56 protein-coding genes and 1 tRNA gene (1 of these 57 cut by a window edge) are annotated in these 56827 nt (G+C 68.3%); 26 read left to right on the forward strand and 31 right to left on the reverse strand.

The features are described 5' to 3' along the window. From VHR41_10960 to VHR41_10970, 3 genes are all read right to left on the reverse strand, one after another. On the reverse strand, positions 1 to 671 hold a 671-nt coding region (locus VHR41_10960; protein ID HEX3234707.1), incomplete at its 3' end, for a hypothetical protein. Between the two features lie 414 nt (positions 672 to 1085). Continuing rightward, positions 1086 to 3485: a protein kinase gene (locus VHR41_10965; GenBank protein HEX3234708.1), complete on the reverse strand. Its 2400-nt coding sequence runs from the start codon at positions 3483 to 3485 to the stop codon at positions 1086 to 1088. 259 nt (positions 3486 to 3744) lie between these two features. Next, positions 3745 to 3815: transfer RNA gene (locus VHR41_10970), tRNA-Cys, on the reverse strand. A 155-nt stretch (positions 3816 to 3970) separates the two neighbouring features. Here VHR41_10970 and VHR41_10975 point away from each other — a divergent pair. From VHR41_10975 to VHR41_10985, 3 genes are all read left to right on the forward strand, one after another. Then, entirely contained in the window at positions 3971 to 4105 is a 135-nt protein-coding gene (locus VHR41_10975) for a hypothetical protein (protein HEX3234709.1), read from the forward strand. A 242-nt stretch (positions 4106 to 4347) separates the two neighbouring features. Continuing rightward, positions 4348 to 5718, forward strand: coding sequence for a cytochrome c peroxidase (locus VHR41_10980; protein ID HEX3234710.1), 1371 nt, complete (start codon positions 4348 to 4350; stop codon positions 5716 to 5718). A gap of 66 nt (positions 5719 to 5784) precedes the next feature. Then, positions 5785 to 7113 carry a hypothetical protein gene (locus VHR41_10985; GenBank protein ID HEX3234711.1) on the forward strand — a complete coding sequence of 443 codons (1329 nt, stop codon included), beginning with the start codon at positions 5785 to 5787 and terminating at the stop codon, positions 7111 to 7113. A 96-nt stretch (positions 7114 to 7209) separates the two neighbouring features. On the opposite strand, the gene VHR41_10990 is transcribed toward VHR41_10985, so the two are convergent. Beyond that, positions 7210 to 7641 (reverse strand): hypothetical protein, encoded by a 432-nt coding sequence (locus VHR41_10990; protein HEX3234712.1) that lies wholly within the window; start codon positions 7639 to 7641, stop codon positions 7210 to 7212. 26 nt (positions 7642 to 7667) lie between these two features. Between VHR41_10990 and VHR41_10995 the strand changes: the two genes are divergently transcribed. Beyond that, a complete protein-coding gene (locus VHR41_10995) occupies positions 7668 to 7916 on the forward strand; it encodes a hypothetical protein (protein ID HEX3234713.1) in 249 nt (82 codons plus the stop codon). 2 nt (positions 7917 to 7918) lie between these two features. On the opposite strand, the gene VHR41_11000 is transcribed toward VHR41_10995, so the two are convergent. The 5 genes from VHR41_11000 to VHR41_11020 form a co-directional block, all read right to left on the reverse strand. Beyond that, entirely contained in the window at positions 7919 to 9418 is a 1500-nt protein-coding gene (locus VHR41_11000) for a hypothetical protein (GenBank protein ID HEX3234714.1), read from the reverse strand. Between the two features lie 338 nt (positions 9419 to 9756). Further along, positions 9757 to 10638: a diacylglycerol kinase family protein gene (locus tag VHR41_11005; GenBank protein ID HEX3234715.1), complete on the reverse strand. Its 882-nt coding sequence runs from the start codon at positions 10636 to 10638 to the stop codon at positions 9757 to 9759. A 311-nt stretch (positions 10639 to 10949) separates the two neighbouring features. After that, positions 10950 to 11333, reverse strand: coding sequence for a hypothetical protein (locus tag VHR41_11010; GenBank protein HEX3234716.1), 384 nt, complete (start codon positions 11331 to 11333; stop codon positions 10950 to 10952). A gap of 33 nt (positions 11334 to 11366) precedes the next feature. After that, positions 11367 to 12959, reverse strand: coding sequence for a hypothetical protein (locus VHR41_11015; GenBank protein ID HEX3234717.1), 1593 nt, complete (start codon positions 12957 to 12959; stop codon positions 11367 to 11369). A 22-nt stretch (positions 12960 to 12981) separates the two neighbouring features. Then, positions 12982 to 13818, reverse strand: coding sequence for a TIGR01458 family HAD-type hydrolase (locus VHR41_11020; protein HEX3234718.1), 837 nt, complete (start codon positions 13816 to 13818; stop codon positions 12982 to 12984). Positions 13819 to 13834: 16 nt separating this feature from the next. Between VHR41_11020 and VHR41_11025 the strand changes: the two genes are divergently transcribed. After that, a complete protein-coding gene (locus VHR41_11025; protein HEX3234719.1) occupies positions 13835 to 14521 on the forward strand; it encodes a DUF3108 domain-containing protein in 687 nt (228 codons plus the stop codon). Between the two features lie 5 nt (positions 14522 to 14526). Here VHR41_11025 and glnA read toward each other — a convergent pair whose 3' ends face one another. Beyond that, entirely contained in the window at positions 14527 to 15927 is a 1401-nt protein-coding gene (gene glnA, locus VHR41_11030; GenBank protein ID HEX3234720.1) for a type I glutamate--ammonia ligase, read from the reverse strand. Positions 15928 to 16087: 160 nt separating this feature from the next. Here glnA and VHR41_11035 point away from each other — a divergent pair, with 160 nt between their 5' ends. The 4 genes from VHR41_11035 (at position 16088) to VHR41_11050 (ending at position 19985) form a co-directional block, all read left to right on the forward strand. Then, the gene (locus tag VHR41_11035; protein ID HEX3234721.1) at positions 16088 to 16882 is read left to right on the forward strand and encodes a zinc ribbon domain-containing protein; all 795 of its coding nucleotides are present in this window, start codon (positions 16088 to 16090) and stop codon (positions 16880 to 16882) included. A 5-nt stretch (positions 16883 to 16887) separates the two neighbouring features. Beyond that, complete coding sequence (locus tag VHR41_11040; GenBank protein HEX3234722.1) at positions 16888 to 17730, forward strand: MqnA/MqnD/SBP family protein; 843 nt, start codon at positions 16888 to 16890, stop codon at positions 17728 to 17730. A gap of 121 nt (positions 17731 to 17851) precedes the next feature. Further along, positions 17852 to 18916 carry an HD domain-containing phosphohydrolase gene (locus VHR41_11045; protein HEX3234723.1) on the forward strand — a complete coding sequence of 355 codons (1065 nt, stop codon included), beginning with the start codon at positions 17852 to 17854 and terminating at the stop codon, positions 18914 to 18916. 19 nt (positions 18917 to 18935) lie between these two features. Further along, on the forward strand, positions 18936 to 19985 hold the full coding sequence (locus VHR41_11050; GenBank protein HEX3234724.1) for a response regulator: 1050 nt from the start codon (positions 18936 to 18938) through the stop codon (positions 19983 to 19985). On the opposite strand, the gene VHR41_11055 is transcribed toward VHR41_11050, so the two are convergent. The 6 genes from VHR41_11055 to VHR41_11080 all read right to left on the reverse strand — a co-directional run bounded on the left by VHR41_11055 (position 19969) and on the right by VHR41_11080 (position 24928). Further along, positions 19969 to 20997 carry a M48 family metallopeptidase gene (locus VHR41_11055; protein HEX3234725.1) on the reverse strand — a complete coding sequence of 343 codons (1029 nt, stop codon included), beginning with the start codon at positions 20995 to 20997 and terminating at the stop codon, positions 19969 to 19971. The genes VHR41_11050 and VHR41_11055 overlap by 17 nt on opposite strands. Continuing rightward, positions 20994 to 21566 (reverse strand): LemA family protein, encoded by a 573-nt coding sequence (locus VHR41_11060; protein ID HEX3234726.1) that lies wholly within the window; start codon positions 21564 to 21566, stop codon positions 20994 to 20996. The genes VHR41_11055 and VHR41_11060 overlap by 4 nt, the downstream gene beginning before the upstream one ends. A gap of 23 nt (positions 21567 to 21589) precedes the next feature. Further along, a complete protein-coding gene (locus VHR41_11065; protein HEX3234727.1) occupies positions 21590 to 22228 on the reverse strand; it encodes a MerR family transcriptional regulator in 639 nt (212 codons plus the stop codon). Next, positions 22225 to 22635 carry a response regulator gene (locus VHR41_11070; GenBank protein HEX3234728.1) on the reverse strand — a complete coding sequence of 137 codons (411 nt, stop codon included), beginning with the start codon at positions 22633 to 22635 and terminating at the stop codon, positions 22225 to 22227. The genes VHR41_11065 and VHR41_11070 overlap by 4 nt, the downstream gene beginning before the upstream one ends. After that, positions 22632 to 23444: a helix-turn-helix domain-containing protein gene (locus VHR41_11075; GenBank protein ID HEX3234729.1), complete on the reverse strand. Its 813-nt coding sequence runs from the start codon at positions 23442 to 23444 to the stop codon at positions 22632 to 22634. The genes VHR41_11070 and VHR41_11075 overlap by 4 nt, the downstream gene beginning before the upstream one ends. Before the next feature lie 245 nt (positions 23445 to 23689). Then, positions 23690 to 24928, reverse strand: a complete 1239-nt coding sequence (locus VHR41_11080; GenBank protein ID HEX3234730.1) for a hypothetical protein — start codon at positions 24926 to 24928, stop codon at positions 23690 to 23692. Positions 24929 to 25120: 192 nt separating this feature from the next. Between VHR41_11080 and VHR41_11085 the strand changes: the two genes are divergently transcribed. Beyond that, positions 25121 to 25546 (forward strand): GspH/FimT family pseudopilin, encoded by a 426-nt coding sequence (locus VHR41_11085; GenBank protein ID HEX3234731.1) that lies wholly within the window; start codon positions 25121 to 25123, stop codon positions 25544 to 25546. A 100-nt stretch (positions 25547 to 25646) separates the two neighbouring features. Here the strand turns inward: VHR41_11085 and VHR41_11090 are convergent, their stop codons facing one another. The 3 genes from VHR41_11090 to VHR41_11100 form a co-directional block, all read right to left on the reverse strand. After that, on the reverse strand, positions 25647 to 26024 hold the full coding sequence (locus VHR41_11090) for a helix-turn-helix domain-containing protein (GenBank protein HEX3234732.1): 378 nt from the start codon (positions 26022 to 26024) through the stop codon (positions 25647 to 25649). 883 nt (positions 26025 to 26907) lie between these two features. Beyond that, complete coding sequence (locus VHR41_11095; GenBank protein HEX3234733.1) at positions 26908 to 27519, reverse strand: hypothetical protein; 612 nt, start codon at positions 27517 to 27519, stop codon at positions 26908 to 26910. 42 nt (positions 27520 to 27561) lie between these two features. Further along, positions 27562 to 29547 (reverse strand): Ig-like domain-containing protein, encoded by a 1986-nt coding sequence (locus VHR41_11100; GenBank protein ID HEX3234734.1) that lies wholly within the window; start codon positions 29545 to 29547, stop codon positions 27562 to 27564. Between the two features lie 146 nt (positions 29548 to 29693). On the opposite strand from VHR41_11100, the gene VHR41_11105 reads away from it, so the two are divergent. From VHR41_11105 to VHR41_11115, 3 genes are all read left to right on the forward strand, one after another. Further along, entirely contained in the window at positions 29694 to 30215 is a 522-nt protein-coding gene (locus VHR41_11105; protein ID HEX3234735.1) for a methylated-DNA--[protein]-cysteine S-methyltransferase, read from the forward strand. A gap of 199 nt (positions 30216 to 30414) precedes the next feature. Then, positions 30415 to 30615 carry a cold-shock protein gene (locus VHR41_11110; protein ID HEX3234736.1) on the forward strand — a complete coding sequence of 67 codons (201 nt, stop codon included), beginning with the start codon at positions 30415 to 30417 and terminating at the stop codon, positions 30613 to 30615. A gap of 96 nt (positions 30616 to 30711) precedes the next feature. After that, positions 30712 to 31269: a hypothetical protein gene (locus VHR41_11115; GenBank protein ID HEX3234737.1), complete on the forward strand. Its 558-nt coding sequence runs from the start codon at positions 30712 to 30714 to the stop codon at positions 31267 to 31269. Between the two features lie 8 nt (positions 31270 to 31277). Here the strand turns inward: VHR41_11115 and VHR41_11120 are convergent, their stop codons facing one another. Further along, the gene (locus tag VHR41_11120; GenBank protein ID HEX3234738.1) at positions 31278 to 31559 is read right to left on the reverse strand and encodes a Smr/MutS family protein; all 282 of its coding nucleotides are present in this window, start codon (positions 31557 to 31559) and stop codon (positions 31278 to 31280) included. Positions 31560 to 31707: 148 nt separating this feature from the next. Between VHR41_11120 and VHR41_11125 the strand changes: the two genes are divergently transcribed. Both VHR41_11125 and VHR41_11130 read left to right on the forward strand, forming a co-directional pair. Further along, a complete protein-coding gene (locus tag VHR41_11125; protein HEX3234739.1) occupies positions 31708 to 32955 on the forward strand; it encodes a branched-chain amino acid ABC transporter substrate-binding protein in 1248 nt (415 codons plus the stop codon). Beyond that, positions 32952 to 34649: a methyl-accepting chemotaxis protein gene (locus VHR41_11130; GenBank protein HEX3234740.1), complete on the forward strand. Its 1698-nt coding sequence runs from the start codon at positions 32952 to 32954 to the stop codon at positions 34647 to 34649. Before VHR41_11125 ends, VHR41_11130 begins: the two co-directional genes overlap by 4 nt. Positions 34650 to 34657: 8 nt before the next feature. Here the strand turns inward: VHR41_11130 and VHR41_11135 are convergent, their stop codons facing one another. Both VHR41_11135 and VHR41_11140 read right to left on the reverse strand, forming a co-directional pair. Further along, positions 34658 to 35020: a hypothetical protein gene (locus VHR41_11135; GenBank protein ID HEX3234741.1), complete on the reverse strand. Its 363-nt coding sequence runs from the start codon at positions 35018 to 35020 to the stop codon at positions 34658 to 34660. Between the two features lie 189 nt (positions 35021 to 35209). After that, positions 35210 to 35623, reverse strand: coding sequence for a plastocyanin/azurin family copper-binding protein (locus tag VHR41_11140; GenBank protein ID HEX3234742.1), 414 nt, complete (start codon positions 35621 to 35623; stop codon positions 35210 to 35212). A gap of 130 nt (positions 35624 to 35753) precedes the next feature. On the opposite strand from VHR41_11140, the gene VHR41_11145 reads away from it, so the two are divergent. Next, entirely contained in the window at positions 35754 to 36017 is a 264-nt protein-coding gene (locus tag VHR41_11145; GenBank protein HEX3234743.1) for a hypothetical protein, read from the forward strand. Positions 36018 to 36029: 12 nt separating this feature from the next. Here the strand turns inward: VHR41_11145 and lepB are convergent, their stop codons facing one another. From lepB to VHR41_11160, 3 genes are read right to left on the reverse strand one after another with little or no spacing between them, the layout of a single operon-like run. Then, the gene (gene lepB, locus VHR41_11150; GenBank protein ID HEX3234744.1) at positions 36030 to 36752 is read right to left on the reverse strand and encodes a signal peptidase I; all 723 of its coding nucleotides are present in this window, start codon (positions 36750 to 36752) and stop codon (positions 36030 to 36032) included. 51 nt (positions 36753 to 36803) lie between these two features. Further along, on the reverse strand, positions 36804 to 37274 hold the full coding sequence (locus VHR41_11155; protein HEX3234745.1) for a peroxiredoxin: 471 nt from the start codon (positions 37272 to 37274) through the stop codon (positions 36804 to 36806). After that, positions 37252 to 37950 carry an efflux RND transporter permease subunit gene (locus tag VHR41_11160; GenBank protein HEX3234746.1) on the reverse strand — a complete coding sequence of 233 codons (699 nt, stop codon included), beginning with the start codon at positions 37948 to 37950 and terminating at the stop codon, positions 37252 to 37254. Before VHR41_11160 ends, VHR41_11155 begins: the two co-directional genes overlap by 23 nt. A 100-nt stretch (positions 37951 to 38050) precedes the next feature. Between VHR41_11160 and VHR41_11165 the strand changes: the two genes are divergently transcribed. Continuing rightward, positions 38051 to 38404 (forward strand): hypothetical protein, encoded by a 354-nt coding sequence (locus VHR41_11165; protein ID HEX3234747.1) that lies wholly within the window; start codon positions 38051 to 38053, stop codon positions 38402 to 38404. Between the two features lie 9 nt (positions 38405 to 38413). On the opposite strand, the gene VHR41_11170 is transcribed toward VHR41_11165, so the two are convergent. Together VHR41_11170 and VHR41_11175 are read right to left on the reverse strand one after the other, a co-directional pair. Then, a complete protein-coding gene (locus VHR41_11170) occupies positions 38414 to 38587 on the reverse strand; it encodes a hypothetical protein (GenBank protein HEX3234748.1) in 174 nt (57 codons plus the stop codon). Positions 38588 to 38665: 78 nt separating this feature from the next. Continuing rightward, the gene (locus VHR41_11175; GenBank protein ID HEX3234749.1) at positions 38666 to 40141 is read right to left on the reverse strand and encodes a HEAT repeat domain-containing protein; all 1476 of its coding nucleotides are present in this window, start codon (positions 40139 to 40141) and stop codon (positions 38666 to 38668) included. 595 nt (positions 40142 to 40736) lie between these two features. Between VHR41_11175 and VHR41_11180 the strand changes: the two genes are divergently transcribed. Continuing rightward, positions 40737 to 41615, forward strand: a complete 879-nt coding sequence (locus tag VHR41_11180; GenBank protein HEX3234750.1) for a TorF family putative porin — start codon at positions 40737 to 40739, stop codon at positions 41613 to 41615. 65 nt (positions 41616 to 41680) lie between these two features. On the opposite strand, the gene VHR41_11185 is transcribed toward VHR41_11180, so the two are convergent. From VHR41_11185 to gabT, 4 genes are read right to left on the reverse strand one after another with little or no spacing between them, the layout of a single operon-like run. Beyond that, complete coding sequence (locus VHR41_11185; protein ID HEX3234751.1) at positions 41681 to 43036, reverse strand: aminotransferase class III-fold pyridoxal phosphate-dependent enzyme; 1356 nt, start codon at positions 43034 to 43036, stop codon at positions 41681 to 41683. A gap of 31 nt (positions 43037 to 43067) precedes the next feature. Next, positions 43068 to 44351, reverse strand: a complete 1284-nt coding sequence (locus tag VHR41_11190) for an FAD-binding oxidoreductase (GenBank protein ID HEX3234752.1) — start codon at positions 44349 to 44351, stop codon at positions 43068 to 43070. Continuing rightward, positions 44351 to 45742 (reverse strand): aspartate aminotransferase family protein, encoded by a 1392-nt coding sequence (locus VHR41_11195; GenBank protein ID HEX3234753.1) that lies wholly within the window; start codon positions 45740 to 45742, stop codon positions 44351 to 44353. The genes VHR41_11190 and VHR41_11195 overlap by 1 nt, the downstream gene beginning before the upstream one ends. Continuing rightward, positions 45739 to 47094, reverse strand: coding sequence for a 4-aminobutyrate--2-oxoglutarate transaminase (gene gabT / locus VHR41_11200; GenBank protein ID HEX3234754.1), 1356 nt, complete (start codon positions 47092 to 47094; stop codon positions 45739 to 45741). Before gabT ends, VHR41_11195 begins: the two co-directional genes overlap by 4 nt. A 167-nt stretch (positions 47095 to 47261) precedes the next feature. Between gabT and VHR41_11205 the strand changes: the two genes are divergently transcribed. From VHR41_11205 to VHR41_11240, 8 genes are all read left to right on the forward strand, one after another. After that, positions 47262 to 48449, forward strand: coding sequence for an ABC transporter substrate-binding protein (locus VHR41_11205; protein HEX3234755.1), 1188 nt, complete (start codon positions 47262 to 47264; stop codon positions 48447 to 48449). Between the two features lie 68 nt (positions 48450 to 48517). Further along, a complete protein-coding gene (locus VHR41_11210; GenBank protein ID HEX3234756.1) occupies positions 48518 to 49651 on the forward strand; it encodes an ABC transporter ATP-binding protein in 1134 nt (377 codons plus the stop codon). Beyond that, positions 49638 to 50591: an ABC transporter permease gene (locus VHR41_11215; GenBank protein HEX3234757.1), complete on the forward strand. Its 954-nt coding sequence runs from the start codon at positions 49638 to 49640 to the stop codon at positions 50589 to 50591. The genes VHR41_11210 and VHR41_11215 overlap by 14 nt, the downstream gene beginning before the upstream one ends. Continuing rightward, complete coding sequence (locus VHR41_11220) at positions 50588 to 51409, forward strand: ABC transporter permease (GenBank protein ID HEX3234758.1); 822 nt, start codon at positions 50588 to 50590, stop codon at positions 51407 to 51409. The genes VHR41_11215 and VHR41_11220 overlap by 4 nt, the downstream gene beginning before the upstream one ends. Before the next feature lie 364 nt (positions 51410 to 51773). Next, entirely contained in the window at positions 51774 to 53015 is a 1242-nt protein-coding gene (locus tag VHR41_11225) for a saccharopine dehydrogenase C-terminal domain-containing protein (GenBank protein ID HEX3234759.1), read from the forward strand. Positions 53016 to 53134: 119 nt separating this feature from the next. Continuing rightward, positions 53135 to 54634 (forward strand): aldehyde dehydrogenase family protein, encoded by a 1500-nt coding sequence (locus VHR41_11230; GenBank protein HEX3234760.1) that lies wholly within the window; start codon positions 53135 to 53137, stop codon positions 54632 to 54634. A 46-nt stretch (positions 54635 to 54680) separates the two neighbouring features. Then, entirely contained in the window at positions 54681 to 56453 is a 1773-nt protein-coding gene (locus tag VHR41_11235; protein ID HEX3234761.1) for a GAF domain-containing sensor histidine kinase, read from the forward strand. Continuing rightward, positions 56450 to 56827 carry the 5' portion of a response regulator transcription factor gene (locus VHR41_11240; protein ID HEX3234762.1) on the forward strand. The gene runs 285 nt beyond the window's last position, so 378 of the gene's 663 nt are visible here — the first part of the coding sequence; its start codon is at positions 56450 to 56452; the stop codon falls past the right edge of the window. Before VHR41_11235 ends, VHR41_11240 begins: the two co-directional genes overlap by 4 nt.

The following is a 56827-nucleotide window of genomic DNA, read 5'->3' on the forward strand; positions in this document are numbered from 1 at the left end:
CCGGGCGTTGGCGAGGTTGTCAGCAGATGGCCGATGTCGATCGCTCCGTATTGTGCGTCGACCTTGCAGTACACCTTGCCCATCAGCGCCACGGGCTGCCGACCGCCCTCCTTCCTGCCGTCCAGCACGATGCCCGGCCTGAAGCCGCCGGCACCCGAGATCACCCCCACGACCCGCGAGTCGTACGCGCGCCCGCTCGGCAGGACGGTGCCCGCCTCGCCCAGCACCATGACGGTTCCCGGCTCGACTGGCGCTCCCTCCGTCACCGTGAAGTCCTCGGCTACGTCCGCGTTGATCAGCCGGATGTCGCCCCTGACCTCGACGTCGCCGGCGAAGGTGCCCGAGCCGCCCACCTGCACCGGTCCGTCGACCCTCATCTGTCCGCTCACCCGCACGTCGCCTACGAAGACACCGGCCGCCGCGCCCCCCTGGGCGTGCAGGGCCACCCCGGCCGTGCTTTCGGCTCTGACCCCTACGTTGTCCCGGCTGACCCCGTAGACGCCGATCTGGTTGTGGGCATCGGCGATGCCCACCACTTTCGCATTCTCCGGCAGCGCCAGGCGATCGGGTGTGGTCTGCGCTTCGTTGATGGGACCGGCCGGGTCGGTGTCGTCGTGGTAAGCACTTGTGTGTGACGAGCCCGGGCGGAAGGGTCCCAATGGATTGCCCATATTTGTCTCCTTGTGTTCGACTCACGATGCAGGGCGGTGCCCGTCAGACCCACAACTGGTACGCCCGAGAAGTTGGTGTGCTCCGTCACTTTCCTGTCCTGCACCCCATACTGGACCTCTAGGCTCTTTGCCGGCAGGGAGAAAGTCAAGCGAGGTGAAGCGAAGAATAGGGTGCAGGTAATCCCACCGACCTGGCCCTGCGGGTCACGGCCCAGCTTCACGACTCCGAGAGTTCCGAGGACCAACCAGCCTAGATAGGCTACTATCGTCAGTCGCAGAAGCGCACGCTGCCCCACCTGGACCGCTTCGGCATTCCGTCCCAAATACCCGGGGTGCGAGAGGACGCGACCCGTGGACCGTGGAGGGCATCCTCGGAGGCTTGACGGTCACCTTCTAGTATCGCCCCGACTCGCCTCAGCTCGGGAGGTTCATCCGCCGCAAGAGATCTTGGAACCGAGGATCACCGTGGAGTGGCCTGAGGACCGCCCCTACGCCGATGTACGGCATGTTGGGATCCCGCGCTTCGTACGACTTCTCTAGCCACGCGATCGCCCGGTCGTGGTCCCCGGCTTTCACATACAGCTGCACCAGCCGGTATGGCGCAATGTTGGTGGCGCGGGATTTCGATGCCAGGGTCTCGGCGGCGCGCCGCATCGCTCCCGGAAAGCCGGCTTCTGTATGGCCCCGGTCGAGCGCTGCCACCATTGCGCTATCACCTCTGGTGGCCCACCAGGATCGTTCGGCCGTCAGCGCCTCGGTGTACATCCGCTTGAGGTAATAGGCGTTCGAGAGACCCCCCAGCACCATAGGATTCCCGGGCGCCGTCCGCAGCGCAGCGTTGAGCTTTGCGATGGCCTCGTCATAGCGACCCAGATTGATAAGATCCTGAGCGTACAGGGCCTGGAGCAACTCGCTCAGCGGGTCCAGCTCCAGAGCCCGCTCGATCTGGGTCATCGCTTCCGCGGGCCGCTTCATGATGACGAGATAGTGCGAATAGGACGCCCGTGCCTCCGCGAAATTTTGATCGAGGTCTATAGCCCGCTGGAACTCCCGCTCGGCGCCGGGCCAGTCCCAATCGGACCAGGTCTTGATGGCCGCCAGCCGGTAGTGGGCCTCCGCCAGCGTGCTATCCAGGTCCAGCGCCTGCTCCGCGGCAGCCTTTGCCAGCGGCACGGCGACCCGCGGCGGCACGAACTGCATTTGCTGACGGGCAATCCATACCATGGCGATGCCCGCGTGAGCTAAGGCGTACTGCGGGTCCTTCTGGAGCGCGACCTGGAAGTACTTCTCCGCGGCGTCGATGTTCGGCGCCGACAGCTGCTGCATCTTCTCGCGGCCTTGGAGGTAGGCCTCGTACGCCTCGGGGTTGACGGTGCGGGCACCGGCAAGGCGCGCCGCCTCGGCGGGAAGCAGCTTCAGCGCCAGAGACTTGGCGATGTCCCGTGTCACGGCGGTCTGCAGGGACAGGACGTCGATCACCTTGCTTTCGTAGCTGTCCGCCCAGAGCTGGGTCTGGTCGCTCGTCCGGATCAGCTGGGTCGTGATCCGCACCCGGTCCGCCTCCCGCCGGGCACTTCCCTCGAGGATATACTGCGCACCCAGCTCGCGGCCGATCTGGTCGACGGGCTTGCTGCTGTTCTTGTACCGCATGGCCGAGGCACGGGCGATCACCCCCAGGTGTTGTGGATTGAGGCGGCCGAGCTGCGTTATCATCTCCTCGGTCAGCCCGTTGCTGAAGTAGTCCTGGCCGGGGTCGCCCGTAAGATTGTCGAACGGCAGGACCGCCAGCTTCACCCGCTCGGCCGGGGCCGGCGCAGGGGGGGCCGGCGCGGCTGCCGCTGGATGCTCCCGCACACGAGCCCGGGCAAGCGCGGCGGCCACCCCGATCGCGATCAGCAGGCCGGCCGCCACGAGCCAGCGCAAGCGGGGCCGCGGTCGGGCCGCGCCTCGGGGCGTGGTCCGTCGAGTGAGGACGGTATCGTCCGTCCGCGCCTGCGCCAGGGCCTCTTTCAACTGCGTCGCCGTGGCGAACCGGTCCGCCGGCACCTTGGCCAGCGCGCGGGTCACGACCCGCTCGACCGCCGGTGGGATCGTCTCCCGCACGACTCGGAGGCTGGGGATCGGATCAACTGCCTTTCGGGCGAGGATCGCCTGAGCCGTGGCCCCGGTGTACGGCGGCTGGCCGGCCAGCATCTCGTACAGCACGCAGCCCAGGCTGTAGATATCGGTGCGGGCATCGAGATCCTTGTCCCCGCTCGCCTGCTCGGTGCTCATGTAGGCGGGAGTGCCGACGGCGAGTCCGGTCTCCGTCAGCCTGTTGCTCCCGGCCTCCCCCACGGCGCGCGCGATCCCGAAGTCGCTCACGAGCGCCCGGTCACCTTGCAGCAGGATGTTCTCCGGCTTGATGTCGCGGTGGATCACCCCCCGAGCGTGCGCGAAGGCCAGCGCGTCGGCGACATCGCCGGTGATTCGGACGGCATCCTCGAGCGACAGTTGTTTCTCGCGGGCGAGCCGCTGGCGCAGGGAGTCGCCCTCGACGTAGGGCATGACATAGTAAAGGAGTCCGTCGGCCTCGCCGGAGTCGTACAGCGCCAGGATGTTCGAGTGGCTCAACTGGCCGGCGATCTGGATCTCGCGGAGGAAGCGCTCCGGGCCCAGACTGGCCGCCAGCTCTCGGTGCAGCACCTTGACTGCGATCAATCGGCTGTGGCGGAGATCTCTGGCGAGGTAGACCGTGGCCATCCCTCCACGGCCGAGCTCGCGCTCGAGCGTGTAGCGATGGCGGAGGGCGTCGGCCAATGCGAGGGCCGTCATGTCGGTCACGGCCAGGCCTTCAGGGGGGGTCCCTAAAAAATCTGCCCTCGCCGGCGGAAATTGGCCAGGATCGCTCGATTGCTTCGGTAACGCGGTGGTCGCTGAAGGTCTAGGGTCGCTTCACTACACCGACAAGGATCCATTCGCATGGTATCGACCCGGAAGCACTCGCCAGAACGACAACTCCTTTGGCTTACCGGTCAGAGGCAGCTGATGGGCCACCTGATCAGGTGGCCCATAACTTATTGTGAAGCTTGAGAGGCGCCGCCCAGATTCGAACTGGGGGTGGAGGTTTTGCAGACCTCTGCCTTACCACTTGGCTACGGCGCCGTGGGACAGCAAACCTAATGCGAGACAATGGCTTCCGCAACGTGCGGATGCGCTTGTGCGCCATGCTGTTAGGGCCCCAGGAAAGGGGATCGGCACGCTCTGTCCGATGATCCCGCGCTGCGGGTCGGCGCGGACCCTGGCCGCGTGAAGCGATCGTGCTGCGGACGCCGATAGTCTGCTCTTTCTACAACACGCTGTTCACGCTGGCGGCACTGGCATCCGCGGCGGTGACCTCGTTCGAACTCGAGCGCCGCGACCAGAGCTCCGCCAAGAAGCCTGACACCGGCTGATCGCCCACCTGCAAGACCTGGCAGTGTCGCCACCGCTCGGCGACTGGCACGAGAGTCGCATTTTCTCCCCACCGCAGACGGCTCTCCCCGCTCGACCGGTACGCCTCGCGCTGCCGGCATGCAGGGGTGACGCCGAAGGCACAACTCTCCCGCTCCAGACTGCATCAGGACATCCGGGCCGGCACTCGTGAATGGTGTCGGGGGCGCGAGCACGGCCGGGCACTTTCTCGACAGGGGTACCGATGACGCGCAGGAAGCTGGCTCGCACCCTTGGCGTCGCCGCCTCGTTGTGGCTCGCCGGCTGCAGCGACGACACCACGGCCCCGCACCTCCAGATGGCGGCCGCCACCGCGGAGACCGCGGCACTGGCGGCGGAAGTCCGGCAGCTCGCCGTCACCAGTGGCGTCATCGCGCTGCAGCGGCCTGCACCAGTGCGTCGTGAGCTCTCCCTGCTGGGCCAGGCGCTCGCGTTCGACAAGATCCTGAGCGGCAACCGCGACATCTCCTGCATGACCTGCCACCTCGCCAAGACCGCGACGATGGACGGCCGGAGCATCGCGATTGGCCAGGGAGGGAGCGGGCTCGGACTGGCCCGGGTGCATCCACTGGGCAAGTTCATCCATCGGAACGCTCCGCCGCTCTTCAACCTGCACGCCACGACGCCGCTCACCTGGGACGGCCGGGTGTTCACCAACTCGAGCGGCGTAGTCCGCACGCCGGCCGGGGCACTCCTGCCGTCGCAACGGGCGGTGCTCGAGTTCGGACCGCTGTCGGCGCTGCCCATGTTCCCCGTGCTCTCCCGGCCCGAGATGCGTGCCGACGCCGGCAACGAGCTGGCCGCCATTCCCGACACCCTGCCGCAGAAGGTCTGGCGGTTCCTCATGCGCCGCCTCGGCGCGATTCCCCAGTACCGCACGATGTTCGAGAGCGCGTATCCGGGACAGCAGTTCGACAATATGAGCTTCGCCCATGCGGGGAACGCGATGGGCGGCTGGATCACGGCCGTGTTCGCCTTCAACAACTCCCCTTGGGATCGCTTCCTGGCCGGGAACGACGACGCGCTGACCGACGCACAGCTCCGCGGCGCCAAGGCGTTCCTGGGCACCGCCAGGTGCGCCCAGTGTCACAATGGACCCGCCTTCACCGACGGGAAGTTCCACAACGTGCTGGTGCCCCAGATCGGTCCCGGCTTCGGCGATGGCCCGAGTGGCCGGGACGACTTCGGCCGCATGCGGCAGACGGGAAATACGGCGAACCGGTACGCCTTCCGGACCGCCCCGCTGCGCAACGTGGAGCTGACCGCGCCCTACGGCCACGACGGGGCCATCGTGTCGCTGCGCGCCTGGGTGGACCACTACAGCCAGGCGGGCACCAAGCTCCAGGCGTATGACCCCAGCCAGCTCGAGCCTCTGCTGCAGAACACGCTGCTGCCCACGGCGGCGGACATCCTGCTGACCCGAGACGCGAAGCTCAAAGACCTGGTCCTCTCCTCGGCGACCGTGGACGACATCACCGAGTTCCTCAAAGCGCTCACCGACCCCGCCGCGCGCGACCTGCGCCAGTTCGTGCCTCTCTCGGTTCCCAGCGGTCTGCCGATCGACAATCTGCCTTAGCGCCGCAACCGGCGACGCTTCGCGTCCTTTTTCCTGAGGCCCACTCGAGCCCCGGAGTCAGCACCTATGCCCGTGCCGTTGATTATGGCGACCGGTCCAATCGCGGCGATCAGCACCCTGGTGGGCTCAGTCCGGCGCCTGGAGAGGGAGCAGTGGCTGTCCCCGGCTGAGCTCGCGTCGATCCGGCGGACTCGCCTGCGGCAGGTGCTCCTCCGAGCCGCCGAGACGCCGTACTACGCCGGGGTACTCCGCCAGGCCGGCATCACCGACCCGCGGACCGTCGAGCTGCGCGATCTCCAGCGCCTGCCGCTGCTCGACCGCCAGGTGATCGCCCGGCACGGCCACGAAGCGTTCCTGACCGTCGAGCGGGAGGGACTGGTCGGCGTTTCGACCTCGGGGTCGACCGGCACTCCCGGCCGCTTTCTCCGCTCCAAGCTGGAGGAGGCCGACTACTCGGCGCGCTGGTGGAGAGTCTATCAGGCGTACGGCTGCGGCCTGCGGGACGCGCAGATCTGCGTGGCGATTCTGGATAAGCCGGACCGCGCGGGGCCGATCTCGTACCTGCGCCGGATCGGCATCCTGCCGCGGACTCAGCGGGTCGCGTCGGATGCTCCGCCGGAACAGGTCCTGGCCCGCTTTCAGGCCTTGAATCCGCCCGTCCTCAATGGGTACGCGGGCGCCATCGAGGCGCTGGCGGAGCACATCCTGGCCACCGGGGCCAAGGTCCGGCCGCCGCGCGCCGTCTTCTGTACGGCCATGGAGGTGACCGACCGCTGTCTCGAGCTGGTGGAGGAGGCGTTTCATGCGCCGGCGGTGGATGTCTACGTCACCAACGAATTCGGAGTGGTCGCCTGGTCGTGCCCGGAGCGGCGGGACGCACTGCACCTGAACGACGACAGCTTCATCATCGAGGTGCTGGCGGAGGACGGCACTCCCGCGGCCGCGGGCGAGGTTGGCGAGCTGGTGGTCACCAGCCTGGGCCTCACCGCCATGCCGCTGATCCGCTATAGGATGGGAGACATGGCCGCGCGGCTTCCGGGGACCTGCGCCTGCGGCCGCGGGCTCGGCATGGTGACACGGGTGCAGGGAAGGACCGCGCACGCCATCCGCCGGGCGGACGGCGCGCCTATCACCACGCCGTTCGTCACCAGCCTCTTCGGCCGGGTAGACGCGCACGACTGGGTCCGGCGGTTTCAGGTGCGGGAGGAGCCCGGCCGCCAGCTCCGCTTCCTGCTCGACGTGCGGAGCGCGCCCTCGGACGCTCAGCACCACCGGCTGAGAAAGTCGGTCGAGACCGCCCTGGGCCTGGAGTTCCGGGTCGAGTTCGAGCTGGTGGACCGGATTCCCAACGCCCCCAGCGGCAAGCTGCAGTACGTGGTGCCGCTGGCGAGCTAGCTGCCGCCCGACCCATTCCCCCACACCTCCTGAGCCCGTAAGTTCGGGACGCTCCAGGTCCAGTGGGAGCGTCCCGAGGCCGGCCCTGGCTCGCCTCTAGCGCTCCCCGAAATCCGGCATGCTACACCAGTTGAGGAACGCTACCAGCTCCTCGGCCTCCTTCGGTGTGGGCATCATGATCTCCGTGCCGCCCCGCGTCACCAGCGGGACAAAGCGGAGCCCGTTCCGCCCCGGCTTCCGAAGCGGCCGCTGGCCGATGTGCCAGGGCCCATCCTGCAGGTGCTCCGGACGCGCGCCCGAGGCGAGGGCTTCCCGCACCAGGCTGCGCAGCAACGTCCAGTCGCGCCGCTGACGGGTCTTGGGATGCCGCTGGTGGGCCAGCAGGAACACCAGCTCCACCTTGGCGCGGCTGCACAGCATGTCGGCTGAGGCCTGATTCGTCATGGCGCGTCCGTGAGTCGAGTCGATCGGCGAGTTGAAGAGAGCGCTACCCTGGGCCAGCGTCAACCCGAGCCGAGTGCCCTGCATCGCAGCATCATCCCTCGGAGCGGAGAATGAGCGTGCCGAGCACGATCCGGGAGGCCCGGCTCAAGCCGGAGTATGCGTCGCTCTATCCGGGGGTAAAACCGGGGATCTGGATGGCGGCCTCGCTCATCGGCCAGCAGCTGCTGCTCTGGCACCTGACCGCGCCCGCCATGCCGCCGGGAGAGCGGCTGATGGAGGAGGAGCACTTCGAGTTTCGCGGCGGCCAGAATCGCACCGGGTCCTGGATCGATACCCGGACTCGACTGGCCGACAGTTAGAGTCAGCCGGCCCGGCGCGCCCGGAGCGGCACCGGGGCCATGGCCGGCTCTTCGGTGACGGTCTGGAGATAGGCGTTCTGGTCGTGCAACATCGCCCCCGGCGGGAGATGCTGGTACATCGGTCCCAGCTCCCGGCGAATGCGCGCCCGATAGAACTCCGGCAGGGTGTCGGTCTCGCCCTCGAGGTAGTTCCGCACCGACGCGTCGGTATCCAACAGCTTCCGGATCGTGGTGTGATAGCGAATCCGGCCAAAACCCTCCGACGACACCGCGCGCACGAAGTTCATCCACTTGGGAATCATGGTCGGCGTGGCCGGCACTCGCCGGGCGATGGCGCGCCAGGAGAAGGAGTACCGGGTGACGTCGATCAGCCCGTCGTAGAACTCGGTCCAGCTGTAGTTCTTGGGCCGGACGTTCATCGCGTGGTTGTTGTTCAGGAAGTGGAAGGGGAACGGCAGCACCCGCCGGGCGCGCTGGTAGTCCAGGTTCATCGGCGCCGCGCGGCCGAAGGCGGACAGCAGCGAATAGGCCGGGAACGCGCCGGGCGCCAAGTCGATGAACTTCTTGGTGAGCTCGAACGGCTCCGGCCCGACGTCCCCGTCCAGGCCGAGTACGAAGTTGGTCTGAATGTACGGGACATACCGCAGGATCATGTTCACATGGTCCGCGACCTGCTCGACCTTCTCCATCCCGGTCCGCCGGGTCTTCGATTTGTTCCCCAGGTCATACCACGATTCGATGCCCGGCAGGATGGCCTGGAAGCCGTTCTGCCGCAGTCGCTTGAGGTGCGGCTCGGAGAGCAGCGACAGGCTGCTCTCGGCAATGTGGCGCATGGCGCCGCGGGGCACCGCCGACTCGACCGCCTCCATGTAGTCGTCGAACCGGACCCCGAAGTTGGGGTCATGCCAGCCGACGATCGGATGCTTCATCTTGGTCAGGAGGAACGACAGATCATCCCGGAGCTGCTGGAAGCCGAGCGGCTGATAGTCGACCGTGGAGTCGATGCAGAAGCTGCAGGTGTAGGGGCAGCCCAGGCTGCCGATCATCGGCACGATCTTGATGGTGGGCGCCTTGGCCAGCGTGGCCTCGACGAAGCGCCAGCGTTGCTCGAGGGTCGGCAGCTCGACCGGCTGGGTGGCGGCCGCGAGGTGCACGCCGAACGGCCGATGCGGCGTGCAGTCCCGCAACATCTCGGCGACGACGCTCTGATCGGTGAATCCCAGGACGTAATCGAAATACTTGCGGGCGTCTTCCGGATAGCAGCGGGCGTGAGGCCCTCCGATCACCGTGACGGCGCCCCGTTGGCGGAAGAGGTTGCTGAGCGCGTAGGCCAGCTGGGCCGATTGGGTGAACGCCCCGATGAACAGGACATCGAGGTCGGCCGGCAGCTCGTCGAGCAGATTTTCCATTCCGGTATAGCAGACCAGGTGCACATCATGGCCCGCCTGCTCGCACCAGACCCCGATGACCTGGGGCATGATGCTGGCCAGATTGGGATTCATGAGGCGGCCGTACAGGGAGGGATTGGGGCTCTTTGTGACCAGGTCTAAAATGCCTATACGCAGCCGACGCATGCACGGACCTCCTACGGGGGGAAAGCACTGCGGGCGCCCGAAGGGACGTCCTGTTGCAGGTGCGGGGCGACCAGAAACCGGAGCCGTAGCTGGGAGGACGCTCGGAGTCGGGTAGGCCGTCCGTGGGGGACGACGGCGCGAAGGCGAGGTCGCCGGCTAGCGGCGGAAGGAGCTGGAACAGCGCGTCGTGCCCAATCACCAGACCAGTACAGCGCTGATTGGGCGCTGGAATCATGCCCCCGTGGGCTCCGGAAGGCAACCCGGACCTAGGGGACCGTTACCCGAACGGCTCCCGGAAGGCTCCGGCACCGCAGCGGGGTGGACAGCAGCATCACCTCGCCGTCGATCGCCACCTGAAGCTTGCGCCGCCGAGTCTCGACGGTGACGTCTTCCACCCGCAGCAGATCGAGCTCGCTCACCCGGTCGGCCCCCCGCCAGAATAACTGCCACGCCAGGCCCAGCAATCCCCGGCGTCCGCTGGCGTTCATCAGGTACACCGCCAGTCGGCCAGTGGTCAACGACTCGCGGGACGACGCTCGCAGCCCGGTCATGCGGTATTCGTTGTTGCCGATGAACACGAACGGGGTGCGGCGGACCACCGCCTGGCCCGGTGTCTCGATTCGGACGCCGAGAAAGGGGCGGCGCCGCACTACGGCGAGGGTGGCCCAGAGCGCGGCCACCCACTTGGTCAGGCCGCTCCCGCCGTAGCGTTTCCTGAGCTCGACGATCCGGGGGTACACTCCGATGCTGCAGTTGTTGAGGAAGACATGCCCGTTCACCTCGCCCAGGTCGACCGATTGGACGCGGCCATCGAGGATGACCGCCACCGCGGCCGCGAGCTCCAGCGGGATCTTCAGGTCTTTGGCGAAATGATTGAGCGTGCCGAGCGGGAGCACGCCGAGGGTGACGTCCCGGCCTACCAGGGCGCCGGCGAGAGCGTTCACGGTGCCGTCGCCGCCGCCCGCGACGAGCGTCCGACAGCCCGCCCGCAGGGCGGCGTCCGCCGCCTCGCGCAGCGACGTCCCGCCCGGGGCCAGCGTGACGGTGCACTCGGCACCCCGCTCGGCGAAGAGCCGGGTGACCTCCGCTGCGGCGGACTCGCCGGTGCCAGACCCCGACGCCGGGTTGAGGATGACGGCGATGCTCACCACCCGAATCAGCGCTGGTGGCGAGGCGCTGGCAACTGTAGTATGCGCGAGGAGCCAACAGGAGAGACCGGATGCCCCACTCGATTCACGCCAGACGGGGGATCACCGTCCTGACGCTGGTGCTGCTCATCATCGCCGTCGCCGTCGCGGCGGTCTTCCTCACCCGGGCGCTCCGCACCTGAGGTGCAGCCGCGCGGGGGAGCGCCGCGCTGTCATTCCGAGACGCGGCACGCCGCGCTGTCATCCCGACCGCCGCTGAGGTTCCGGGGCGGCCGGCCGGCCTTGTTCCTCCCCGGCAATCGGCAGCACCGCTACCGAACGATCGCCACGCTATCCACGAAGTAATTGGTCTGCCCGAAGCAGGTCGTCGGTATCCCCCGGTGCTCGGTGTAATGCAGGGCAACCCGGTTGCCGATGGCCGATTTGAGATGGTTCACGACCACGGGGTCGCGCACGCTGAATTCCCAGATCGTCGGGGTGACGCCGGGCACGATCGACATCGCCAGCTCGCCCTCGTACGTCTTACAGAACCACCCCTTGCGGGAAAACTTCTGCAGGACCCCGGCGCGCTGCCCGTCGGAGTAGCTCCAGGCGAACGCCAGGCCGAGGTAGAGGCTGAACAGGACGAAGAGAACCACGAGTGCACCCAGGGCGATGAGCCAGGCCCTGCGCGGCGAGGCGAAGATCGGAGTCATGGCGTTGGTGGGTGAGGGTGCTCAAGTATACCGTCACCGCGTCAGGGAAGCGAAGACGAACCCTTTGCCGACCGTCACCACCCAGCCCGCGCCCTCCACGTCATTCGCGAACCGTCGCGCCAGGTCGAACCTGAGGGCATCGGTGTCGTTGGAGCGGCTCGCCCCCAGGCGCAGTCCCAGACCCGCGTCCCATCCGGTGCGGCGCCGATCGCCCGCATACCAGGCCCCACCGTGGTCCACGAATCCCGCGACCCCCAGGCCGACCATTCCCAGGAAGTCGTCCACCACCGTGACTCGGTACTCCGCCGTCGCGAAGATCGAACGATCCCCGGTGAAGGCATGGCTGCGGAACGCCCGGGGGCCGACGCCGAGGCCTAGATCGAACTCCGCGCCAGGGAGGGCCCCCTTCTGCCAGCCGGCGTCCACGTGCAGAATCCCGACCTGGTGCGCCCCCGGCTGCAGCACGGCGGTGGCGGCGAGCTGGACCGTTCCGGAGTCGAGCCCCGCCGAGCTGTAGACGCCTCCACCCAGCGCCTCCAGATAGCCGAACCCTCCGGGCACCCGGGCACCCAGCCGCGCGGTGACCTGTGGACCGATCCCATCGCGATCGTATCCGAACAGCTTGGGCGCGGCGAGCGCGCCGACTCGGAGGGTGACGCCGACATCGACGTCCTCTTCCCGGGCGAACCCCGCGACGCCTCGGGTGACCAGAAAGCTGGCGCGGTTCCAGGTGAGGTACGGACCGAGGGCGCCGGTCACCGTCTTGGGAAAAGGCGCGGTGGACGCCTCCGGAAGAAAGTCATCCCGCCGGACCTGGCCCTGCACGCCGAAGCGGAGGAACCCGCGGGAGGAGGCGCGAAGGGCCCAGGCCGCGGAGGTCCGCGCCAGCGTGTAGCGCCGCTGAAGGGTGTCGTCCGCGACATTGGACCCCTCGAAGAACCGGAGCACCCGCTCGTCGTGGTCCTCCAGCTCGACCCGGAAGCCGCTGGTCGAGGCGAGCGAGAAGAACGGCTGCTCCACCAGCAGGGCCTCCAGCCGACCATCGCTGCGGTCCTCGTACTGGAGCCCGAGCCCCACTTTGCCCGCGAAAAGACGCGGGCGCCGAAACCCGAGCGTGACGGTGGAGCGATCGGGCGTCTTGCGGTAGCGGACCGCGGCGGTGGAGGCGGTGCCCAGGAGATTGTCTTCCACCAGCCCGATGGTGAAGGCCACCTCGCCGCCGGCGCTCCGGAAGCGCCAGTCCGCTTTGGTGCTCCAGCCGTCTTTGGTCAGCACCCGGATGACCAGGCCGGAGTCGGTGCGCACCGAATCGATCCGCACCTGCCGAAAGACCGCGAGCGCGCGGAGATTGCGCTCCGACTCCGCCACCCGCGCCGAGTCGTACGCCTCTCCGGGGCGGAAGAGCAGCTCCCGCCGGATCGTCGCGGCCCGGGTCTCCACGTGCAGGGCGTTGCCGACCCGCGCGACCAACCCGCGCTCCTCGGGATCGAAGATGTCCCGGCGGTCGAGCGTGACCCCGACGATCCGGTGTGGGTCCGGCGTCGCCCCCGAATCGACGGGAGCTTGGGCGGAGAGCCAGGTCGGAAGGCTGAGGACGAACAGGGGCAGGAGGTACCGGAACTGCAATCGTGCTCCTGGGGCGGGTGTCTCAAAGATACATGGCGAGATCGGCGACGCTGGACACGATCCGGTCTGGCGTGATCGAGCTCTGTCGGAGCACCTCCTCACGGAACTTTCCGGTGCGCACCAGCCAGCCCTGCAGCCCGGCGCGCTGTGCCCCGTCGACGTCCGACCAGAGGTCGTCTCCCACCATGGCGATCCGGCCCGCCTCCCCCGCGCCGAGGCTCCGAACCGCGGCGGCAAAGAAGGCGGAGCTGGGCTTGCCCGCCACGGTGGCACTGGTGCCGGTGGCGTACTCCAGGGCGGCGACGAAAGGCCCGGCGTCGAGCGCCAGCCGCTCGCCCCGGAGCCAGTAGCGGTCGCGGGAGAGCGCCACCAGGGCTGCGCCGGCCATGATCCGCTCGAACGCCTCCTGGAGGAGCTGGTAGCTCCACCGCTCGCCCAGATCGCCCAGCACCACGGCGTCTACCGGGCCCGCCCCGCTCAGCCCCGATGTCCCACCCACCAGCTCGAGACCGACGATGTCCTTCAGGGCCGGGGCGGGCAGGAACGGCGCCACCCGCCCGTGGCCGGTGGCGCGCAGCAGCTCGACCCCCGCCAGCGTGGCGGTGAAGATCTCTTCAGGACGCACGGTGAAGCCATATTCGCCGAGCCGCTCGACCAGCATCGCGCGCGAGCGGCTGGTGGTGTTGGTGACCAGCCGGAACGGCGTGCCCGCCTGGCGCAGCCGGCCGAGCATCTCCACGGCACCGGGGATCGCCGCGCCAGCTGCGTAGAGCGTGCCGTCGAGGTCGAGCAGCCAGGCCGTGGGACGGTCCGCCGCCGGCGCCGCTGCCGCGCGCGACCCACTTTGGTTATCCTGCATTCAGGATCTGACGACCATGCCAACCATTCCTTTTGTGCTCCATGCCGCCCTCCTGGCGCACCTCGCGTCGCCCTACCCCTTCGCCGTGGGCGAGCGCCTGCAGTACGAGGCGAGGCTCGGGATGGTGCCGATCGGGACGGCCAGCATGTCGGTCAACCGGCTGGCCCGCGAGCGCGGCACCGAGGCGTTCGTGTTCGCGGCCAACGGCGAGGGCCATCCGCTGGGATTCCGGGTGGGTGCCGATCTGACCTCCTGGGTCGGGACCGGGCGATTCAACTCCCTCCGGTTTCACCGCCGGTGGTTCCAGGGGAGCAGCGTGGACGAGGCGCAGTATCAGATCATCCCCGACTCCAGCCGCTACCGGGAGGACGGCGTCCCCCAGGACTGGCAGGCGCCGAGCAATCCGCTGGACGAGCTCGCTTTCCTTTATTATCTCCGCACCGTGCCACTGAAGCCGGGCGCGACCTATCAGATCTCCCGGTACTTCAAGACGGGATACAACCCCATCGGGGTCCGGGTGGTCGGCCGGGACACGGCCACCCTGCCGAGCGGTGCCGCCGTGCCGGTGCTGGTACTCCAGATCACCTCGCGCAACCTCATGGTCGGCGTCCAATTGACCGATGACTCGCGGCGGCTTCCGGTGGAGATGGACCTTCCCCTGCCGTTCGGACGGGTGACCCTGGACCTGGTCGGCGGCGTCTAGTCCCCTCAGTATCGCCCCAGATAGTTGTCGATCTCCCACCGGCTGACCTGCAGATTGTACTGCAGCACCTCGTCGCGCTTGGCCTCCAGGAACCGCTCGGTCAGGTGCTCGCCCAGCGCCGCCTTCACCACATTGTCCTTCTCGAACATCTCCAGCGCCTCGTGCAGGTCCCGCGGCAGCTCGTCGATCCGATACTTGCGGCGGTCCCGATAGCTCATGGTGAAGATGTTCCGGTTGACCGGCTCGCGCGCCTTCAGCTTCTGCTCCACCCCATCCAGCCCGGCGGCCAGCTGGACCGTGAGCGCCAGATACGGGTTGCAGGACGGATCCGGCATCCGGAGCTCGCAGCGCGTGCCCAGCCCCCGGCGCTCGGGGATGCGCACCAGCGGTGAACGGTTCCGCATCGACCAGGCGACGTTCACCGGCGCCTCGTAGCCGGGCACCAGTCGCTTGTAGCTGTTGATCAGCGGGTTGGTGATCGCGCAGAAGCCCCGGGCGTGCTGTAGCAGGCCTTCGATGTAGCTCAGGGCCGTACGGGAGAGCTGGTACTCCGCCTTGGGATCGAAGAACGCGTTCTCCTTGCCCCGGAAGAGCGACTGGTGGGTATGCATGCCGTTGCCGTTCAGTCCCTGAATCGGCTTGGGCATGAACGACGCCAGGAAACCGTACCGGTTGGCCACGTTGCGCACGATGAACTTGAACGTGGTCAGGTTGTCTGCGGTGACCAGGGCGTCGGCGTAGCGCAGGTCGATCTCGTGCTGGCCGGTGGCCACCTCGTGATGCGCGGCCTCCACCTCGAACCCCATGGCTTCCACCTGCTCCACGATCACCCGGCGGATCTCCTCGCCCTTGTCCATCGGACCCAGATCGAAGTAGGCCGCGTCGTCGTGCGTCGTCGTCGTGGGCGACCCGTCGGCCGACTTCTCGAAGAGGAAGAACTCCGCCTCGCATCCCGCCATCATCGCAAAGCCGAGCTTCCGAGCCCGGGCGAGCTGGAGCTTGAGGGTGGTGCGGGGGCAGCCGGCGAACGGCTGCTCGTCCGGGGTGTAGATGTCGCAAAGCACCCGGGCCACCCGCCCGCCCTCGTCCTCGTACGGCAGAATGCGGAAGGTGGCGAGGTCCGGTTTGAGCAGCATGTCCGACTCTTCGATCCGCACGAAGCCTTCGATCGAGCTGCCGTCGAACATGATCTCCCCGTCCAGCGCCTTCCCGAACTGGGTGCGGGGCACCTCCACGTTCTTGTTGATCCCCAGGATGTCGGTGAACTGCAATCGAATGAAGTCGACCCCGAATTTGCGGGTGAGCTCGAGCAGGTCCTCCTTGCTCGCCCCGCCCAGCTCGGTGGGGAACCCTTCGAGGCTCGGACGCTCGGTCGAGCCGGCCGCCCGCTGCTTGGCCTGCGGCATGGATCGATACCCCGGTGGGAAGTGACACGGGACGAGCAGCTTTCGCGCCGCCCGCGGTGGACCGGAGGGAAAGAAAATTCCCCCGGGGGATTAGGGTAAGGGTCGGTCGGCAGCTCGCCGGTTTACCCGATGCTGGGGACCGGTTACGCTTCCACCCCACATGACCACGACGCCTCTCGCCTGCCCCGCCTGCGGGGCGCCCGCCACCGGTAACTTCTGCAGCCGCTGCGGCGCAGGGCTGGCTTCACGTGACTGCGCCCGCTGCCAGGCCCACCTGTCGCCTGGCGCGCGCTTCTGCCACCGCTGTGGTCAGGCGGTCCCCGGTGCGGCGCCCGCCGATGTCACGGCGAACCGCGAGCGGGTTGCCTGGCGCGTCGCCGGAGTCGTCTCCGTGGTGCTGGTCGGCGCTATCCTGCTCAAGGTATCCCGCGGAGCTCCCGCACCGGTGGCGCCGGACATGCCCAACGCGGGCGCGGCCGCGAGTCAGCCCGGTCCCGCCGGGAGCGCTGGCGGGGCCGGCGCGGCACCGGACATCAGTCAGATGTCACCCCGCGAGCGCTTCGACCGGCTGTTCAACCGGATCATGTCGGCAGCCGAGCAGGGCGACAGCGCCCAGGTGGAGCGGTTCACCCCGATGGCGCTCGGCGCCTATGCCCAGCTCGACTCGGCCGACATCGATGCCCGCTACCACGCGGCGGTGCTCCGGATCCAGACCGGTGACCTGGCCGGCGCCCTCGCTCTGGCCGACACCATCCAGGCCGAGCAGCCGGCGCACCTGTTCGCGGACCTGATCCGCGGCAGCGTGGCCGAGGCGCGGGGCGACGCCGCGGCCCGGGCCCGGGCCTCGCGGGATTTCCTGGCGCACTACGATGCCGAGATGAAAGCCAATCGAGTGGAATACCTCGAGCACGGGCCGGCGCTCGACGAGTTCAAACGCCAGGCGGAGAGCCGGTAAACTTCATGCCCAGAACCATCCGCGTTGCCCACAGCCCCGACTCCGACGACGCGTTCATGTTTTATGCGCTCGCGGAGGGCAAGATCGACACCGGCGAGCTCCGCTATGTGCACGAGCTGGCGGACATCGAATCGCTCAATCAGCGCGCCCGGCGGGCGGAGCTGGAAGTTACCGCGGTCTCGATCCACGCCTACGCCTACATCTGGCGGACCTATGCGCTGCTCGGCTCCGGCTCGTCGATGGGCGACGGGTACGGCCCCCGGCTCGTCTCCCGCCGTGCGGCGCCCGCCGATCCGCGAGCCGGCCTCCGCGGGCTCCGGGTGGCGGTGCCCGGCCGGCTCACCACTGCCTTTCTCTCGCTCAAGCTCTACCAGCCGGACGTGGTCGAGCTGGTGGTGCCGTTCGACGCCATAGAAGCCGCCGTGCTCGAAGGACAGGCGGACGTGGGCCTGCTGATTCACGAGGGTCAGCTTACCTACGCGGATAGCGGCCTGCATCTCTGGGCCGACCTCGGCGCGTGGTGGCTGGAGGACACCGGCCTGCCGCTCCCCTTGGGCGGGAACGCGGTCCGGCGCGACCTGGGGGCCGCCGTGATCGAGCAGATCGCCCGCGACCTCCGGGCGAGCATCGTGTACGCGCTGGAGCACCGGGCGCCGGCACTGACCCACGCCCGCCAGTTCAACCGGGGCATCGGCGACGAGCGCACCGACACCTTCGTGGGGATGTACGTGAACCAGTGGACCGTGGACTACGGTCCGCGCGGCCGCGAGGCTGTCCAGACGCTGCTGCGGCGCGGGTTCGAGGCGGGAATCATCCCCGAGCGGGTCACGCCGGAGTTCGTGGGGTAATTGACCCGCCCTGCGGCCCGTCCTACCTTCCGGACACCCTGAGAACTGTTCGTCCTCGCCTCACCCGAGGCAAGCGGCCGCGACGTTGACCGCCCTGGAGCGGCCCGGTGGAGGAGGCTGCGTGTCCCTCCCGGATGGCCCGGTCACCCTGCTCGTCGTCGACGACGAGGAGGGGATCCGCAACGCGCTCCGCAAGTTTCTCGTGCAACAGGGCTATGAGGTCGCGATTGCCGCGACGGGCGAGGAGGCCCTGGACCTCCTCAAGCGGCAGAAGATCAGCGGCATGCTGCTCGACGTGAACCTGCCGGGCATCAACGGCGTGGACCTGGTGCCCAAGGTCATGGAGCTGGAGCCCAGCATCGCGCTCCTCATGCTCACCGCCGTGAACGACGCCACCAGCGCGGCCCTCTGCATGCAGCGCGGCGCGCTGGACTACCTGATCAAGCCGATCGACCTCCCACACCTGGGCCGCGCCATCACCCAGGCACTGCAACGACGCCATACCCTCGTCGAAGGCCAGCAGATCAACCGCTGGCTGAAAGAGGAAGTCGCGGTGCGGGCGGCCGAGCGACGGGTGGAGCAGGCCAATCTGGAGCGGATCTCGGTGGCCACGCTGGAGGCGCTGGTGAACGCGCTCGAGGCCAAGGACCCCTATCTGCGGGGGCATTCCGCCCGGGTCGCCGATCTCTCCGCGATGGTGGCCGCCGAGCTCGGGCGGCAGGACGAGGAGGTGGAGGCGGTGCGCACCGCCGGCCGGCTGCACGACATCGGCAAGATCGGCATCCGGGAGGAGATCCTCAACAAACAGGGACCGCTCACCGATGAGGAGTACGAGCACGTGAAGCAGCACGTGCTGGTGGGCTCGCAGATCCTGGCGCCGCTGGTGCACCTGCGCGAGGTCATCAGCTTCGTCCGGAGCCACCACGAGCGATGGGATGGGTCCGGCTATCCTGATCGACTGGCGGCGGAGGCCATTCCCCTCGGCGCGCGTATCATCGGCGCGGTCGAGATCTACGACGCCCTCAGCACCTCCCGCCCCTATCAGGAAAAGATGCCGCCGGATCTCGCCGTCGAGCGGATGCGTGACCTGGTCGGCAGCGCGGTCGATCCCGAGGTCCACCGCGCCCTCGAAACGGTGATCGGGCACCGCCAGGCGCTGGTGTTCCTGGACGACATCCAAGGCTGACGTGGGAGGACCGCTGACCATGGCTGAGGCGTCGGACCGCCCCCGGGTGCTGGTGGTGGACGACGATCCGTCGCTCGCCCGTCTGATCCAGCATCTGCCCGCTATCCAGGCCTTCGGCCCGAGCACGCACGTGACCACCGGCCGCGAGGCGCTGCAGGCGCTCGACGGGATCGACATCGTGCTGCTCGATCACGAGCTCCCCGATGCCAGCGGACTGGAGATCCTGGACGCCATTCGCGCCCGGCCCACTCCGCCGGCGGTGGTCATGATCACCGCCCACGGCACCGAGTCGCTGGCGGCGACGGCGCTCCGCCGCGGGGCCGACGACTATCTGGCCAAGGACCCGTCGCTGGCCGAGCTGCTGCCGCAGGTAATGGAGCGGGTGCGGCGCGGCCGGGAGCTGCGCAAGGCGCTGGGCGCGGCGGAGCGCGATCTGGTCCGCGCCGAGCGACTCGGTGCCGTGGGCGAGATGACGGTCACTCTGAATCACAGCATCAACAATCCCCTCATGACCGCCTTCGCCGACGTGGAGGTGCTGGCCGACCCTGCCGTCCCCGAAGAGCAGCGCCGGCAGGCGCTGGACAGCGTGCGGGAGGCCCTCCGTCGCATCCGCGACATCGTCCGCCAGATCGGCGACCTTCGCGCCCTGCGGAGCAAGACCTACGCTCCCGGCGTGCAGATGGTGGACCTGGACCAGGACGCCCCGGCCGCCCACCCGCCCCGGCGCGGTGCCGCCCTGATGCACGTGCCGGAGGAGGATTTGGCTCGGGTGGTGGCCCTGCTGCTTCGCCACGCAGGGTTCAGCGTGGAGCGGGTGGCCGGCATGGAAGACCTCCAGCGGGCGGCCGGCGCCATCGGGGTCGCGCTGGTGGTCCTGATCGGCGGGTCCAGCGCGGCCGGGGCGCACCCGCTGGGCGGCTTCGCGCCCGACGGCAACCGGGCCTACCGGGTCGTGGCGCTGGTGGCGGGTGACGGCGAGGCGGCGCGCGCCGGCGGAGCGGACGTGGTGGTGCAGCTCCCGTTCGATCCCGGCAGCTTCACTGCCGACATGATCACGCTGGTGAGCTGACCCGCTTCGCCGCCTGGTAGCTCATTCCCTGGAGCCGGACGATCCGCTGCCGGACCGGCGGGTGCGAGGTGAGCGCGTTGGCCAGGAAGCCTTCGCGTGAGGAGAGCAGCCCGGGCGCCGGATCGACGATACACAGGTGCGCGGCGCCGCGCGTGACCGATCGGGTCGGGGACGACGCGGCCTCGAGCTTTTCCAGCGCGCTGGCCAGGGCGCCCGGATTGCGGGTGAACTGCGCGCCGGTGGCATCCGCCAGGTACTCCCGCTTCCGGCTCACGGCCATGGCCAGGACCCGGGAGACGATCGGGGCCACCAGGAGGGTCAGCACCCATAACACCAGGATGACGATCGCGAGCGGGTTGGCTCCCTTGCCACGATCGCGTGACCCGCCCGATCCGCCGCGTCCCAGGTAGCTCCCGCCTCGCATCATCCTCCCCAGCCCGTCGGACATCAGCGCGATCGCCCCGACCATCGCGGCGAGCAGCGTCATCAGCCGGACGTCGAGGTTCTGCACGTGCGCCATCTCATGGGCGATCACTCCCTGCAGCTCGTCCCGGGTGAGCGCGCCGAGCAGCCCCTCGGTGACCGCGAGGCTGGCGGTCGCGGCGTCGCGGCCGGTGGCGAACGCGTTGGGATCGCCGTCCGGCACAATCCAGATACGCGGCCGGGGCAGGCCGGAGGCGATGGACATCTCCTCGACCACGTTGACCAGCTGCTTCTCCGCCGGGGTGGCGGGCTCGAGCAGCTCGCGGGCGCCCGTGGCCCACAGCACCCGCTCGGCCCCGTAGCGCCAGGAGTACCAGCAGATGCCGCCAGCCACCAGGGTCGTGAAGATGCCGAGGAAGGGGACCACGTGGTGATAGCCGCCGGGCGGCGCGTCGGCGGTGAGCAGGCCGAAGGCCAGGTCGCCACCAAAGCCGACCCAGGCGAAGAAGACGATGAATCCGATGACGAGCCAGGTAGAGCGGCGGCGGTTGGACTCCTGCTGAGCGAAGAGGTCTGCCGGCTCGCTCACGGCGCCGGTTTGTTCATCGACAGATCCACGGTCGGCACCGCCCGCTCGGCGGCGTCCTCGATCTGCCACAGCTCGACAGGAGTGGCCTTGGCCAGTCCGGCGATCAGGCTGGTGGGGAACAGCATCTGCTTGGTGTTGTACTGCGTGGCCACGTCGTTGTAGAGCTGGCGGGCGAACCCGATCTTGTTTTCGGTGCTGGTCAGCTCCTCCTGCAGCTGGGCCACGTTGGCGGTGGCCTTGAGATCGGGGTAGGCCTCGGTCAGCGCAAACAGCCGGCCCAGCGCCTGGGTGAGCTCGCCCTCCGCCTGCGCGGTCTGCCGCACGCCGGTGGCGGTCACCGCTTTGTTGCGCGCTGCGATCACCGCCTCCAGCGTGTTGCGCTCGAAATCCATCGCCCCCTTGACCGTGTTCACCAGATTGGGGATCAGATCGTGCCGCCGCTTGAGCTGCACATCAATCTGCTTCCAGCCGTTGGCGACCTGGTTCTTGAGGGTGATCAAGCTGTTGTACGCCCCGACGACCCAGAGCACCAGGAGCGCGAGAATCACCAGGAGGATGATCGTGGCCATGGTCGATGCTTCCTCGAGTGGAATTACGGCGTGATCAGCGGCGCCAGCGCCTGACGAAACGCTTCCGCGATCGCGACCAGGTCGCCGTTCAGCCGAATGACGGGATGTTGCTCGTCGATCAGCACCTCGATACCTGGCGCGACGACGATCCGGCGACACGTCGAGCCCAGCGCCGAGGCGCCCTCTACCGGTGTCAGCCATCCCAGGACGGCCCGCCCCACCCGGCCGCGTCCTGTCCCGGGTGTCTGGAGCAGCGGCAGGCGGTCCGGCCGGGGGAGCGCCGGGCCCAGGACGCCGGCCACCCGCCGCTCGATCAGGTCGCCGGTGAGGCCTTCGAACTCACGGGTCATCGCCTCCAGGGTGGCACCCTCCATCTGCCGCAGCTTGATGGCGAGCACCTGCAGCAGGTGCCGATAGGAGTAGACCGCGGCGGTGCCCCGCCCGTCCGGTGGGCTCACCAGGCCGCGCGCCACGTAAAAGCGGATAGTGCGCTCGCTGGGGCGCGCCCGGGCGGCGGCGTTGACCGGCACCACGCCCGAGGCGTCCAGGATCCCGGCGGCCAGACCGGCCAGGTCTCGGAGTCCCCACGGCGCGAGCGCGCGATACTCTCGCAGGACGGCGAGCGGGTCCGGAGGAGCGCTGACCGACAGCCCGGCGGTCATGCCGGGCCGTTGCTCGCGCGCTGGTCCGGGCCGGGCTCCGCGTCGGCCAGGACGAACCGGACCGTCTCCGCCAGCGCGGAGAGGGTGAACGGCTTGAGCAGCAGCGGACAGGCCAGCAGCTCGGCGGGCCAGTCATGCTCCAGGCCAGATGAATCTCCGGTCATCAGGATGATCCGGCCGCGCAAGCGGGGCCAGCGCCGGACCAGCGCGAGGTACAGCATGGCGCCGGACAGGTGGGGAAGGTGAAGATCGAGCAGCACGAGATCGACGTCCGCCTCGTCGAGCATCGTGTAGGCCAGATGGGGATCACCCGCCGTGAGGACGTCGTACTGCAGACTCTCCAGCACGCGCGCCAGCGTGCGCCGGAGCGCGGGCTCGTCATCGACGATCAGCACCCGCGGGCTCACGAGGCCACCTGGCTGAGCGGAACACCGAGCGGGGTGAAGTAGCGGTGGGTCACGGCGGCGAGGGCCTCCTCCACGGACAGCGAAACTCGCAGCTCCCCGGCGGTGAGGCCGAAGACGGCGCGCAAGTGCATCTGGAGGGTCTTGGGCTTGCTGTAGCCCAACTTGAGTGCCACGTCCTCGACCGTGTAGCCAGGATCGAGCAGCAGCCGGTGGGCATAGAGCAGCCGGGTCAGCACCATCACCATGCGGGGAGACGGCAGTCCCACTTTGGTGAACCACCGTTCGCAGGTGCGCCGGGTGAGCTGGGCACGCTCCGCCAGCGCCGTCACGGTGGGCCCCTCGCCGGGGGCATGGAGCATCGTCTCCAGGGCCACCCGGAGCTCCGGCGGAAGCTCCTGGAGAATGCCGCCCAGCCCCTGGATGACCTGCTGGAGGGCGCTCTGCTCCAGCTCGGCGAGCAGCGAGCCGCGGAGGGCCCCGGGGGCGTCCTCGAACCGATGAACCACCACCCGCCGGATCCCGGCACGGCCGAGGTCGAGGAGCACTCCGGCCGTCGCGGGTGTCAGCTCGGTGTAGACCAGGAGCGGGAGCGAGGGGAAGAACTGGCGCAACCGCTCGATGCCGTGGGAACGGGGAGCCCCACCGCCCAGCAGGGGATCCACCACGGCCATGTCTATCGGCTTGGCGCGGATGGTCTCGACCGCCTCCGCCCAGGTCGACACCGTTTCCCAAAGAAAGCGGTCGGGGTCGATCGTCCGGAGCCGGAAAAGCCGATCGGCAGGCACGGCGGCGAGCAGGAGATGTCGCAAATCGGCCCCTGAATGTCGCAAAAAGGACCTAATAACGGGAGAAATTGCTCCTCAGATTGTCCGGACCCCGGAGTGTCTCCAGGTCATCTGAAAGGGATTCCCCCAATGTCACGTCCCACCACGAAATGGCTTGTGATCGCCTCGCTGACCGCTGCCACACTTGCATCCGCTGCCTGTACCCGGACGGACGCCACCGGCCCGTCGGAGCAGTCGGCACCGTCGTTCGAGACCCAGGGATCGAACAACTAGCCAGTCAGACTGGCAAATTCGCGGAGCCCGACCGCGACCGCTTGAACCGTCGGCGATCCACTCAGGCCGTCGGGGGTAGCGGACTCGGGCTCGCGAGTCTCACATTCGGAGAGGCTTGCGAGGATCCGTTCGAACCGGAAATACCAGGTGTTGATGTGGTGGGCCTCGGACAGCTCGAGCCCCGCCGCGAGCGCCCTGCGTGCGCGGCTGTACTGTCCGAAGCGCGCCAACCCGATGCCTAGTTTGTAATGGTAGTCGGCCAGCATGCTGGGTGGCATGCGCTTCCGCAAGTGACCCGCTTCACCCCGACACCGCTCGAACGCCATCCGGTTCCCCACCGTGGACTCCAGCTCCATCAGCTCCAGCAGGGCATTTGTCCGTACTAGGAAGCTGGTCTTGGAGGAGACCACGATATCGAACGCCAGACGCCCGGCCTCGTACGCACCGATGTCCCGAAGAACGGTCCCGAGATCTCCCAGCGTTCGCATCCGCTGCACCGCGTCCTCGGTGAGCATGAACGCCCGGTAGATGGCCTGCACCGCCTCCACCTGCCTCCCCTCGTTCGAGAGGACCGAGCCGATGTCGGCCCAGGCCATGGCCTGGACTTCCCGCAGACCAGCGGCCTCCGCCGCCCGGGCGACGTCCTCGGCCGTCGCGCGGGCCAGCGGGAGGTTGCCCTGGCCCTTGAACACGTGCGCCCGCCCGAGCCGGGAGCGCAGCACCATGACCAGGTCGCCCGCCGTCGTTGCCGCGGATTCGGTGGCGGCGTAACAGGCCATGGCGGTCGGCCAGCGCGCCAGCAGCCTGTTGAGCCGCCCCGCGAACAAAGCCGTGCTGGCAAACTCGGCGGGCGGCACCCGTTCGCCATAGGTCCGCACCGCCAGCGTCAGCGTCTGCAGCGCTTCTTCCAGGCGGCCTTCGTGCTCCAGGAAATAGGCGTACGCCATGATGCCGAGCCGGAGACCGGCGAGCGGCTGCCCGTCGTTAGGGAGGGCATCGGTGATCCCGCGGAGATGTGCCGTCTCCGGCAGATCGGACGGGAGCTCCCGGATATGGCGCCGCACCGCCTCGATCTGCCAGCGCAGGCCCAGCCGTGATTCGGTCGTATCGTCCGAGGTCAGAAGGCGCTCGATCAGGCGAGCAGTCAGATAGCCGCCCAACGCCAGTTTCGCCGACACGTCGCGCTCCTGATCGCGCTCCAGCCGGGCGCGTTCGAGGAAGGGCGCGTTGGACACGATGTCCCCGGACGACCCGATCTCGCCAAAGAGCTGCTGGGGCGTGAACAGAGAAACGTCCTTCCGAGAGGGGCGGTGGAGTATGCTAGTATGGCCCGCCAAACGGGCCGTGGCAAGGGCGCGCAGTTTCCAGCAGCAGCCCGTGCGAAACGGGTGCTGGGGAGTGCTCACATTGGGCATATTGTGCGCCCCATGCGACGCGGCATCACCCTCATCGAGCTGCTGCTGGTCCTGATCGTCACGGGGCTGCTGTCCGCCATCGCACTGCCCCGGTTCGCCACCCTGGCCGATGATCTGGCCGTCGAGGCGGCAGCCCGTCACTTGGTCGGGGCCCACCGGCGGGCCCGGATGATCGCCATTCTGGAGAGCCGTCCCGTGGTGCTCACCATCGCACCGGACTCGCTGGTTATCCGGCTGGGCAGTGCGGGCCCTCAGTCGTGGCGAGCATCCGGTCCGGTGGCCGACGGGGTCGCGCTCGCCGGCGGGGCCAAGCAGATCGTCTTCTCGCCGGTTGGTGTCACGGCCGGTCTTTCCAATGCATCGTTTCAGCTCACTCGGGGGGGCGCGAGTCGGACCGTGGTCGTATCACGGCTCGGCCGTGTCCGGATTCTTCCCTGAGGGAGCGGGCGGCCGGCCGGAGGGTGACGGCCTCTTCGGTCGACCGACCCCGCTCTGCTTCGAAAACGAATCGGGGAGGCGGCGCGGCACCGGGCGGCGCCTAACCGTCCTCCAGACCGTACTTCCGCACCTTGTGCAGCAGGGTCGAGCGCGAAATCCCCAGCAGCAGGGCGGCTTGCCGCTTGTTCCCCGAGGTGTGCCGCAACGCCCGCGAGATGTGTCGCCGCTCCGCCGCGTCCAACGAGTCGGGTTCGCCCGCCGCGGCCGGCGCAAGAGCGTGACGCAGGGCGCCGAGGTCCAGATCGGGGGCTTCCAGATCGAGCACCACCAGGTCGAAGCCGGGGAGCGCCAGGGCGGCAGCGGCAGCAGGCCCGTCCGGCGCGGCCACCGCATGGTGACCGGCCCCCCGAAGCAGGCTCAACAGTGCGTCCAGTCGCGCGGGGTCGCGCTCCAGGACCAGCAGGTGCAGCGGTGGCATGCATGAAGGTAACTTTGCTCCCAATCCAATTCGAGAACGGCATGTCGGCAGCACCCGATCTCAGGCGATTGGCCGTGGGTGAGGACCCGGAGGAACCCCTGCGGGGTGCTGGGCATCGATCAGCGGGATAGCCGCGGCCCCCTTCACCAGCTTGATCCTGGGGAACTGCCAGGGAGAGCTCTCGACCGCTCCGTTATGGAGTTGACTGTCAGCGCGAGATCGATCTGGCAGCTGGATCCGGGGAGAGCGTACCGGGGAAGCAGCGACTGGGGGGCGCCGCCCACGCCTGAAAAAACGGAACGGCCGCCTAGTCGTGGCTAGACGGCCGTCCCGCGCATGGACTACCCGAGGTCGGGGCATTGCTGCCGCCGTTCTTCTCCCACCTGCCACCGGTTGGCTGATTCGCCGCTCGGGAGGGCGAGGTGAAGCCTCGGCTTCGATCCCCAGGCCGGATGGCCATCCCACCTGGTTCGTCTATGCGAGCGCTGCGAGTCGGATCGGGTCGCGGACCGACCTTTCGCACTGCACCCCGAGGCGCAAGATCGGGGCGGATGAAGCACGCGACTGGCTTCACCTGTCCGAGCCGGGGTGATCACCAGGATCAACGAGAGCCTGAGCCCTTGGTTGCGTCGGCGCTCTCCCCTGATATCCCGCTCGAACCCGCCTTCAGGCCGTGACTGCGACACGGGGTCTCAGCACGCTTCCGTTCAGGCGCGTGGACGTAAAATAGGCACCCGCGAGAATCTCGCAAGTGCCTGATTTTATTCGGGTTACGTCTCTTCGGCCAGCTTCGGATGTGGAAACCTAACCCCTGCCGCTGCCTGCGCCTACCGCCTCCGTCCACACGATGTGGAGATGTGAATCCACATTGGGCACCGAACCCTCAAGACTCCAGCCCCACCTCGATATAGCGGTAGGTCGGCTCCAGCTCGGTGGGAGCGAACAGGCACCCCGCGGAGCTGGCCGCGTACCACCCCGCGGCCAGCGGGCGCGGCACGTCCAACTCATGGATGATCGGACCCAGCCAGCGGCGAAGGTGTCGCACCTCCGGAGCCCGCCGCCCCAGTAGCGCGAGCAGGGCCCCGGCTCCGGCGGTGGCGCGGAGGAAATGAGCCAGCGCGTGCGCCCGATGGGTGAATTCCACCGCCTTCACCCCTGGCTCATCGAACAGGACGGCGCCCTCGAAGACATCCATCGGCGGGGCATCGAGGCGCGGGCCGAGGTAGACGAAGCGGCGCCCATTGGCGCTCTTTCGCTCGATGACGGCGGCCGCGGTTTCGCTGGTGAGCCTGGCCGCGTGCAGCAGATCGTCGTCCAGCAGCACCCCCACCGCCCCACTCCACTCCAGCGCGGCCAGGGCGGTCTCGACCGGGCAGCCCAGGGCATCGTCGAAGGCCAGCAGGCGAGGCGCCTCCCCGGCCCGGAGCACGAAGTGCGACAGTCCTTCAGCCCGATCGGTGAAGGTGCGGACAACCAGAGTTTGTGGCGCGGTCATGCCTTCAATCTACGTGCTGGGCGCCCCCCGGACCATGGCCGCTCAAGGCGTCAGCTCCGACGACGGCTCGACCTTCACGATCCAGAGCCCGGCGTTGATGTCGTTGACGTAGACCAGTCCGTTCCGATAGAAGGCGCCCCAGGCGTTCGCCGCGTTGGGCACGACGCCGCGGCTGTCGCCCGTGACCACGTGCGCGATCTCCCGGCCCTGCCGCAAGAGGTCGCCCCGGAGCTCACCCGAGATATCCAGCACTCTGAGGCCGCCCTGGTAGTCACCCATGTAGAGCGTGTCGCCTGCGACCCACACATTGTGGGTCCCTCCGTCCTTGGGCTCGTAGTAGGCCACCTCCCTGGGATGGCGCAGCTCCGATACGTCGATCACGTGGAGCCGCCCGTAGGCTCGGCCCAGTCCGACCACGCCACCTCCCTCGGTATTGCGCGGCTTCGCCGAGAACACCTCGTCTCCGACGAAGACGTACTTGCCGTGGCGCCAGGCCGTATGGGTGCCACGGATGAACCCCGGTCCGCCCACCGCCTCGACATCGCGGTAGAGATCATCCAGGGCATACTTGTACTGGGAGACCAGTTGGGGGTTCTCCGGGCTGCCGCCGGCCATGCCGTTGCCGACGTCGAGGATCACCAGACCGTTGTTCCAGTAGCTCAGGTAGGCGAGCCCATCCTGCACGTCGATGTCGTGCAGCATCCGGCCCGCGCTTGTGCCGGGCGTCTCCCACCGGGCCACCTGCCGCGGCTTGTAGGGATCGCGCAGGTCGATCACCCGCATCGATCCGGTGGCGTCGTCGGTGAGATAGACGTAGCCGCGGTAGATGAACGTGCTATGCACCCCACCGGTGACCGTCTCGGTGAACTCGGCGATCGCCTTCGGGTGGGCTGGATCTTCGAATGAGAGGACCACGATCCCGTTCTTGCGGGTCGAGGCATTCTCCCGGGTGAGGACGCCGTATTTGCCGTCCTCGGTGGTCATCACGTCGTTGATGTGCCGGGCATCCACCACCACCGAGTCGGTGATCGACGGCGTCGCAGGATTCGCCAGATCGACCGCGTAGATCCGATCGCCGATGGTAGTGAGATATCCGTGCTTTCCGTCCGGATGGATCCAGAACTCGGCGGCGGGGAAGGCGATCGGCAGCCGCCCCACCAGTGTCGTGGGACGGCGGACATCGCGGTCCCTCACGGTGACCAGGGTTTCGGCGGTTCGGCCCGCGAAGCTGGCCGCGACCCGATATATCCCGGGGACATCGGCCACGAAGCTGCCGTCGGGGTCGATCTGCCCGTTGCCCGGGCTGAGACTCCACTCGGGTTGCGCGTCGCTCACCGTACGGCCCGCGGCGTTACGGGCCCGAAAGCCGATCTTCAGCACATCGCCCGTGCGGATGCTGGTGTCCCCGGGCTCCAGTTGCAGCGAAGCGACCGGATTGGGATGCACCGTGATGCTGAGTGTACGCCGGCTCCGGCCGGCCCGCGCGGTGAGGGTCGCCCGACCGGGCCGGCCGCCGGTGAGCCGTCCCGAGCGGCTCACCGCCACGACCGCGGGCGCATCCGAGCTCCAGATTACCTCGTCGTACCGCCGGTCGTCATTGGCGGAGTAGGGTGTGGCCATCAGCTGCACGGTCTGCCCGGCATATAGCTTGGTGACCACTGGCTCGATGGCGATCTTGGCGGCGGGTCCCGGCAAAATGGTGACCCGGGCAAACCCGGCGGCCGGTGAGCCGCCGGCGGCCGGGCTCACCAGCGCGCTGAGTGTGAGGGTTCCGGTCGCGCCACCGGTCACCAGCCCCGTCGAATCCACGGTCCCCTCGAAGTGCCCACCGGACTGAAACCACCGCACGGTGGTGCCGGGGTACGGTCGTCCTGCGGAGTCCAGGGCCGAGACCTTGAGCCGGACGGTGTCACCCACTTGGATGGCCACCTCGGCCGGCTGCACGATCGCCTTGGCGATGGGTGAAGGGGTCGGCGGGACGGGCGCGGTTTGTTGCAGCGCGAGCAGGAGGCCGACGGCGTGGAGCATCGAGCACCTCGAGGCAAGAAAATCGGAATGAGCGCGGGAGGGGAGAATGTACATCGGGGTCGGGCGCACCGGTACCGGCGCATGGCTCCCGCGGCTTTCACGGGCTAACTTTGTCCTTGGAGCAGCCGCGGTTTCCGGAGACCCGTATGCACGTGGAGTGGACCTCTTACAGTTCGCCGGTGGGCGCGCTCACGGTGGTGGAGTGCGAGGCCGGCCCACTCGTCGTCGAGTTCCCCCACCGTGCCGTGACGGTCAAGTGGGCGGTTCGGCTGCGCGCTGCCGTTCCCGAGCTCCACATCGCCCAGGGGCCGTGCCGCACCACCGTCGCCTGGCTGGACGAGTACTTCAGCGGCAGCCCCCGGCCCTTTCCCTATCCCGAGCATCTCAAGCGCTGGTTCGATCTTTCTCCGGCACAGGTGGCAGTCTTCAAGACCCTCCGCCGGATCCCGCTGGGCGAGACCCGGTCGTATGACGACATCGCTCGCGCCACCGAGCTTCATCCGCGGCAGATCGGCTGGCTGGTGGCGGCGAACCACCTTGCCATCCTGATTCCCTGCCATCGAGTGGTCGGCAAGGACGGCGGATTGGTGGGTTACGGCGGCGGGCTGGCCAAGAAGCGATGGCTGCTGGACCACGAGTTGAGGGCCTCTGGAGTGGTGCTCCGCTAGAGCCTCGTTGTATTGACAAATCCCTTTCCGCGCATGACCTTATGGCATGCACCGCGCGGTCCCTTCCACTGCATCCTTGAGTTAGCGTGGCCGGCCGGACCCTTGGTCCGGGCGGCTTTTTAATGGGGCGTTTTCTCCCGGCCACAAGGGCCGGGTGTTTCCCCGGAGCCCGCGGGCTCCCTTTCAAGAGGTCGCAGCAATGGCGAAGGGCACCGTCAAGTGGTTCAATGACGCCAAGGGATTCGGCTTCATCGCGCAGGAGGGTGGGAAAGACGTGTTCGTGCACCACACCGCCATCATCGCCGAAGGCTTCCGATCGCTCTCCGAGGGAGACTCGGTGGAGTTCGAGGTGGTCGAGGGTCCCAAAGGCCTGCAGGCCTCCAACGTTCGCAAGGTCTGACGCCGCCACCAGCGCCCTTCTACACTGACGCAACGCCCCTGCTCTCTGGTCCCCCGCTCGGCGGGGGATCAGGACGTTCTCCGACCCACGGCGGCCATGATCAGCTGGACCAGCATCCTCAGCCTGGCTCTGCTCGCCTCCTCGCCCCTGCGGGGAGCACCGGCCGCCTCACGACTCGTCTCCGACAGCAGCGTCCTCCAATTCCACGGATTCGAAGCCGGCGCCCGGCTGAGTGAGATCGAGGCCCGTCTCCGCCGGCTCGGCGGCGGACGGCTGCGCTGCGACCAGGCCAAGGCAGACCGGCGCGTTTCCGAGTGCCGCGCCGTGATCACCGACGCCGACCTCGGCGGAACGGTCAACCTCTGGGTCTCCGCCATCGACAGCGTGGCGGGAGTCATCACCCTCTCGTCCGATGCGGCGGGAGACCGGCTCGATCGCTGGCGCCGGCGTATCGAGGCCAGCTACGGCCGGGTAGGCGCGACGGTGCGCGGAAGCGAATGGATGATGCAATGGGTCCGCCGCGGCCGCATGCTCCGACTCACCTGGCGAACGGATCACGGAGCAAAGGCAGCCTCCGTGAGCCTGGTGGACGGCCGGGTGCTCGACGGCTGGGGCCGGAGTCGGGCCCGTCCGGCAGGGAGTGGCCCTTCGTAGACCCGCCGTCAGCCGGCCAGGAGCACGAGAAAGCTTCCCTCCGATTCCTCCAGCACGAAATCCCGTACCGGCGCGCCCCGGACCTTGAGTGTACGGAGCAGAGTGCGCACCCGAGTCCTGACCGGGGCGCCGCCGCCGCCGCGACCTCGTCCGGTGATGAGACGAACCACCCGTCCGCCGCGCACCCGTCCCTGAACCCGGAGGAAGCGCTCCGCGTTGTCTACCGCCTCTACCACCGTCTGCCCGTGCAGGTCGTAGGTGGCCTCCGCGGGTCGATCGATCCAATCCATCCTGGCACCCCTCCCGACCTGAGTACGTAAATTGCACTTTCCCGCCGTCGGCCATCAGAGTCGGGGCGCCAGGCCGGCGGCCGAGTGCCGCGGGCCGGCCCCCGCGAATGTCTCCAAGCCTTTTCCCTAGAGCAGTTTACATCAAAATATGAGGTCGCTGCTTCAGCGCGCCGGGCCCGATCCCGGTCGAGGGCGACTCAACCGGGAGCGTGCCTTGGCATTGTTCCACCGATTCAGGCCATTTGCGCCGCGCGGAGCCGCGCTTCTGACAGCGACGCTGCTGGTGGTCTCCTGCGCCAACAGCTCGCGCGAGGCCATCCACATCGGGCTGGCCGGTTCCTTCAGCGATCCCATCGGCCTGCCGATGAAGCTCGCCGCGGAGCTCGCGGTCGAAGAGATCAACGCGACAGGAGGGATCAACGGTCACCCGGTGGAGCTGCTAGTCAAGGACGATTACGCCGATCCCGACTCCGCGGTCTTCGTAGCCAATGATCTCTACGCCTCCGACGTCTCCGCCGTAGTGGGCCACCTGTTCTCCGGAATGACCCTCGCGGCCGCACCGGTCTATAATGGCGGCGACCATCCACTCGTGGCGATCTCGCCATCATCCTCGTCGCCCGAGGTCACGACCGCGGGCACCTACACCTTTCGGATCTGTCCCAGCGACCTGGCACACGGCGCGGTCCTCGCCCATTGGGTGCGGGACCGGCTCCACCTCACCCAGGGCGCGGTACTCTATCTCAATGATCAGTACGGTCGCGGCATCCGGCAAACCTTCGTCAGCGAGTTCACCCGGCTGGGCGGCGATCTCCGCTCCATCGACCCGTATCTGGGCGACCGTCCGGATGTCGGGCCTTACCTCGACCGGCTGGCCCAGGGCAGAAAGCCCGAGTTCCTCATCATCGCCGGGAATCGGAGCGAAGCCGAGGAGATCATCCGTCAGGCTCGGGCCCGCGGACTTCGGATGCCGGTGCTGGGCGGGGACGGTCTCGAAGGCATTCAGGAGGCCGGCGCGCTGGCCGAGGGCGTCTATCTGTCATCTCCCTACTTTCCCGCCATTCCCACCGCGGCGAACCGCCGCTTCGTGCAGGCGTTCCGGAAGAAATACCCCGAGGTCGGTCTGCCCAACCAGCCGGCCGCCGGTGCGTACGATGCGATCTATCTGCTGCGAGACGTGATCACCCGGGTCGGGGCAGACCGGGAGGCCGTGCGCCGGGCGCTCGCTGGCGTGGGCTCGGCCAGCCCCGCCTTCGAAGGCGTCACCGGCACGGTGGCATTCGATGCCGCCGGCGACGTGCCCAACCAGAACGTGTATATCGGCCTGGTCCGGCACGGCGCGGTGGAGGTGGTGGACGGGGCGGAGCCGGCCGGGAGCCCGGTGGAGGGCACCCAGTGAATCCGTTGAGGAGCCTCCGAAGCCGAGTCATCACCGGGATGGCGCTGCTGATCGCCATGGTCTTCGTTATCGCGCTGCTGGGCGTGCGATCGATTCGCGCGCTCGACACCTCGGTCGATCAGGAGCTCACCCTGGTGCTGCAGAGCACCGACCTGGGCAACGGCCTGGTCTCCTCCATGGCCTCGGAAGTACGCTCGGCGGAACAGTACCTGCTCCGGCCGTCTGCCCAGCTTCGTATGCAGATGCTGGAAGAGGGCGACTCCGCGTACGCGCTCCAGCGGCGCTACCGCGGACTGGCCTCGCTCACCACATCCGACCGTTACATCGTCAACAAGATCGCCGCCAACCAGGCCCAGATCGAGGTGGCCTACGGCACCGCCCAGGCCCTCGCCGACCTCGGCCGGCTGGACGAGGCCCGGCGAACGGCGGACCTGGCGCGGGCGCCGTCGGATACCTTGCTGGGAGACGTGCGGGCTCTCGGGCTGGCCCAGACCACCCGGTCGGTCACGAGGGCCGCGGATCTGCGGCGGCACGCGCGGAATCAGCGTTCGACGCTGTGGGTCCTCTTCGCCGCGTCGCTTCTCCTGGGGAGCTGCACCTCATACTGGACGGTGCGCTCGGTGGACCGGCCGCTCACCCGGCTGATCAGCGCCGCGGACCAGTTCGGTGCGGGCGATCTCCGCGCGGTGCGCCTGGGCTCGGCGATGCCGACCGAGATCGAGCGCCTGGGGCGGGCGATGGACGACATGGGATCGCGGCTTCGGGGCGTGGTGGTCTCGGTGGTCAGCGAGGCGAGTCAGATCGGCAACAGCGCCACGGATTTCTCCGCCATGAGCGAGGAGCTGGCCGCGAGCAGCGGCGAGATCTCCACCGCCATGGTGAAAATCGCCGCCAGCGCCGAGCAGCAGGTGGCCGGCATGGAGAAGGCCGACGGCCTGCTGCTGAGTCTCCGGCAGATCGCCGAAGCCAACGCGCGGGCCGCAGGACGGGTCGTCGAGCTGGGCGACCGAATCCAGAACCTTGCCGCCCACCACCGGACCGACGTATCGGCGGCGGGACAGACCCTGCTGGACGTCCGCGAAGTCGTCCGCGCCAGCGCGGTACAGGTGCAGGAGCTGACTCGGCTCTCGGAGCCGATCACCGCCTTCATCGATCTCACCAAGCAGATCTCCTCCCAGACCAACCTGCTCGCGCTCAACGCCGCGATCGAGGCGGCGCGGGCCGGCGAGCACGGTCGCGGCTTCGCGGTGGTTGCGGAGGAGGTCCGGCGCCTGGCCGACTCGAGCGCCCGGGCGGCCGAGGACGTGGCCAAGACGGTGGCGCAGATCCGCAAACAGGTGCGGGGCGTGTCGGAGACGATGGAGTCGGGCTCCACCAAGGTGCAGGGCATCGAGAACGTCGCGCTGGCGGCTGCGCGGGCACTGGAGGAGATCTCCACGGCTGTGGAGGAGGTCCATACGGCCGCGGAGGACGTGGCCCGCGAGGCGGCGGCGAACCGGCACATCGTCGAGCAACTGGGAATGCGGACTCAGGAGGTGAGCCAGGCTGCGTCGGAGCACGCCTCAGCGAGCGAGGAAGTCACCGCCGCGGCGGAGCAGCAGAGTGCTAGTACGGAGGAGATGGCCGCGGCGGCGAGCGACCTGCTTCAGGGTGCGACGCGGCTGACGGCGCTGATGCAGGAATTCAAGACGTAAGCGAGGGGTTACCGCCTCCGGCCGCTCTTGGCCGCCTTCTTGGTCTTCTTCACCGCCTTGACCGTCCTGCTCTTGGCTCTCGCCTTGGCCTTGAGCGCCCGCTCCCGATCAGCCGCCTTGTCGGCGCGCCGCTGCTCCGCGGCGTGGACCTCGGCCAGCAGCCGATCACCCTCCTCTTGGCCCAGGAGCCCGCGGCGGGTGGCATACCGCACCAGCTCTTCGGCGTCCTGCACGTTGAACTCCGCCAGCCGCGCGCCCGCCCGGATCACGTTGCCCAGCGCGTCCGCCACCGGGCTACGCAGCACGTTGGCGATGCCGGGAAGGGTTTCCAGCAAGGTCGAGATTTGTGAACCGCCGAGTTCCGACACCACGCGTCCTCCTTCGCCTGCGGATCGCCGGGCACCTGGAGTGCCGGCATGAGCGAATTCTCGCATGGCGGTGGCCACCGCGCTAGTAGTATGTGATCATACTATGCGAAGATTTGTGACCCACCAAACAAGCGCCCCGCCTGATGGCCCGGCGGGGCGTATCCAGAAGCTTATCCAACACAAAGGCTTAACTCACTCCACCGTGAGCGTCCCCCGCATGTCGTAGGCTCGATGGGGCAGACAGTAATACAGGTATGTCCCCGGCGGCACCTGAGGCACCACCATCTGGTAGTCCTTGCCCGTGGCCGTCAGGAGCGGACTGCTGAGGTCACCCGAGCGACGCGGCATGGCGCTGTTGAACGCCCCGCGCACCCCGGGCGAGAGCCCCCGCCCCTCGAACACCACGGAATGCGGCGCGCCGCTCACCACCCGAAACACCACGATATCGTTCGGCTTGACTGTGATCGCCGATGGGTCGAAGCGGAACTCCTGCTTTCCCTGATCAGCTACGAGTCGGACGACATGGGTCGCCTGGGCCCATGCAGGCGCGGAGATGCCCGTGCAGAGGAGGGATATGGCGAGCCAGGATCTCCGCCGTGCATTCATCGCGTCACACTCCGTGTTCCAGCCAGACACCGACGCAAACCTTTGCGCACCCGCGCAGCAATCGGTAAATTGGGAATCGTGAGGCGGGTGGGCTAGTTCCATGCCACGGTACCCGCCAGAAGGGCCGACTTTGGGTCGTCGGGGCATCAAGGAGTACCGAGCGCCGGAAGCGCTGATTCTGATCGCCGCGGATCGGGACCAGAAACCCCTGGTCTGTCCCTCCTGTAACTCGATCGATGTCGAGCGCACGCCGGAACGATCGTCCTCTGAGGACGCGCAGGGCGGGCGGGTCACCCTCCATTGCACGGCCTGCGGCCGGAGTGCGGCCTACATCCCCCGGATGCTGAGCCGCTCCTCGATGCCCGAGGCTCCCCGACCCCACGTCGGCAACTGACGCCCGTCCAGCTCACCGCGGCTGGGTGAACAGCCGAGTCCAGCGAACCGCAGTCAGGAACGGCACCGCACGCCAACTGCTGGGATCGTAGCTGAAGTAGACCACCAGCGGACGTCCGCGGACATTCTGCCGCGGGAGGAATCCCCAGTAGCGCCCGTCGTACGAGCTGTCCCGGTTGTCCCCCATCATGAAGAACGAATCGGCCGGCACCACGATCGGCCCCCAGTCCTGCAGGTCGGGCTGATAGCTCGCCGTGTCGCGCTGCACCAGATGGGGCAGTTGCCAGGCCCGCATCTTGGCCCGCTGCACCGGATCCTCCGACCGGGTCGGGTCGGAATGCACCGCGTAGGGCTCGTCGACCTTCCTCCCGTTCCGGTACAGCTGTCCGCTTTCCATGTACAGCGTGTCGCCCGGCATCCCGATCAGCCGCTTGACCACCTTCAGCCCTTCTTCCTCGACCGAATCGAACACCAGGATGTCGTCCCGCTGCGGCTCCCGCACCGCCGGCAGATGGGCATGGATGATGGGGACTTCCGCGCCATAGAGCGCCTTGTTCACGAACAGGAAGTCACCGATCAGCAGGGTGTTCTCCATGCTGCCGGAGGGAATGCGAAACGCCTCCACCAGGAAGGTGCGCAGGAAGAACCAGACGACGAGGGCTACGACGATGGATTTGGTCCATTCCCACAGCCAGGCCACGATGGAGCGGGCTGGCGTGGCGGTCGAGACAGTCATGCAGCTTTCCAGGATAAGTGGGTGCCGGAAAGATAATGGGACGGCTGCCGCTCAGGCGTCGGCCAACGCGGCGAGCACCTGGGCGGGATGCTTCGCCGCGTTCGCCACCCGTGCCCAATGGCGGCGTACCCGTCCGTCGGGGCCGATCCAGACGGTCGACCGGATCACCCCGGTGGTCTTCCGGCCATAGAGCGTCTTTTCTCCGTAGGCCCCATAGGCACGCATCACCGCGTGATCGGGATCCGACAGGAGGGTGAACGGCAGCCGGTACCTGGCCGCGAAGCGCCGGTGCGACTCCGCATCGTCGGCCGACACGCCCAGCACGACCGCGCCGGATCGCCCGAGCGCGTCCCACTCGTCGCGGAAGCCGCAGGCCTCCTTGGTGCAGCCGGGTGTGTCATCCCGCGGATAGAAGTAGAGAATGACGTGCCTCCCGGTGAAATCTCCCAGGGAGACCTCGCGCCCCGTGGCATCGCGCAGGGTAAAGTCGGGCGGCTTGTCACCGGGCTCCAACGCTGGCACTCTCCTCCCCGGCATTCGCCTCTCCGGCATTCGCCTCTCCGGCATTCGCCTCTCCGGCATTCGCCGGCGAACGCTGGATGAGCTTCGGGCTCACCCTCGCGCCCTCTCCCAGGCGCTCCTGCCCACCGACCACGACCACCTCGCCCGAGTCGACTCCGCTCTTGAGCTCGACGAACCCCGGTGTCCGGACGCCCAGCTCCACCTGCCGCCGGGTCGCCTTGCCGTGGTCCGTCACCCAGACGAAGCTCGAGCCCTGGCCGGGGATGATCGTCGCCCGCAGGTTGCGCAGGAAGTGGAAGATGATGATCACCACCAGGACCGCGGCGAGCACCAGGGTATCCTCCGCTTCCCGGATGGACCGGCTCACGAAGATCGACTGGTCGAACGCGACGGCCAGCTTGACCCCGGGCGGCAGCGCCTCCTGGATCTTGGGCAGCTCGGCTCGGATGGCATCGGCCACCTGGATCAGGTTGGCCTTGGACTGGCGGACCACGCCGATCGCCACCGCGGGCGTGCTGTTGAATCGCAGCGCGCTACGCTCGTCTTCGGCTCCCAGCTCGACCCGACCCACGTCGCTCAGCTTCACCAGCACGCCGCCGGCGTTGGACACCACCAGGCTGGAGAACTCCTCCGGCGTGAGCACCGGCCGCTGGATGGACAGCTCGGAGAGCTTCATAGATGGTCCTGCCGGTTAATGCGAGCCAGCTCGTGCCTTTGGCGGACCCCCGGATCCGCGACCTGTTGCCCTACGAACGACCTCCCTGAGAGATTCAGGGATGGCCCTCAAACTCTCGTCCCGCCAGCAGACGCAGCTCGCCTACCTGGAGACCCTCCCACCCAAGTTCCAGCGGATCTATTCGGTGATCGAGGCGATGGGGGCGCTACAGGCCGACGAGGCGATGGTGCGCGGGCTGGCGCGTCTGCTGGACGACATCAAAGGCAACTCGGCCGCGTTGAGCCTCGGCGGTCTGGCCGACACCGCCGGACTCATGGGAACGATGGCGCGACGGGGTGGGAGTCTGCAGGTGAAAGTGCGGGGCCTGCGGGAGCTGCTGGGCAGCCTCAAGATCAACTACGACGGGGCATTGCGGCAGGCAACCACGCCGGAGGCGCCGGCGCGGGACAAGTAAGGCCGGCCGTCAGCGCCGAGCGGCGCCGCCACGGCGGGCGACGATGGTGTCGATGATCGGACCGGCAATGAGCACGATCATGGCGTTGATCACTCCGCCGATCAGCGCGGAGACGAAGGTCAGCGCGCCAAGGATGAGCGCGGCGCCGATGGTGGCCAGCAGGACTCCAAGCCAGTACATCATGTGCTTCTCCGGTCGGATTTCGGGGGCCCGAACGGGGTAGGTTAGCCGCGAGAGAGCCCCGACAGCAACTCCTGCTCCTCAGCCCGCCCGCTGCCGATCCGCTTGCAGCACGCGATCGGCTGCGTAGCGCACCACTCCCTCGGCTTCGCGGGCCAGGCGTTCCAGGCTGACGCGCGCCGCCGGGGTATCGGAGAGTCCCAGCGCATTGACCGCCGCGAGTCGCTGACCAGTGGTGTAGCCCTGACGCCGGAGGATGCTTCGCCGGGTGAGGGCTACCGTCGACAGGGCCCCGGCGGTTTCCGGCGTGCCCATCCGGCCGAGCGCCGAGACGATGGCATGCCAGGCTTCGCCGTCGCGCTCGGTCTCCAGGGCGCCGACCAGCAGAAGTGCCAGCGCCCCACCTCGCCACATCCCGATCGCGTCGGCGGCCGCGGCCCGGGTCTTGGGATCGGGGTGATGGAGCGCATCGCGCAGGGCCTCGGCGGAAGGTCCGCGGTGAATCTCGCCCAGGGCGCGGACCGCCGCGGCCCTGATCCGCTCATCCCGGTGGCTCAGCAGAGGGGCGAGCGCCTCCACCGCCTCGGGCCGGCCCAGGCGGCCGAGCAGGGCGGCGCCGTGGCGGATCTCGTGCGCGTGATGCCCCTGCAGCAGGGGCGTCACCATGGGATACACCTCGGGCATGCCGCCGAGCACGTCGTAGAAGAAGGCCCGCACGCCGATGGCCTCCCCCTGCCGCAGCCGGTCGAGCAGTACCTCGCCGGCGTCGGGCCCGAGCCAGCGCAGCACCTCGGTGGCGCGTCCACGGACCTCCGCGTCGCGCTCAGCCAGGTCCACGACGGCTTCCACGGCATTTCGGGAGATGCCCCGCCGCACCTCAATGCCGAACATGCGGCGCTCGACCGCGGGGACTTTCGGGGCCAGCCGGACCAGATCGTAGGCCGTGTGGAGCAAGGTCTCCCAGGCGACGTTGCGGGCGCTTCGAACCAGCGATTCCTGCAGCTGGGCGATGGTGGCGCGCTGCTCCGTAATGGCATAGAGCCGGCGCTCTCCGGTGAGCCGCCGGTCGCCCCCCAGCCGGCGCTCGTTGCCGGTCCAGCGAGCCCGGGCCGAATGCCGCCGCTCCTCCCAACGCCGCCGCTCCCCCGTGCGGGCCTGCTCGGCTCTCGAGCGGTCGGGGCTCCGCTCGAGGCGTGGTCCTTCGACCGAGGGCGCAGCCGCGGCGAGCGGAATCAGCTCGACCTGCACGTGGGCCGTGCTCGGCAGCGGCGTCAGGTCGTGCGCCAGCGCGCGCGCCAGGGCCAGCAGCTCGTGCGGCTCGGCGCCAGCGGAGATCCGGAGGTGATCGACCGATCGAGCGAGCAGCCTGCCCTTGAGCGTCAGCTCATCGGGAATGACGCTCCACTCCACGCCGGCCTCCACCTCGACCGGATGCTCGGCGACGGCAGCGGCGGCGGCGGTGAGTGCCAGATCTTGCGCCGCGTCATTCCCGGGGTCGGCCCGGAGGAGCGCGACGAGATCACCGAAGCGCTTCACAAAGGTGGACGTGAGGTCCACGCTCGATCCTTTATGAGGGACTTGGGGACTTGGCAAGGTGCACTCCGATCGTGAACCGCGCAACTCGGTACGCTCGGACCATTCCACCGCCGTCGGGGGCCTTTGCCCGCGGCGGGCGGACCATCAGAAACGGGGGCGAGACTCGGACCCGCACCTGGGCGCTGGACTGCGGCGGAACGGGCGGGTGGCCCGCGACGGATCCACACCTGCCTGGGTCCGCCAGGGGAGTGCCTGCTCCACGGCGAGATCAGGAAAATATCACAATTTCGTTTCCGGAGCACGCGACCCTGGCGAGACCGGCCCCGCGTGCCGTCGAGGCCGATAACAGGGAGACGTTTGCGGCGGCGGCCGGCTCATCCCGAATGACCCTTCGCGGGCCGCTCGCCTTGACGGTCCGGACCAAACCGATACATTGAACGATGCACCTCGCCAACACCTCCAATCGCAATCGCGCCACGAATTACTACGTGTTCACGTAGGAGTCGGGGAGTTCGGGTGCATGATGCTGGTGGCAGTTCCCGGCCCGCTCGACTCATTCGGCGGGTTTTCTTGTTATCCCTGAAGCCATCGTCCCTTCATCTCCGCGGGAGACCTCATGACACGAGCGAACGTTCTGGGAGCTGCCTTTCTCGTCGCGGGCACCATCGCGACCGCCACCCCCGCCGCCGCGCAGGCCACCATCGGCGCGGATGTGGCGTTGTTCAGTTCGTACGTCTGGCGCGGCTTGAGCCTGACCAACAAGCCGGTGGCGCAGCCCGACCTCTACGTGACCTTTCCGGCAGGAGCGGCGTCCATCACGCTGGGCGGATGGGCCAATATCGATCTGGGGAAGTACGACAACGAGAACGATGACATCAGTGAGAGCGGCGGCTCGTCCGCATTCAATTTCGCGGAGTTCGATCCCTGGGCGGAGATCAGCTACACCGTGGGCAAGGCAACCCTGACGGGCGGGGCGACGGCGTACATCTACCCCAACAAAAAGATCACGCCGCTCTTCGCGCTGACGAGTGACTTCAATACCGTCGAGTTGTACGGGAAGGTCGCGTTCGACACACCCTTGAGCCCGAAGCTCGCGGCGTGGTATGACGTCGACAAGGTCAAGGGGCTGTACGCGGAAGCCAGCGTCTCGCATACCCTGCAGGCGAGCGAGAAGGTTGGCGTCACGCTCGGCGCACTCGCCGGCTTCAACGCCGGTCAGGACGCGGATTTGGTGAACGGCGCGCCGACGGCGGAATTCTTCAACTTCGCGGATGATGGATTCACCCATCTCGACCTGTCGGCGGCGGTACCGTTCTCCGCCGGTCCGCTGAGCTTCTCCCCCGCGCTCCACGTAGTCATCAACGGGGATGACGCCACGAAGGTCACGTCACCCAACAACCTCGACAAGGGCGCGAAGCTCTGGGGCGGCGTCACGATCAGCTGGTCCAAGACGTTGGGCGAGGTGCCGGAGGAAACGACGGAGGAGGCGCAGTAGATCTCGAGGATACCCTGGGTGCACAAGGGCCGGGGCGATCTGCATCGCTCCGGCCCTTCGCACGTTCAAGCCAGCGTCTTCTCCACCTCGCGAAACGTATCCTCCAGCCGATTCAGCATTTCCTGCAGCAGCTCCCGCGGAATCCCCAGCGCGGGCTCGATCCGGATCACCTGGGCCCTCGAATAGGTACCCGCCACCAGCACACCCCGCTTGAACAGGCCCGCCGCCACCTGCCACCCGATCTCCTGGGCCGGGAACTCCATTCCGATCAGCAGCCCCTTGCCATGCGCCTCGGTCAGCACCCGGGGATACTTCTCCCGCAGGCAGCCCAGCTCCCGCAGCAGGAACTCGCCCTTGGCCGCGGCCTGGCCGGGGAGGTCTTCCTCCAGCGTCACCTGAATGGCCGCCAGGCCCGCCGCGCAGGCGAGCGGGTTGCCTCCGAAGGTGGTCGAATGGATGATCGGGTTGGGAATCATCACCTCCCATACGGTCGGGTTGGCGATGAAGGCCGACAGCGGCATCACCCCGCCCCCGATCGACTTTCCCAGGCACATGATGTCGGGCACCACGTTCCAGTGGTCTACCCCCCACAGCTTCCCGGTGCGGCCCATGCCGGTCTGGATCTCGTCGGCGATGAGGAGCGCGCCATACCTGGTGCACGCCACGCGCGCCCGGGGGAGGTAATCGTCCGGCGGCACCACGCCGCCCGCCTCGCCCTGCACCGGCTCCAGTACCACTCCGGCGATGTGGGTGCCGACCGCGTCGCACCGGGCGAGCTCGTCCTCCAGTGCGCTGGCATCGCCGTACGGCACGAAGCGCACGTCCTGCAGCCCGCTCTGAAACGGCTCCCGGAACGACGCCTTGCCCATGAGCGAGAGCGAGCCCATCGACTTGCCGTGGAATCCACCCAGGGTGGAGATGAAGGTGTGCCGCCTGGTAGAGAGCCGGGCGAGCTTGATCGCTCCCTCGATGGCGTCGGTGCCGTTATTGATGAAGAACGAATTCTGCAGGTCGCCCGGGGTCACCTCGGCGAGCACCTTGGCCAGCGCGGCGCGCCACGGCTCCAGGAGCTCCTGGCTGTTGAGCGCCATGCGGCTGAGCTGATCGGTCACCGCTTTGACGATGGTGGGGTGGTTGACGCCGGCGCTGAAGATCCCGTAGCCGCCCAGGCAGTCGATGTATTCCCGGCCGAGCAGGTCGCGCAGCGTGGCGCCCTGCCCCGACCACTCGAGCGCGGCGAACTGGCCGGCCTGGGTGACGGACTTACGATAGCTGATGAACCCGCGATTGTAGTACTTCTCGTAGCTCTCTACGGTCTCGGCGATGAAGCTCTGCTTTTCCTCCGTGGCCATCTCCCGCCCCGCGATCAGCTCCAGATACCGCTGCGTCTGCTTCAGGACCTCGGCATTCGACAGGCGCAATTAATCGGCGCTCCTTTCATGAGAGTGTGATTCAGCTCAACCAATCCGCCGCGCGGTACCAGGCGCCCACCAGAGGGAGAAACCAGGGGCGTCCGGCGTAGAGCGGCACGCTCCGGAATCGGCCCGGCCCCAGGACCGGGAGCTCCCCGCCCCCGGCCAGCGCCTCACCGAGACGGGTGCCGAGCCAGGTGGAGAGTGCCACCCCATGTCCGCAGTAGCCCAGCGCGTAATGCACCGGGCCCAGCCGCCCCGCATGGGGCAGCTGGTCCAGGGTGAAGCCCACCTTTCCACCCCAGGCGTACTCGACCGGCACGCCCGCCAGCTCGGGGAAGACTTCGCGCATGCCGCGCTCCAGAATGGCCGCGCTCCGGGCCACCGGCGCCGGAGTGAAGGCCGCGCGGCCGCCAAAGACCATCCGCCCGTCGGAGGACAGGCGGAAATAATACAGCAGATTCTTGGTATCGCTCAGCACCCGGCCCTTGGGAATCAGCCGTCCCCCGAGCGAAGGATCCAGCCGCGCGGTCGCGATCAGATAGCTCCCGATGGGGATCACCCGGCGTTGCAGCGCCGGGCACAGCGCCCCGGTGTAGCCGTTGGTGGCGACGAGCATTTCCGCGGCCAGGAGGACTCCGTCCGAGGTGTCCAGCGTGAGGTGCTTCGCGCTGCCGGTAACCTGGCGCACCTCCACTCCCTGAACGATCCGCGCACCCGACCGGATGACGGACGTCGCGAGCCCGCGGAGATAGCGGACCGGGTGCAGCGCCCCGGCGCCGTGGTCGAGCAGCCCGCCGTGGTATCGCGCGGAGCCGATCTCCGCGCCGATCTCGGTCGGCCCGAGCAAGGCGGTCTCATGACCCAGCTCGGCTTCCAGAAAGCGCCGGCTCGCCTCGAGACCGCGCAGGTGACTGGGCTTGGCCGCGAGCACGAGGGAGCCGCACCGGGTGTAGTCGCAATCGATCGCCTCCTCGGCGATGACGCTCTCCAGCATCCGCACCGCCTCGAGCGAGATCTCGAACAGCCTCCGTGCGGCCGCCAGACCGTGCTTCCTGGCCAGCACCTCGATGTCCGGCTTGTACCCCGGCAGGACGAACCCGCCGTTCCGCCCGCTGGCTCCCCAGCCCAAGTGGTGCTGCTCCAGGAGCGTCACGTCCACTCCCCGCCGGGCCAGAGCCCGGGCCGCCGCGAGTCCGGTGTAGCCGCCGCCGACGATGGCCACATCGGTGCGTTGGGGAAGCGAGGCCTCCGGGACCGTGAGCTCGGGCGCTGCGTCGGTCCACAGGCAACGCTCCGCATCAGGTCCCCCCTCGGCTCGCATCAGGCACCGGACCGGGAGACTGCCTCGCTTCCCGCCCGCGCGGCGCCGGCCAGGGCAGCGACGCTCCCCCGGAACACTTCGGTGTGCCGGTCGATCTCGACCTCGGTCACCATGGGAGCGATGAGCGCCATGTTGTGAAATGGGGTGAGCAGGATGCCCCGGTTGAGCGCCGACAGATGCATGTAGCGCTCGAGCTCTGCATCCACCGAGGCGGCGGCCTCGCCGCCGGTCCGCGGCGGCACCGGCCGGAACCAGTATTCGGCTCGGCAGCCCAGCCGTTGGACGGTCCAGGGGAGCTGGTATTCGGCGATCGCGGCCTCCACTCCCGCGGCGAACCGCCGGGCCAGTGGGATCGTGCGCTCGTACGCGGATTCCGTGAGCACCCGCTCGAGCGTCGCGCGCATCGCCGCGCTCGCGAGCGCGTTTGCCGCCAGGGTGCCGCCGATTCCTCCGGTGTCCGCCAGGCCGGTGACGGAGCGGGCGCGGACCCGCTCCGCCACTTCACGCGTAACCCCATAGACCGCCGCCGGCACCCCACCGGCGATCGGCTTGCCCACGGTCAGCACGTCGGGTTCGAGCCCGTGCAGCCCGGTGTACCCGCCCGGCCCGGCGCAAATCGTGTGGGTCTCGTCCAGGATCAGCAGCGTGCCGGTCCGGCGGCTGATGGCGCGGAGGGCCGCGTGATAACCCGGCTCCGGATGTACGATGCCGATGTTGGTCAGCGCCGGCTCGGCCAGCACGCAGGCGACATCGCCGGGCGCGAGCGCCTCCTCCAGCGCCGGGATGTCGTTGAACTCGACCACGCGAGTGGTGAGCGCGGGATCGACCGGCGGCCCGGTGTTTCCATCCCGCGGGACGACCCGGCCCCCCCGCAGCGTCGCGAAGGTCTCATCGACGGTGCCATGATAGCACCAGTTGTGCACCAGGATGAGCCGGCGGCCGGTGATCTCCCGCGCCAGCCGGATGGCGAATCGGTTGGCATCGGTGGCGGTGAGGGCGAACTGCCAGCAGGGAAGGCCGAAGCGGCGGGAGAGCTCCTCGCCCACCCACACGCTGTCTTCAGTGGGCAGCATGAAGGTGAATCCGCGCCGCGCCTGCCGCTCGACCGCTTCGACCGTCGGGGCAGGCGCGTGTCCGGTCATGGCGCCGGTATCGCCCAGGCAGAGATCCAGGTAGCGATGGCCATCGACGTCGGTGAGGTGGGCGCCCGACGCCTCGGTCACGAAGAGGGGAAACCGGCCGGCCCAGCGCACCATCCAGGGCATCGGGACGCCGCCCAGGAGCGACGCCTGAGCCCGCTGGGCCAACGCCATCGACCGCGGATGCTCCGCCGCGAACCGCACCTCTTCCCCGGCGAGCAGCGCCGCCAGCCGGGCGCGGTCGACCGTCATGCCATCGCCGGGGCCCGTCCCACCGCGGCGTCCAGAGCCGCCTCCATGACGTCCAATCCTTCGTCGATCAGTGCGTCGTCCGCCGTGAGCGGGGCGAGCACCCGAATGATGTTGCCGTAGGTGCCAGCCGACAGCAGCACCAGGCCGCGCTCGAGCGCCGCGGCGAGCAGCCGGGCGGTGAGCGCCTTGTCCGGCGTCCGGCTGACGCGATCGGTGACCAGCTCCATGCCGACCATCGCCCCGAGCCCGCGGACATCGCCGATGCAGGGGTGCTGCTCGGCGAGCTGCCGGAAGCGCGCCTTTACCCGCTCACCGGTCCGCTCCGCCCGGGCAGGAATCCGCTCGGCCTCCATGGCGTCGAGCACCGCGAGCGCCGCGGCGCACGCCAGCGGATTGCCCCCGTAGGTCCCGCCGAGCCCGCCCACCTGGGCCGCGTCGAGCACGTCGGCCCGGCCGGTGACGGCGGCAAGGGGCAGCCCTCCGGCCAGCGATTTGGCCGTGATGATGATGTCGGGAACCAGGTCGTAGTGCTCGCAGGCGAACATCCGGCCGGTGCGGCCGAACCCGGTCTGGATCTCGTCGGCGATGAAAAGGATGCCATGCTGCCGGGCGAATGCCGCCAGCGTCTGCACATACTCCACCGGCGCCGGCACGAATCCGCCCTCACCCAGCTCCAGCTCCAGGATGATGGCGGCCACCGAGCCGGGGTCCACCGTGGCGGCGAAAATCTGCTCCAGCCGGGTGACATCGGCCTGGCAGCATGGTCCCGTCACCCGTCCTTCCGGGCAGCGGTAGCAATAGGGGTAGGGGATCTGGTATACCTCGGGCGCGAACGGCCCGAAGCCCTTCTTGTATGGCATCACCTTCGATGTGAGGGCCATGGCGAGATTGGTGCGCCCGTGGAATCCGTGCTCGAAGCAGACGACGGCCTGCCGTCCGGTGAAGCTGCGGGCCACCTTCACCGCATTCTCCACCGCCTCCGCCCCGCTGTTCACCAGGAAGCTCCGCTTGTCGTGGGTCCCGGGAGTCACCCGGTTGAGCCGCTCCGCCAGCTCCACATAGGGCTCGTAGGTCGACACCGGAAAGCAGACGTGGGCGAAGCGGTCGAGCTGGTCTCGGACCGCGCGGACGACCCCGGGGTGCCGGTGCCCGGTGTTCACCACCCCGATCCCGCCGCCGAAGTCGATCAGCCGGTTGCCGTCCGCGTCGGTGAGCACAGCACCCTCCGCATGCACGACGGCGATCGGGGTGACGGCCGGGACGCCCCTGGGCACCGCCTTGGCGCGGCGGGCAAGGAGCGCACGACTGTTCGGGCCGGGGATCTCGGTCTTGAGCTGAATGACGCCGGACATGGCGGCCTCGGTGCGGGAGGGAAGCTGAAGGAGTAGGAGAGCGAGGGCGGATCCGCCACCCCCGCCGGTTCTCTGGCGAAGACGCCGTTTCGGAGTGTAGGATTGTAGTCCAAGAGGGCATTCCCCCTCCATTTCACGATCATTACCCCTGCACGGAGCGTCCACCCATGATCTGGCGACGTTCGAGGTTGCTCGGAGCTGTCGCATTCGCGCTCACTTCGCTGGCCGCCTCAGCTTGCGGTGGCGGCGGGGACAAGACCGGTGCCGCGCCCGCTACCGCGGCCACCAAGATCACGATCAGTCCCACCAGCGACGCCGCGGCCGATGCGCGGACGTACCTGGCCAAGCTCTGCCCTAAGCCGATCGGCGGCGAGCTCAACTTCATGGTCTGGGAGGGATACACCGACACGCTCTTCACCCGACCGTTCGAGCAGGCGTGCGGAGTCAAGGTGAACGCCACCTACATGGGATCGAGCGACGACCTGGTGGCCAAGCTTCGTGCCGGCGGTGCGGAGACGATCGATCTGATCTCGCCCTCCAGCGACGCGGCCACCGCGATCGTGGATGCCGGCCTGGCGGCATCGCTCGATCTGGCGCGGATCCCCAGCTACGGCGACTTGAGCGAGGGGTTCAGGAAGCTCAAGGTGGTGCGGAAGGACAGCACGGTATACGGCGTCCCCTGGGCGTTCGGGCCCAACCCGCTGATCTACGACACCACCAAGGTGAAGCCCGCTCCCGACTCCTGGGGCGCGTTCTGGGACAAGAAGTTCCGCGGCAAGCTCTCGCTGCAGGACGACATCGCGACCCTGTACATGGTGGCGCAGTACCTCGGCCTGGACGATCCGAACGACCCCAGCAAGCTCTACAATCTGTCGGACGAAGACCTGGCCAAGGTGAAGGCCAAGATGCTGGAGCTCCGGCCCAACGTCCGGAAGTACTGGGTCACCGCGGGCGACATGACCCAGCTCTTCCAGAGCGGCGAGGTGGTAGCCGGCGAGGGCTGGCCGCTCATGACCAACCAGCTCCGCCAGGCCAAGTTCCCGGCCGGCGAGACCATTCCCAAGGAGGGGACGACCGCCTGGGCCGACCACTGGGTGCTGACCAAGGGCGCCAAGAATTTGGACGCCGCGTACGCCTGGCTGGAGTATACGGCGCAGCCGTTCACCCAGAAGCTGCTGTACGACGTGACCGCCTACATCGTGGCCAATCCGGCGGCCAAGAAGTACATGACGCCGGAGCAGGCCGCCAGCCAGCGGGACATCTCCGACTACGGCACCAAGGTCAACTTCTGGCAGTGGAGCCCTCGGCGGGAGAAGTATCAGGAGATCTGGAACGAGGTGAAGGCCGCGAAGTAGCCCCCCGGCGGTGGACGAGGGACCGCGACTACCCTCTCGTCCACCGCTTCTCCTTCCGCCAACCGCCGATGGATACTCCTTCCACCTCAGCGCTCGATCTCGCGAAGGTCCCGCGGCGGCACGAGACGCTCCGGCTGCCGATCCTGGAGCTGCGCCATCTCTCCAAGCGCTTCGGCGATTTCGCCGCGGTGGACGACCTCTCGCTGGATATCGCGGGTGGTGAGTTTCTCACCTTGCTCGGCGCCTCGGGCTCGGGCAAGACCACGACGCTCCGAATGATCGCGGGGTTCGAGCCGCCGAGCTCGGGCGACATCCTCATGGCGGGCGCGCCGATCGGCGCCCTTCCGCCGTTCAAGCGCGACATCAACACCGTCTTCCAGCACTACGCGCTGTTCCCGCACATGAGTGTGCGGGAGAACGTGGCCTACGGGCTGCGTATGCGCCGGGTGCCCAAAGTCGAGCGGGACGAGCGGGTCACCCGGGCGCTGGGGATGGTGCAGCTGCATGACCTGGGGGGCCGTACGCCGCGCCAGCTCTCGGGCGGGCAGCAGCAGCGGGTGGCGCTGGCGCGCGCGCTGGTCAACCGGCCCCGGGTCCTGCTGCTGGACGAGCCGCTCGGGGCGCTCGACCTCAAGCTGCGGAAAGAGATGCAGCTCGAGCTGAAGCACCTGCAGACCCATCTGGGCATCACCTTCGTCTACGTCACGCACGATCAGGAGGAGGCGCTCACCATGAGCGATCGGATCGTGCTCATGCGGCAGGGACGGATCGAGCAGGTCGGCACGCCCCGCGAGCTGTACGATCGGCCGGTCTCACGCTATGTCGCGGATTTCATCGGGGAGACCAACCTGCTGCCCGGCGTCGTGGCGGAGAGCGGAGACGGTATCGCCGTGCTCCGGGCCGGCGGCGCAACGTTGCGGGCGCTGACCGCCGCGCCGCTCGCGCCGGGCGCCGAGGCCTGGCTCGCGGTGCGTCCGGAAGCCATCGAGCTGAGCGAGTCGGGAGTGGTCCGCGAGGGCTGGAACCGGATCGCCGGCACGGTGCGGGAAGCGGTCTACGCCGGGTCGGCGCTCCGGGTGCACGTGGAGCTGGAGAGCGGCCAGCGCCTGGTGGCCCACGTCAGCTCGGGCACCGGCGTCACGCTCGAGGCGGCTGTCGGTCTCACCTGGCCGGTGGAGCGGGGGCGCTGTGTCGGGGACTGACACGGCCACGCTGCTCGACCGCGTCCGCGCCCGGCCCTGGCTCCGCACCACGTTCGCCGCCGCGCTGCCGGTGGGATTCGTCACCCTGCTGCTGTTCATCCCGTACGTGCTGCTGCTGGTCCACTCGTTCTGGCGACTCAGGAACGGCGCGATCACCCACCAGCTCACGCTGGAGAACTATCGCCGGCTCTTCGGCACCGCGCTGTACCCCGATACGATCCTCTTCTCCGCCGGGATCGCCATCCGGGTAACGCTCTTCTCGCTGCTACTGGCCTACCCGCTGGCCTACCTGCTCGCCTTCAAGGTGCGCCGCCACAAGCAGCTCATGTACATGGCGGTGATCATTCCGCTGTGGGTGAGCTACCTGGTCCGCGCCTACGCCTGGAAGATCATCCTGGGGCAGGAAGGCATCCTCAACGGCCTGTTGAGCGCGGCGGGCCTGATCGACCACCCGCTGACCTTTCTACTCTACAGCCGGTGGGCGGTCATCCTGGCGCTCACCCATATCTACACGCCGTTCACCCTGATGCCGATCTACGCCGTGCTCGAGGCGATCCCTCCGGCCCTCAAAGAGGCGAGCCAGGATCTCTACGCCAGCCGCTGGCAGACCTTCCTCCGGATCGTGCTGCCGCTGTCGCTGCCAGGGGTGCTCGCCGGGTCGACCTTCGCCTTCGTGCTCAGCATGGGAGATTTCCTCGCGCCGCAGCTGCTGGGCGGCAACGACAGCGCGCTGATGGTCTCCAATTTGGTCTGGAGCCTCTTCGGTGTGGCGTACAACTGGCCGCTCGGCGCGGCGGTCTCGGTCATCGTGCTGCTGCTCACGCTCTTCCTCCTCTGGCTGGCCAATCGGGTCGAGCTGGCGATGAACTACGCCGGCGAGCGTCCGGGCGAGCAGGCCGGCCGGATGGTCGGCGCGGCGCGCGGGGGCGTAGTCCCGTGACCCCGTACCCACGGCCGGTCGACCGGCTCAGCGCTGCTCTCTGGGGCATCGGCAGTGCCGTCTTCGCCTTCATCTATCTCCCCCTGGTGGTGGTGATCGTCTACGCCTTTCACGATTCGCCCATCATCGCATGGCCCCTCCGGCTGGGCACGCTCAGGTGGTTTACCGCCCTGGCCCACGACCGCGGCATGCTCGACGCGGCGCTGGCGAGCGTGAAGCTCGCCCTCCTGGCGGTGGCCATCGCGCTGGCGGTCGGGGTGCCGGGCGCATTCGTGCTGGACCGGTCGGAGTTCCCCGGAAAGACCGCATTCCGCCGGCTGGTGCTCCTGCCGCTCATCCTCCCGGGGATCATCACCGGGGTAGCCCTCCTCACCTTCTTCAGCTTCGTCGGGCTGCGCCTCTCGAGCGGCTTCCCCCTGGTGCCGGGATGGCCCGTCGTGCTCGGCCACTCGGCGGCGTTGACCTCGGTAGTCATCACCCAGGTCTTTGCCCGCCTCCAGCGGTTCGACCGGGCGCAGGAGGAGGCGAGCCAGGACCTCTACGCCAACGAGTGGCAGACCTTCCGCTATGTCACCTTCCCCAACATCCGGACCGCCATACTCGGTGCGGGTCTCCTGGTTTTCACCCTGAGCCTGGACGAGATCGCGGTCACCTTCTTCCTGATCGGCCGGCAGAATACGCTGCCGCTGCAGATCTGGGGACTGCTCCGCCGCGGCATCACGCCCGAGGTGAACGCCGCGTCGGTCGTCATCTTCCTGGTCTCGGTGGTGGTGATCGTGATCTGGGCGAGGCTCATGCGGGAGGAGCACCCCGCCTAGGCCTGCCTGATCTCGCCGGTCCTGAGAGACTATGCACCGCTGCCTGTATATCCCGGCCTAACACCTTGTACACCTTGGCGTTCTACTATGCATAGTTGCCGGCCGAGAACTGCCCTCACTTGCGTCGAGTGACCGGGGGGCTGGACAGCGGGTGGGGGGCGAGAGCTAGAATGGCTATACGTCGCCCCCACGCGGGGAGGGCGTGTTTGCATCCTCCGACCAAGCGGAGGGTCCACTCTCGCAGCTGACTTTCTCCTTGAGCTGCGAGCCCCCATCAGCGGCGGGGGCGAGGGCGTAGGAAGCGCCTCCAACGCGCGACCTGCAACCAGACCGAGTGCCGCACCAACAATGAAAAGAGGAGTTTGTGAAAGTCCTGGTGCTAGGCGCCGGCGCGGTGGGGACCGTGTCCGCCCTCAAATTCGTGCAGGACGCGATGCTCGAACAGCTCGTCATCGCCGACGCGGTTTCCGCCCGCGCATCCCTCCTAGCGGATCGGCTCAACGACCCTCGAGTCACGGCGATCGCTCTCGACGCCGCCGATCAGGCTGCCGTCGCTCGCTCCATTCGTGAAACGGGTACGACCATCGTGCTCAACGCCGCGCTCCCGCGGACCAATCTCGACCTGATGCGCGCCTGCCTCGCCGCGGGCTGCGATTACATCGACATGGCCAGCGGCGGCACCGACGACGATGGAATCCCCAAGTTGGAGGACCAGTTTGCCCTGGACGCCGAGTTCAGGGCGGCCGGCCGGCTGGCGCTCCTTGGCATGGGCGCCGACCCGGGGACAAGCAACGTGTACGCCGCCTACGCCGCCAAGCACCTGCTCGACACCGTCACCGAGCTCCGGGTGCGGGACGGCGACAACTCCGTCTGCCAGGGACACGACGGCTTCGTCGCGGCCTTCAGCCCATGGGTCTTCATCGACGAGTGTCTCTGCAAGGCCGTCTCCTACCGGGATGGCCGCCACCATCTGGAGGAGCCGCTCACCGGGTTCGAGCCGTTCGACTTTCCCGAGCTCGGCGTCCTCAACTGCTACTACGTGGACCATGAGGAGTCGAAGACCCTGCCCCGGTTCTTCCCCCAGGCCCGGACGGTCGACTTCAAGCTCTGCATGGACGACGTGACCGTCGAGACCCTGCGGGTGATGAAGCGCCTCGGTCTCTCGGGCAAGGACCGGGTGCGGGTAGGTGATGCCTCCATCGCGCCGCGCGACCTGGTGGTGTCCCTGCTCCCGCAGCCCAAGGACCTGGCCGGCCGGATGCGGGGCAAGACCTGCGTCGGCACGCTGGCCAAAGGTCTCAAGAACGGCCAGCCCCGGGCCTTCTACATCTACAACATCGCGGACCACGAGACGGTGTTCGCCGAGCTCGGGGTGCAGGCGACCGCCTATCAGACCGGCATTCCGCCGGTCATCGCCGCCCGGCTGATCCATGAAGGCCGCTGGAGCGGGCCCGGCGTCCGCTCGCCAGAGGAGTTCGATCCCGATCCGTTCCTGGATCGGCTGGCGCGGGAAGGAATGCCCTGGCACATCCGGGACGACTCCGCCACCCTGCTGCACGCGCCGCGGGAGCGCACCATCCCCTTTCGTCCGACCGTCGCAGCCTGACCGCCGGTAACCGCCAAGGCACCGAACGCACCGAGGATATCGTCAGCGATATCGCCTTTGTGCTCTCGGTGCCTTGGTGGTAAGATTTCGCCGAGACCCAGACGTAAGCGGAGGAGTCCATGACGAGCACCGCGGCGGCACGGGGCAAGACCGGAAAGAGCGAGGTCACCCGGTATCAGATGTACATCGACGGCAAGTTTGTCGACGCCAGGAACGGCAAGACATTCGACGTATACGATCCCTCGACCGAGGGCGTCATCGCCACCTGTCCGGCCGGTGGGCCGGAGGATGTGGATCGCGCGGCGCAGGCGGCCGAGCGGGCCTTTCACGGTGGGTGGAAAGGCACGTCCGCCCAGGAGCGGGGGCGGATCCTCTTCCGGCTCGCCGAGCGGATTCGGGCCCGCCGCGCCGAGCTGGCCGAGCTGGAGACGGTCAACTCGGGCAAGCCGATCGTCGAGTCCGAATACGACATGGACGATACGGCCACCTGCTACGAGTATTACGCCGGCCTGGCCACCAAGATCAACGGCGAGGTGCTGCCGGTCCCGGCCGATGCGGTCGCCTTCGCCATGCGCGAGCCGGTGGGCGTGGCCGGCCAGATCATCCCCTGGAACTATCCCCTGTTGATGGCAGCGTGGAAGATTGCGCCGGCGCTCGCGGCCGGCTGTACGGTCGTCATCAAGCCGGCCGAGCAGACGCCGCTCACCCTGCTCAAGCTGGCGGAGGATTTCGAGGCGGTGGGATTGCCGCCCGGCGTGGTCAACGTGGTCACCGGCGACGGCCCCGGCGCGGGTGCGCCGCTGGTGGCGCACCCGCTGGTGCGGAAGATCGCCTTCACCGGCAGCGCCGAGGTCGGCAAGCTGATCATGCGGAACGCCGCCGATCAGCTTAAGCGGGTCTCCCTCGAGCTCGGTGGCAAGTCGCCCAACATCTTCTTCAGCGACGCGGATTTCGAGAACGCGGTGGACGGCGCCCTGTTCGGCACGTTCATCAATCAGGGCGAGGTCTGCTCGGCCGGCAGCCGGGTGCTGGTGCAGAAGGACATCTACCGGAAATTCGTGGACGCCGCCGCCGCCAAGGCCAAGACGATCAAGCTCGGCCGCGGTCTGGACCGGGAGACCAAGATGGGGCCGCTGGTGAGCGCGGAGCAGCGCGACCGCGTAGCAAGCTACCTCACGGTCGGCCGCGGCGAAGCGAAGGTAGCCGTGGGCGGCGGGACGCCGAAGAGCTTCGACAAGGGCTGGTACGTCGAGCCCACCATCTTCTACGACGTGGACAATTCGGCCAGGATCGCCCAGGAAGAGATCTTCGGGCCGGTGATGAGCGTGATCCCGTTCCAAGACGAGGCGGACGCGATCCGGATCGCCAACGCCACTCCCTACGGGCTGGCGGCGGCGGTGTGGACCCGCGACATCTTCAAAGCCTTCCGGGTGGTCAAGTCACTGGAGGCGGGGATCGTCTGGGTCAACCACATGCAGCCCACTTTTGTGGAAGCTCCCTGGGGCGGGTACAAGGCGTCGGGCTTCGGTCGGGAGCTGGGGCACTGGGGCGTCGAGGAGTACCTGGAGACCAAGCAGGTGTTCATCAACCTCGACGAGAAGCCGATCGGCTGGTATTGAGGGCGCCGCCCTGGCGTCTTCCGCAGTCCTGCCGTTTGTTTCGGCCATGCAAGACATCACCCTGTCGGCGAGAGCGATCGAGCTCGACGCCGCCATCCTCGAGGCCGCCATCACGGCGGCCCTCGGGGTGCTGTGCGCCTTCCTCTATCAGCGATACCGGAAGCCGTATCTCGCCTGGTGGGCGGTGGCGTGGGGCCTCTACCTGCTCCGGGTCGGCGCCATCACCAGCTTTCTGGTGACCACGCACCGCATCTGGCTCTACTGGCACCAGGTCATCACCGGATGGACCGCGCTCGCGCTGCTGGGGGCCGCGCTGGTCTTCTCTCAGCAGGTGCAATGGCGCCGCTGGTACCTGGCCCTCGTGCTTTTCCCGCCGGTCTGGTCCTATATCGCCATCTACCGACTGGACCACTTCCTCTGGGCCGCGGGCCCGGCGGTGCTCTTCCTCAGTCTGGCCACGCTCTGGACCGGATGGGTCTTCGCGCGCTACCGGCGGCAGGTGGCCTCGAGTGGCGCGACCCTCCTCTCCACGGCCTTTCTGCTGTGGGGCGTACACCATCTGGATTATCCCTTCCTCCGGGCACGTGGCACCTGGGTGCCCTGGGGCTACTATCTGGACATCCTCCTGACGCTCGTCGTAGGCACCGGCATCCTGCTGCTGGTGCTGGACGATCTCCGCCGGGGACTCAGCGCCCTCTCCGCCCTCTCCGGAGATCTCCAGCACGCCGGCCGGGAGCAGGACGTGCTCTCGGTCCTGCTTGCCCGCCCGCTCACACTGCCGACCGTCCGCGGAAGCGCGCTCTTCCTGATCCAGCACGGCCGGCTTCGGCTGGTGCGCGGGGCCGGCGTCTGCGAGCAGTGGACCGAGGCCGACCAGCCGGGTGAGGGCGGCGCGGGAGCGCTCGCCCGGGCCATCGAATCGGGCCTGCCCCAAGTCACCGGCAAGTGGGCGTACGGCGAGTCGAGCTATCCATTCGCCGCAGTGCTCCCGCTGCTGCGGCGGGACGAGGTCATGGGGGCGCTCGTGCTCGTGGGTGAGGCTCGGGATCCGTTCACCGCGCTGGACGACCGGTTTCTCGTGGCCCTGGGCCAGCAGGTGGGAGCCGCCCTGGAGAACGCGGACCTCTACACCCGGCTGGAGGCCCGCACGGTCGAGCTGGCACGGCTGTCGTCCCGGATGATCGAGCAGCAAGAGGAGGAGCGGCGCCGGCTCTCTCGCGAGTTGCACGACGAGACGGCCCAGGTCTTCTCCGCTGTCAAGATGGAGTTGGGAGTCCTGCGTGAGGCCGTCGCGCCCGAGCAGGGCGCCCGTTTGGATCAGGTACTCGGGTTGATCGATACCGGGATCCGGAGCATCCGGAGCGTCACCAACGATCTCCGCCCATCGATCCTGGACGATCTCGGGCTGCTGCCGGCGCTCAGGTCGCTGGTCGCGGACTTCAGCGAGCGCAGCGGCATCCGTACCGGGCTCGCGGCTCCGGGCACGCTGCCACCGCTCTCCGAGGAGGCGGAGCTGGCCCTGTTCCGCGCGCTGCAGGAGGCGCTGTCCAACGTGCTCCGCCACGCCGGCGCGCGGACGGTGGAGGTGGGAATCTCGGTGGGTCCGACCGGCGTGCTGCTGGCCGTCCGGGACGACGGGCGGGGCCCGCCGACACTACCGCCGGAGCGGCTGGAAGGAGCAGGGCACATGGGCCTCGCGGGCATGCGCGAGCGCATCAAGGCCCTCGGTGGGAGCCTTCGCTTTGGCCGCGCGGCCGACTCGGGCGGTGGTGCCTCGCTGGAGGTGCTCGTGCCGGTCGGCTCAGCAGACAGCGGATGAGCGGGGAAACGGTGCGGGTGCTAGTGGCGGACGATCACGCCATCGTCAGGACCGGCATACGCCACGTGCTGGAAGGCGAGCCGGGATTCGCCGTCGTGGCCGAGGCCGCTACCGGGACTGAAGCCCTGGCCCTGGCTCTGGAGCTCCGGCCCGATGTGGCCGTCCTGGATATCTCGATGCCGGGGCAATCCGGACTGGAGGTCACGGCCGAGCTGCTGCATCACTGTCCGGATACCCGGGTGCTCATCCTGAGCATGCACGACAACACGGAATACGTGCTGGAGAGCGTGCGGGCCGGGGCCCATGGCTATCTGCTGAAAGACACCGCGGCCACCGAGCTGCGCGGGGCGGTGCGGGCGGTGTACCAGGGCGAA

It is taken from the genome of Gemmatimonadales bacterium, assembly GCA_036265815.1.
Lineage (GTDB): Bacteria > Gemmatimonadota > Gemmatimonadetes > Gemmatimonadales > GWC2-71-9 > CAVVWJ01.

Coding starts and splice junctions, on each gene's coding strand:
- VHR41_11100 (HEX3234734.1), bottom strand. CDS start 29,547: ATGCTCCACGCCGTCGGCCTCCTGCTCGCGCTGCAACAAACCGCGCCC.
- VHR41_11050 (HEX3234724.1), top strand. CDS start 18,936: ATGGCTGAGGCGTCGGACCGCCCCCGGGTGCTGGTGGTGGACGACGAT.
- VHR41_11110 (HEX3234736.1), top strand. CDS start 30,415: ATGGCGAAGGGCACCGTCAAGTGGTTCAATGACGCCAAGGGATTCGGC.
- VHR41_10985 (HEX3234711.1), top strand. CDS start 5,785: ATGCCCGTGCCGTTGATTATGGCGACCGGTCCAATCGCGGCGATCAGC.
- VHR41_11125 (HEX3234739.1), top strand. CDS start 31,708: ATGAGGTCGCTGCTTCAGCGCGCCGGGCCCGATCCCGGTCGAGGGCGA.
- VHR41_11035 (HEX3234721.1), top strand. CDS start 16,088: ATGACCACGACGCCTCTCGCCTGCCCCGCCTGCGGGGCGCCCGCCACC.
- gabT (HEX3234754.1), bottom strand. CDS start 47,094: ATGTCCGGCGTCATTCAGCTCAAGACCGAGATCCCCGGCCCGAACAGT.
- VHR41_11065 (HEX3234727.1), bottom strand. CDS start 22,228: ATGACCGCCGGGCTGTCGGTCAGCGCTCCTCCGGACCCGCTCGCCGTC.
- VHR41_11160 (HEX3234746.1), bottom strand. CDS start 37,950: ATGAAGCTCTCCGAGCTGTCCATCCAGCGGCCGGTGCTCACGCCGGAG.
- VHR41_11095 (HEX3234733.1), bottom strand. CDS start 27,519: ATGACCGCGCCACAAACTCTGGTTGTCCGCACCTTCACCGATCGGGCT.
- VHR41_11105 (HEX3234735.1), top strand. CDS start 29,694: ATGCACGTGGAGTGGACCTCTTACAGTTCGCCGGTGGGCGCGCTCACG.
- VHR41_11170 (HEX3234748.1), bottom strand. CDS start 38,587: ATGATGTACTGGCTTGGAGTCCTGCTGGCCACCATCGGCGCCGCGCTC.
- VHR41_11120 (HEX3234738.1), bottom strand. CDS start 31,559: ATGGATTGGATCGATCGACCCGCGGAGGCCACCTACGACCTGCACGGG.
- VHR41_11025 (HEX3234719.1), top strand. CDS start 13,835: ATGCCAACCATTCCTTTTGTGCTCCATGCCGCCCTCCTGGCGCACCTC.
- VHR41_10980 (HEX3234710.1), top strand. CDS start 4,348: ATGACGCGCAGGAAGCTGGCTCGCACCCTTGGCGTCGCCGCCTCGTTG.
- VHR41_11040 (HEX3234722.1), top strand. CDS start 16,888: ATGCCCAGAACCATCCGCGTTGCCCACAGCCCCGACTCCGACGACGCG.
- VHR41_11020 (HEX3234718.1), bottom strand. CDS start 13,818: ATGCAGGATAACCAAAGTGGGTCGCGCGCGGCAGCGGCGCCGGCGGCG.
- VHR41_10995 (HEX3234713.1), top strand. CDS start 7,668: ATGAGCGTGCCGAGCACGATCCGGGAGGCCCGGCTCAAGCCGGAGTAT.
- glnA (HEX3234720.1), bottom strand. CDS start 15,927: ATGCCGCAGGCCAAGCAGCGGGCGGCCGGCTCGACCGAGCGTCCGAGC.
- VHR41_11060 (HEX3234726.1), bottom strand. CDS start 21,566: ATGGCCACGATCATCCTCCTGGTGATTCTCGCGCTCCTGGTGCTCTGG.
- VHR41_10990 (HEX3234712.1), bottom strand. CDS start 7,641: ATGCAGGGCACTCGGCTCGGGTTGACGCTGGCCCAGGGTAGCGCTCTC.
- VHR41_11090 (HEX3234732.1), bottom strand. CDS start 26,024: ATGCCACCGCTGCACCTGCTGGTCCTGGAGCGCGACCCCGCGCGACTG.
- VHR41_11190 (HEX3234752.1), bottom strand. CDS start 44,351: ATGCGAGCCGAGGGGGGACCTGATGCGGAGCGTTGCCTGTGGACCGAC.
- VHR41_11140 (HEX3234742.1), bottom strand. CDS start 35,623: ATGAATGCACGGCGGAGATCCTGGCTCGCCATATCCCTCCTCTGCACG.
- VHR41_11230 (HEX3234760.1), top strand. CDS start 53,135: ATGACGAGCACCGCGGCGGCACGGGGCAAGACCGGAAAGAGCGAGGTC.
- VHR41_11210 (HEX3234756.1), top strand. CDS start 48,518: ATGGATACTCCTTCCACCTCAGCGCTCGATCTCGCGAAGGTCCCGCGG.
- VHR41_11235 (HEX3234761.1), top strand. CDS start 54,681: ATGCAAGACATCACCCTGTCGGCGAGAGCGATCGAGCTCGACGCCGCC.
- VHR41_11180 (HEX3234750.1), top strand. CDS start 40,737: ATGACACGAGCGAACGTTCTGGGAGCTGCCTTTCTCGTCGCGGGCACC.
- VHR41_11165 (HEX3234747.1), top strand. CDS start 38,051: ATGGCCCTCAAACTCTCGTCCCGCCAGCAGACGCAGCTCGCCTACCTG.
- lepB (HEX3234744.1), bottom strand. CDS start 36,752: ATGACTGTCTCGACCGCCACGCCAGCCCGCTCCATCGTGGCCTGGCTG.
- VHR41_11010 (HEX3234716.1), bottom strand. CDS start 11,333: ATGACTCCGATCTTCGCCTCGCCGCGCAGGGCCTGGCTCATCGCCCTG.
- VHR41_11000 (HEX3234714.1), bottom strand. CDS start 9,418: ATGAATCCCAATCTGGCCAGCATCATGCCCCAGGTCATCGGGGTCTGG.
- VHR41_10965 (HEX3234708.1), bottom strand. CDS start 3,485: ATGACGGCCCTCGCATTGGCCGACGCCCTCCGCCATCGCTACACGCTC.
- VHR41_11195 (HEX3234753.1), bottom strand. CDS start 45,742: ATGACGGTCGACCGCGCCCGGCTGGCGGCGCTGCTCGCCGGGGAAGAG.
- VHR41_11115 (HEX3234737.1), top strand. CDS start 30,712: ATGATCAGCTGGACCAGCATCCTCAGCCTGGCTCTGCTCGCCTCCTCG.
- VHR41_11085 (HEX3234731.1), top strand. CDS start 25,121: ATGCGACGCGGCATCACCCTCATCGAGCTGCTGCTGGTCCTGATCGTC.
- VHR41_11205 (HEX3234755.1), top strand. CDS start 47,262: ATGATCTGGCGACGTTCGAGGTTGCTCGGAGCTGTCGCATTCGCGCTC.